The 46,215-nt window shown below is 39.8% G+C and carries 53 protein-coding genes; 21 read left to right on the forward strand and 32 right to left on the reverse strand.

What is annotated here, in order from left to right:
• Window positions 1–453: 453 nt before the first annotated feature.
• The 4 genes from E0409_RS11385 to ftsY form a co-directional block, all read right to left on the reverse strand.
• Window positions 454–1,104, reverse strand: coding sequence for a DUF2057 family protein (locus E0409_RS11385; RefSeq protein ID WP_131290975.1), 651 nt, complete (start codon window positions 1,102–1,104; stop codon window positions 454–456).
• 212 nt (window positions 1,105–1,316) lie between these two features.
• Complete coding sequence (locus E0409_RS11390) at window positions 1,317–1,910, reverse strand: nitroreductase family protein (RefSeq protein ID WP_131290977.1); 594 nt, start codon at window positions 1,908–1,910, stop codon at window positions 1,317–1,319.
• 195 nt (window positions 1,911–2,105) lie between these two features.
• On the reverse strand, window positions 2,106–2,792 hold the full coding sequence (locus E0409_RS11395; protein WP_131290979.1) for a nitroreductase family protein: 687 nt from the start codon (window positions 2,790–2,792) through the stop codon (window positions 2,106–2,108).
• A 174-nt stretch (window positions 2,793–2,966) separates the two neighbouring features.
• Entirely contained in the window at window positions 2,967–4,070 is a 1,104-nt protein-coding gene (gene ftsY, locus E0409_RS11400; RefSeq protein ID WP_131290981.1) for a signal recognition particle-docking protein FtsY, read from the reverse strand.
• Window positions 4,071–4,302: 232 nt separating this feature from the next.
• Here ftsY and E0409_RS11405 point away from each other — a divergent pair, with 232 nt between their 5' ends.
• On the forward strand, window positions 4,303–5,634 hold the full coding sequence (locus tag E0409_RS11405; protein WP_252151808.1) for a M16 family metallopeptidase: 1,332 nt from the start codon (window positions 4,303–4,305) through the stop codon (window positions 5,632–5,634).
• An 11-nt stretch (window positions 5,635–5,645) separates the two neighbouring features.
• Window positions 5,646–7,229 carry an insulinase family protein gene (locus E0409_RS11410; RefSeq protein ID WP_131290985.1) on the forward strand — a complete coding sequence of 528 codons (1,584 nt, stop codon included), beginning with the start codon at window positions 5,646–5,648 and terminating at the stop codon, window positions 7,227–7,229.
• On the opposite strand, the gene E0409_RS11415 is transcribed toward E0409_RS11410, so the two are convergent.
• Both E0409_RS11415 and E0409_RS11420 read right to left on the reverse strand, forming a co-directional pair.
• The gene (locus tag E0409_RS11415) at window positions 7,156–7,476 is read right to left on the reverse strand and encodes a hypothetical protein (protein WP_131290987.1); all 321 of its coding nucleotides are present in this window, start codon (window positions 7,474–7,476) and stop codon (window positions 7,156–7,158) included. The genes E0409_RS11410 and E0409_RS11415 overlap by 74 nt on opposite strands.
• A 106-nt stretch (window positions 7,477–7,582) precedes the next feature.
• Window positions 7,583–7,942 carry a hypothetical protein gene (locus tag E0409_RS11420; RefSeq protein WP_131290989.1) on the reverse strand — a complete coding sequence of 120 codons (360 nt, stop codon included), beginning with the start codon at window positions 7,940–7,942 and terminating at the stop codon, window positions 7,583–7,585.
• 224 nt (window positions 7,943–8,166) lie between these two features.
• Between E0409_RS11420 and E0409_RS11425 the strand changes: the two genes are divergently transcribed.
• From E0409_RS11425 to E0409_RS11435, 3 genes are all read left to right on the forward strand, one after another.
• Window positions 8,167–8,400: an SEL1-like repeat protein gene (locus E0409_RS11425; protein ID WP_067724773.1), complete on the forward strand. Its 234-nt coding sequence runs from the start codon at window positions 8,167–8,169 to the stop codon at window positions 8,398–8,400.
• Window positions 8,401–8,538: 138 nt separating this feature from the next.
• Complete coding sequence (locus tag E0409_RS11430) at window positions 8,539–8,913, forward strand: DUF2750 domain-containing protein (RefSeq protein WP_131290991.1); 375 nt, start codon at window positions 8,539–8,541, stop codon at window positions 8,911–8,913.
• Window positions 8,914–9,045: 132 nt separating this feature from the next.
• Window positions 9,046–9,477, forward strand: a complete 432-nt coding sequence (locus E0409_RS11435) for a CBS domain-containing protein (protein ID WP_131290993.1) — start codon at window positions 9,046–9,048, stop codon at window positions 9,475–9,477.
• A gap of 94 nt (window positions 9,478–9,571) precedes the next feature.
• Here E0409_RS11435 and trpB read toward each other — a convergent pair whose 3' ends face one another.
• The 9 genes from trpB to E0409_RS11480 all read right to left on the reverse strand — a co-directional run bounded on the left by trpB (window position 9,572) and on the right by E0409_RS11480 (window position 17,284).
• Window positions 9,572–10,780, reverse strand: coding sequence for a tryptophan synthase subunit beta (gene trpB, locus E0409_RS11440; RefSeq protein WP_131290995.1), 1,209 nt, complete (start codon window positions 10,778–10,780; stop codon window positions 9,572–9,574).
• A gap of 45 nt (window positions 10,781–10,825) precedes the next feature.
• On the reverse strand, window positions 10,826–12,013 hold the full coding sequence (locus tag E0409_RS11445; protein ID WP_131290997.1) for a vWA domain-containing protein: 1,188 nt from the start codon (window positions 12,011–12,013) through the stop codon (window positions 10,826–10,828).
• 17 nt (window positions 12,014–12,030) lie between these two features.
• The gene (locus tag E0409_RS11450) at window positions 12,031–12,882 is read right to left on the reverse strand and encodes an AAA family ATPase (RefSeq protein WP_086193380.1); all 852 of its coding nucleotides are present in this window, start codon (window positions 12,880–12,882) and stop codon (window positions 12,031–12,033) included.
• Window positions 12,883–12,903: 21 nt separating this feature from the next.
• Window positions 12,904–13,287 carry a hypothetical protein gene (locus E0409_RS11455; protein ID WP_131290999.1) on the reverse strand — a complete coding sequence of 128 codons (384 nt, stop codon included), beginning with the start codon at window positions 13,285–13,287 and terminating at the stop codon, window positions 12,904–12,906.
• Between the two features lie 21 nt (window positions 13,288–13,308).
• Window positions 13,309–13,617 (reverse strand): YcgL domain-containing protein, encoded by a 309-nt coding sequence (locus tag E0409_RS11460; protein ID WP_131291061.1) that lies wholly within the window; start codon window positions 13,615–13,617, stop codon window positions 13,309–13,311.
• Window positions 13,618–13,745: 128 nt separating this feature from the next.
• Complete coding sequence (locus E0409_RS11465) at window positions 13,746–14,888, reverse strand: ribonuclease D (RefSeq protein ID WP_131291001.1); 1,143 nt, start codon at window positions 14,886–14,888, stop codon at window positions 13,746–13,748.
• Window positions 14,889–15,112: 224 nt separating this feature from the next.
• Window positions 15,113–15,709, reverse strand: a complete 597-nt coding sequence (gene recR, locus E0409_RS11470) for a recombination mediator RecR (protein ID WP_131291003.1) — start codon at window positions 15,707–15,709, stop codon at window positions 15,113–15,115.
• A 12-nt stretch (window positions 15,710–15,721) separates the two neighbouring features.
• Entirely contained in the window at window positions 15,722–16,051 is a 330-nt protein-coding gene (locus tag E0409_RS11475; RefSeq protein ID WP_131291005.1) for a YbaB/EbfC family nucleoid-associated protein, read from the reverse strand.
• Between the two features lie 45 nt (window positions 16,052–16,096).
• Window positions 16,097–17,284 carry an O-succinylhomoserine sulfhydrylase gene (locus E0409_RS11480; protein ID WP_131291007.1) on the reverse strand — a complete coding sequence of 396 codons (1,188 nt, stop codon included), beginning with the start codon at window positions 17,282–17,284 and terminating at the stop codon, window positions 16,097–16,099.
• Window positions 17,285–17,421: 137 nt separating this feature from the next.
• Between E0409_RS11480 and E0409_RS11485 the strand changes: the two genes are divergently transcribed.
• The 10 genes from E0409_RS11485 to E0409_RS11530 all read left to right on the forward strand — a co-directional run bounded on the left by E0409_RS11485 (window position 17,422) and on the right by E0409_RS11530 (window position 25,338).
• Window positions 17,422–18,513 (forward strand): alpha/beta fold hydrolase, encoded by a 1,092-nt coding sequence (locus E0409_RS11485; protein ID WP_131291063.1) that lies wholly within the window; start codon window positions 17,422–17,424, stop codon window positions 18,511–18,513.
• A 10-nt stretch (window positions 18,514–18,523) separates the two neighbouring features.
• Window positions 18,524–19,396, forward strand: a complete 873-nt coding sequence (locus E0409_RS11490) for an NAD(P)-dependent oxidoreductase (protein ID WP_131291009.1) — start codon at window positions 18,524–18,526, stop codon at window positions 19,394–19,396.
• A gap of 81 nt (window positions 19,397–19,477) precedes the next feature.
• The gene (locus E0409_RS11495) at window positions 19,478–19,747 is read left to right on the forward strand and encodes a YARHG domain-containing protein (protein WP_131291011.1); all 270 of its coding nucleotides are present in this window, start codon (window positions 19,478–19,480) and stop codon (window positions 19,745–19,747) included.
• Between the two features lie 32 nt (window positions 19,748–19,779).
• On the forward strand, window positions 19,780–20,193 hold the full coding sequence (locus tag E0409_RS11500; RefSeq protein ID WP_131291013.1) for an HIT family protein: 414 nt from the start codon (window positions 19,780–19,782) through the stop codon (window positions 20,191–20,193).
• A gap of 287 nt (window positions 20,194–20,480) precedes the next feature.
• Window positions 20,481–21,533 (forward strand): porin, encoded by a 1,053-nt coding sequence (locus E0409_RS11505; protein WP_131291015.1) that lies wholly within the window; start codon window positions 20,481–20,483, stop codon window positions 21,531–21,533.
• 460 nt (window positions 21,534–21,993) lie between these two features.
• Entirely contained in the window at window positions 21,994–22,185 is a 192-nt protein-coding gene (cydP, locus tag E0409_RS11510; protein WP_131291017.1) for a cytochrome oxidase putative small subunit CydP, read from the forward strand.
• Window positions 22,185–23,771, forward strand: coding sequence for a cytochrome ubiquinol oxidase subunit I (locus E0409_RS11515; protein WP_131291018.1), 1,587 nt, complete (start codon window positions 22,185–22,187; stop codon window positions 23,769–23,771). The genes cydP and E0409_RS11515 overlap by 1 nt, the downstream gene beginning before the upstream one ends.
• On the forward strand, window positions 23,768–24,913 hold the full coding sequence (gene cydB / locus E0409_RS11520; RefSeq protein WP_131291020.1) for a cytochrome d ubiquinol oxidase subunit II: 1,146 nt from the start codon (window positions 23,768–23,770) through the stop codon (window positions 24,911–24,913). The genes E0409_RS11515 and cydB overlap by 4 nt, the downstream gene beginning before the upstream one ends.
• A gap of 23 nt (window positions 24,914–24,936) precedes the next feature.
• Window positions 24,937–25,038, forward strand: coding sequence for a cytochrome bd-I oxidase subunit CydX (gene cydX, locus E0409_RS11525; protein ID WP_002120988.1), 102 nt, complete (start codon window positions 24,937–24,939; stop codon window positions 25,036–25,038).
• 3 nt (window positions 25,039–25,041) lie between these two features.
• On the forward strand, window positions 25,042–25,338 hold the full coding sequence (locus E0409_RS11530; protein ID WP_131291022.1) for a cyd operon YbgE family protein: 297 nt from the start codon (window positions 25,042–25,044) through the stop codon (window positions 25,336–25,338).
• Between the two features lie 32 nt (window positions 25,339–25,370).
• Here the strand turns inward: E0409_RS11530 and E0409_RS16765 are convergent, their stop codons facing one another.
• From E0409_RS16765 to pyrG, 8 genes are all read right to left on the reverse strand, one after another.
• Window positions 25,371–25,514, reverse strand: coding sequence for a hypothetical protein (locus tag E0409_RS16765; protein WP_252151809.1), 144 nt, complete (start codon window positions 25,512–25,514; stop codon window positions 25,371–25,373).
• The gene (locus E0409_RS11535) at window positions 25,493–26,026 is read right to left on the reverse strand and encodes a DUF6988 family protein (protein ID WP_252151810.1); all 534 of its coding nucleotides are present in this window, start codon (window positions 26,024–26,026) and stop codon (window positions 25,493–25,495) included. Before E0409_RS11535 ends, E0409_RS16765 begins: the two co-directional genes overlap by 22 nt.
• Window positions 26,027–26,082: 56 nt before the next feature.
• Window positions 26,083–27,219, reverse strand: coding sequence for a rod shape-determining protein RodA (gene rodA, locus E0409_RS11540; protein WP_131291024.1), 1,137 nt, complete (start codon window positions 27,217–27,219; stop codon window positions 26,083–26,085).
• Between the two features lie 83 nt (window positions 27,220–27,302).
• Complete coding sequence (gene ispD, locus E0409_RS11545; RefSeq protein WP_502699827.1) at window positions 27,303–28,025, reverse strand: 2-C-methyl-D-erythritol 4-phosphate cytidylyltransferase; 723 nt, start codon at window positions 28,023–28,025, stop codon at window positions 27,303–27,305.
• A complete protein-coding gene (locus E0409_RS11550; protein WP_131291028.1) occupies window positions 27,985–28,380 on the reverse strand; it encodes a septum formation initiator family protein in 396 nt (131 codons plus the stop codon). Before E0409_RS11550 ends, ispD begins: the two co-directional genes overlap by 41 nt.
• 16 nt (window positions 28,381–28,396) lie before the next feature.
• A complete protein-coding gene (gene eno, locus E0409_RS11555) occupies window positions 28,397–29,686 on the reverse strand; it encodes a phosphopyruvate hydratase (RefSeq protein ID WP_131291030.1) in 1,290 nt (429 codons plus the stop codon).
• Between the two features lie 45 nt (window positions 29,687–29,731).
• The gene (gene kdsA, locus E0409_RS11560) at window positions 29,732–30,589 is read right to left on the reverse strand and encodes a 3-deoxy-8-phosphooctulonate synthase (protein WP_131291032.1); all 858 of its coding nucleotides are present in this window, start codon (window positions 30,587–30,589) and stop codon (window positions 29,732–29,734) included.
• A 35-nt stretch (window positions 30,590–30,624) separates the two neighbouring features.
• A complete protein-coding gene (gene pyrG, locus E0409_RS11565) occupies window positions 30,625–32,265 on the reverse strand; it encodes a CTP synthase (protein ID WP_131291034.1) in 1,641 nt (546 codons plus the stop codon).
• 226 nt (window positions 32,266–32,491) lie between these two features.
• On the opposite strand from pyrG, the gene E0409_RS11570 reads away from it, so the two are divergent.
• From E0409_RS11570 to E0409_RS11580, 3 genes are all read left to right on the forward strand, one after another.
• Window positions 32,492–32,917 (forward strand): internalin, encoded by a 426-nt coding sequence (locus E0409_RS11570; RefSeq protein ID WP_131291037.1) that lies wholly within the window; start codon window positions 32,492–32,494, stop codon window positions 32,915–32,917.
• A 254-nt stretch (window positions 32,918–33,171) separates the two neighbouring features.
• Window positions 33,172–33,648: a CinA family protein gene (locus E0409_RS11575; RefSeq protein ID WP_131291039.1), complete on the forward strand. Its 477-nt coding sequence runs from the start codon at window positions 33,172–33,174 to the stop codon at window positions 33,646–33,648.
• A 2-nt stretch (window positions 33,649–33,650) separates the two neighbouring features.
• The gene (locus E0409_RS11580; protein ID WP_131291041.1) at window positions 33,651–34,274 is read left to right on the forward strand and encodes an aminotransferase; all 624 of its coding nucleotides are present in this window, start codon (window positions 33,651–33,653) and stop codon (window positions 34,272–34,274) included.
• Window positions 34,275–34,325: 51 nt separating this feature from the next.
• On the opposite strand, the gene prpC is transcribed toward E0409_RS11580, so the two are convergent.
• Window positions 34,326–35,462, reverse strand: coding sequence for a bifunctional 2-methylcitrate synthase/citrate synthase (gene prpC / locus E0409_RS11585; RefSeq protein WP_131291043.1), 1,137 nt, complete (start codon window positions 35,460–35,462; stop codon window positions 34,326–34,328).
• Window positions 35,463–35,487: 25 nt separating this feature from the next.
• Entirely contained in the window at window positions 35,488–36,363 is an 876-nt protein-coding gene (gene prpB / locus E0409_RS11590; RefSeq protein ID WP_067724715.1) for a methylisocitrate lyase, read from the reverse strand.
• A gap of 248 nt (window positions 36,364–36,611) precedes the next feature.
• Between prpB and E0409_RS11595 the strand changes: the two genes are divergently transcribed.
• The 3 genes from E0409_RS11595 to E0409_RS11605 all read left to right on the forward strand — a co-directional run bounded on the left by E0409_RS11595 (window position 36,612) and on the right by E0409_RS11605 (window position 38,868).
• The gene (locus E0409_RS11595) at window positions 36,612–37,262 is read left to right on the forward strand and encodes a TetR/AcrR family transcriptional regulator (RefSeq protein WP_131291066.1); all 651 of its coding nucleotides are present in this window, start codon (window positions 36,612–36,614) and stop codon (window positions 37,260–37,262) included.
• Between the two features lie 112 nt (window positions 37,263–37,374).
• A complete protein-coding gene (gene argF, locus E0409_RS11600; protein WP_131291045.1) occupies window positions 37,375–38,295 on the forward strand; it encodes an ornithine carbamoyltransferase in 921 nt (306 codons plus the stop codon).
• Between the two features lie 99 nt (window positions 38,296–38,394).
• Window positions 38,395–38,868 carry a hypothetical protein gene (locus E0409_RS11605; protein WP_131291047.1) on the forward strand — a complete coding sequence of 158 codons (474 nt, stop codon included), beginning with the start codon at window positions 38,395–38,397 and terminating at the stop codon, window positions 38,866–38,868.
• Between the two features lie 32 nt (window positions 38,869–38,900).
• Here the strand turns inward: E0409_RS11605 and E0409_RS11610 are convergent, their stop codons facing one another.
• The 7 genes from E0409_RS11610 to E0409_RS11640 form a co-directional block, all read right to left on the reverse strand.
• Window positions 38,901–40,547: a coiled-coil domain-containing protein gene (locus tag E0409_RS11610; RefSeq protein ID WP_131291049.1), complete on the reverse strand. Its 1,647-nt coding sequence runs from the start codon at window positions 40,545–40,547 to the stop codon at window positions 38,901–38,903.
• A gap of 208 nt (window positions 40,548–40,755) precedes the next feature.
• On the reverse strand, window positions 40,756–41,109 hold the full coding sequence (locus E0409_RS11615) for a YnfA family protein (RefSeq protein ID WP_131291051.1): 354 nt from the start codon (window positions 41,107–41,109) through the stop codon (window positions 40,756–40,758).
• A 110-nt stretch (window positions 41,110–41,219) separates the two neighbouring features.
• Entirely contained in the window at window positions 41,220–43,496 is a 2,277-nt protein-coding gene (clpA, locus tag E0409_RS11620; RefSeq protein ID WP_131291053.1) for an ATP-dependent Clp protease ATP-binding subunit ClpA, read from the reverse strand.
• A 9-nt stretch (window positions 43,497–43,505) separates the two neighbouring features.
• Window positions 43,506–43,928 carry an ATP-dependent Clp protease adapter ClpS gene (gene clpS / locus E0409_RS11625; protein WP_131291054.1) on the reverse strand — a complete coding sequence of 141 codons (423 nt, stop codon included), beginning with the start codon at window positions 43,926–43,928 and terminating at the stop codon, window positions 43,506–43,508.
• An 18-nt stretch (window positions 43,929–43,946) separates the two neighbouring features.
• Window positions 43,947–44,702, reverse strand: coding sequence for a DUF6776 family protein (locus E0409_RS11630; protein WP_131291056.1), 756 nt, complete (start codon window positions 44,700–44,702; stop codon window positions 43,947–43,949).
• A gap of 78 nt (window positions 44,703–44,780) precedes the next feature.
• Window positions 44,781–45,836 (reverse strand): N-acetyl-gamma-glutamyl-phosphate reductase, encoded by a 1,056-nt coding sequence (gene argC / locus E0409_RS11635; RefSeq protein WP_171458812.1) that lies wholly within the window; start codon window positions 45,834–45,836, stop codon window positions 44,781–44,783.
• A gap of 184 nt (window positions 45,837–46,020) precedes the next feature.
• A partial coding sequence (locus E0409_RS11640; protein WP_165541329.1) for a transposase occupies window positions 46,021–46,215 on the reverse strand: 195 nt, incomplete at its 5' end.

Genomic DNA, 46,215 nt, shown 5'->3' on the forward strand with positions numbered 1-46,215 from the left:
GCTCATCAATTTTCTGACAAATATTTCTCAAATAAACTTCGAGTAATTTCTACCATCAATCAATGAAAATAATTTCGATCGATCAACCAGTAAAAATCCACACAAGTTGTTCTTCATAATCTCTTAATGATCTTCTTGCTCTTCGTCAGAGACAAGTCACTCAACACGATAAACTGAACAACTCAGCGCTTCGCGCTTTGTTCGTTTCCGTCTATCTCGTCGGGATGCAGCGTATTCTATACAGTTTCTAAATGGGCGCAACCCCTATTTATCAAAATAACGTTAAAATAGAACTGACTGTTTATTTTTTAAACCAAAATGCTATTTTCTCACTTTTTAAGTCTGTTTCTACCCTTTCTTATCTATAAAAAACCAATTTCCATGTCATAACCGCACCTATAAAAAGAAAAACCCGCTCAGGCGGGTTTTTCTTTAAATGAGTTACCTTATGAATTAGTTCGCTTGTTCAGCCAGCCAGCTCATAAATTTTTGACGTTCTGCTTTATTCGACTTTTGCCAAAGCTGAATCAGTTGCTGATCTGCGGAATGAGTAGAATTAACAGTTGCGCCAGAATTTAAGCTGGTTGTTTGTGCATAAATAGCAGCAGGTTGATTAACTGGTGTAGATTTCTTTTGGGTTAAATCTGTGGCTTTTGCAAAAATGCCTTGCCCCAACCAAGGTTTTTGTTCTGTGTTTGCACCGGTTTGTTGAACCAGTAGTTGTTTATTTTTATCAACCAAAGCAACGATAGGTTGTTTAGCATATTTTTTTGCAGCTTCAAAACTTGCTGGCGCATTTACTAAATCTAATCGGTAATTTTCACCGTCTTTTAGCAATGGCGTTTTTAAGGTCACCACACCAGACTTCACAATGTCGTGTTCACCATTCATGTGTTCAAAATATTGGGTGTAACGCACACTAATACTACTTTCACCTGCATCGACTTTATATTGATTATTCGCTGAGCGGAATAATCCTGTATTAACTTCCTGATCATTTACCGCAACAATTTTGATTTCTTCAGGTGCTGTAATTGTGACCGCCGAAAATGCAGCACCACTGATCATTAATGCAGCTGCTGCAAAAGTTAATCTTAAAGCCATTCTGCTTTCTCTTCTTTCATTGTTAAAATTCAGTTGCACTATGCAACGTATAAATGACGATTTTATGACAAAGCCATTTTCAATACATCAGCATCTTCAAGACTTTATTGAGATAAGCTTTTCAACTTCATAGATATAAACTTTTAAGATTTTTTAAGGTATAAAAAAGAGCGTTCAATAACGCTCTTTTTTGCCTTTAAGTAAAGAAATGCTTAGTTAAATGTCTTAAAGCGTAGTTTATCATCCATAAAGGTTTTTTCTCCGGCAGGTGCTTCAATTGCACCGAACACCAACTGAGCACGTAATTTCCAGTTTTTAGGAATGTCAAAAGTCTTGGTAACTTCCTCATCAATTACAGGATGATAGTGCTGCAATGAAGCCCCTATATGGTGTTCCGCCAATGCTGTCCACACGGCAAACTGCGCAATACCGCTTGAATGCTCTGACCATGCTGGGAAATGATCTGCATATAATGAAAACTGCTCTTGCAACGATTTGACCACATCTTGATCTTCGAAAAATAAAACGGTGCCATAACCTGCTGCAAAACTGTTAATTTTTGCATCGGTCTTTTCAAAGGCATCCTGTGGCACCATTTTACGTAGTGTTTCACGTACGATATTCCAGAATTTGGTATGTGATTCACCATATAGAGTAACAATACGTGAAGTTTGTGAATTAAAAGCAGAGGGGCTGTTACGAACCGCTTCTTTGATGATTTCTTCGATTTTCTCTTGTGCCAGTGGAACATTTTTACTAATTGAGTAAATGGTACGGCGTTGTTTCATCTGATCTAGAAATGACATGGGATAACCCCCTTTTTTTGTTAAACATTATTAGAATGAACTTATCTTATGTTAATTCTATAATGAGTACATGACTAAAAAAGTGACATTGTGTTTTATTTATAGAACAATTTGATGAAGTGCTTTTTGAATTGCATGCTTATTTAAAACAGAAAAAGCACCTACGACAGGTGCTTTATTTGTTCATAGCATCGATTAGACCAATATTCTAAATCGATCGCCATCTTGTGGATCATATTTAAGCTCAGCGTCTTGCTCAATTGAACCAAAAACCAGCTGCGCTCGAAGCAACCACGATGCGTCTATATTAAAATAGTCGGCAACTACTGAATCTATACTCGGGTTATAGTGTTGCAGGCAAGCGCCGATCCCCGAATCAGCTAAAGCCGTCCACACTGCATATTGTGCCATGCCTGAAGTCTGTTCTGACCAAACCGGAAAATCACCCGCATTAAAAGGGATTTTCTTTTGTAATCGCTGAACGGTTTGCTGATCCTCATAAAAAAGAACCGTACCAAAACCTGCGGCACACTGCTCTATCTTCATCTCTGTGCCTGCAAAAACATGCACAGCAACCAATTTTCGTTGTACTTCTTTGACAATGTCCCAAAATTTTTCATGAGACTCACCAAATAGCACCACAATTCGTGAACTTTGAGAATTTAAGGCAGATGGACAACTTCGTACTGCTTCCTGAATGAGTTCTGCCAAATAGGCTTGACTATAATGAACCTTCTTCCCAAGCACATAGATGCTACGACGTTTTTTCAAATGATCAACAAAAGTTAATTCGTGTATTTCTTCTGCAGCTCTTTTTTTAAGCTTAAAATCTTTGGTGATATCTGACTTCAGGACATGACCAATTTTTTCTAACAATGCCACAGCAGTACTCCCCAATAATACGAATGCCCAAGCTTTTAATATCTGTTGATTCTAATCGTTTCCAGAGGACTTCTTTGAATAAATTATTTTTAGATGTTGTTTTTTAAATCAGTCAATTAGCTTAAAAACAACAAACTCCGCACTTGGCGGAGTTTGTGTGAAACATCAGGCATTTTACTTTTCTGTTTCAAATAATGCTGCAACAAACGATTTTGCCGAAAACGGACGTAAATCGTCGATTTTTTCACCCACACCAATAAAACGAATCGGTACATGAGTACGACTGGCAATATTAAACAGCACACCACCCTTAGCCGTACCATCAAGTTTTGTAATCGTAAGTCCGGTTAGGCCAACCGCCTCATCAAACATTTCGACTTGATTAATCGCATTTTGACCTGTACCGGCATCCACCACCAACATGATTTCATGCGGTGCTGTTGCGTCAATTTTTTGCATCACGCGTTTAACTTTGGTGAGCTCTTGCATCAAGTGACTTTTATTATGTAAACGTCCCGCAGTATCGGCAATAAGAACATCAACACCTTTGGCACGCGCACTTTCAAAGGCATCAAAAATCACCGATGCACTATCTGCACCGTGACCTTGTGCAACCACTGCAATATTATTACGTTCACCCCAAATTTGAAGCTGTTCTGTTGCTGCGGCACGGAATGTATCGCCTGCTGCCAGCATGACTTTCTTGCCTTCACCTTGTAAGCGTTTTGCCAGTTTGCCAATGGTTGTGGTTTTGCCCACACCATTGACACCCACCACCAAAATAACAAATGGCGCTTTATTTGGGTCAATGTGTAAAGGCTTGACACGTGGAGCCAGAATCGCCACCAGTTCTTCTTGCAAAGCTTTATATAATGAATGTGAATAGATCAAATCACCACGTGTGGTACGTTCGGTTAAATTAGCAATAATGGTTTTCGTTGCATCTACACCGATATCTGCAACCAGTAATTGCTCTTCAACTTCCTCCAATAATTCATCATCGATTTCTTTACCACCGATCAGAATATTCACCATGCCATCAGCAAGGTTTTTACGGGTTTTGGTCAAACCCACTTTCATGCGGCTAAAAAAGCCACCTTTAGATGCATCATCTTGCTCAGTTTCTGTGGCTACAGGCGCAGAAACAATGGTGTCTTCTTGTTTTGGAGTTTCAACAATAGGTACATTTACCGCAGGTAAATTCGGTAAAGTGACATCGTCATCCCCGATATCAGCATCAATCAAAAATTTATTTTGCCCATTAGATTGCTGTTGCATGCCGAATCCTTGAAAAGCATTGCGTTGAAAAACAAGGATTCTAGCATAGATTTCCGTTGCAATCCCCAGTAGACGTACAACACACCAAAAACGAACAACTCCACCTTGCTTTCAAACAGGAATTTCTTAAAAATAATCATAAATACAATTAATCACTTTGGTAAATATTGTGCTCAAAATTTACGTCTCACTTTTTCCAAAGCGGTCTTTTTTTAAGAAACACATTTTACTCATGGGCTTTGCCTTACTCTCAATGCAAAGTGGATGGCTTCATGCCGAGACACGGAGTGAATTATCGCGCACCACTTTTGAAACCACGCTTAAAAATGGCTTAAAAGTGATTATTCGCGAAGACCATCGCTCTCCCATGGTCATGACTCAAATCTGGTATGGCGTGGGAAGTAGTGATGAATCGGGAAATTTACTGGGGATTTCCCATGTGCTTGAACACATGATGTTCAAAGGCACCAATAAAGTTCCCAATGATGAGTTTACCCGTTTAAGTCGTATTTATGGCGGCAGTATCAACGCTTCAACCTTTACCAATTACACCAATTATTACCAGCTCTATCCTAAAACTTATTTCACCATGGCTTTAGAGCTTGAATCGGATCGCATGAGTAATTTACTGTTGCGGCAGCAAGATTTCGATCCAGAAATTAAAGTGGTGATGGAAGAACGGCGCTTGCGCACCGATGACAATCCGAGGTCATTGGCTTTTGAACGATTCAAATGGATTGCTTACCCCACCAGTCATTATCGACAACCCGTCATTGGGCACATGAAAAATCTTCAAAACATCCAGCTTGAAGATGTAAAAAAATGGTATCGCGACTGGTATACCCCGAATAATGCCATCTTGATTATTGTCGGCGATGTTGATTCTGAAAATGCCTTGCTGCAAGTACAAAAATATTTTGGTGACATCCCCGCCAGAAAAACACCGCCCAGAAATGACGTATTGGAGTTTGACCGCATTGGTTACCGTCACATGGAACTCAACCTGCCTGTGCAAGTACCCAATTTATATATGGCATGGAATGTACCTTCACTGGTCACGGCTAAAAACCCCAAAGATGCTTATGCACTGACGATTATTAAAAGTTTGTTGGATAGTGGTATTTCTTCACGACTGCAAGACCGACTCGTCCGTGACCAGAAAATTTTGACTGCAATCAGTGTTTCTTATGATCCCTATAGTCGTGGAGACAGCTTATTGAGCATTTCCACATTACCTACGGATGGCGTGAGTTTACTAGATGCTGAAAAAGCCATTCAAAGTGAAATTGATTTATTAAAAACCGAACTGATTAAACCCGAAGAGGTTGAACGCGTGACGGCTAAATTCGTTTCCAATTTAGTCTATAGCCAAGATGATTTTGCCGGACAAGCCAAAATGATCGGCAACTTAGAAATCAACGGCTTAAGTTTTCGCTTGATGGATGAACTGCCAAAGCATTTTGAAACGGTCACTCCCCAAGATATTCAACGCGTGGCAAATATTTATTTTAGCCGTGACAATCTCAGCACTTTATATCTTTCTCCCGAAAATAAAGCACAATAACGGAATTTTACATGTTGAAGCTACGCCCTATTATTTTACTCAGTTCTATTGTTGCGGCTCAATCTGCAATTGCCGAAGTAGATTTAAATAGCATTAACGATGACAATCCGACCCATTTAATCTCGATTCCTCTTTTACAAAGTTTAAAAATCAATAATAAACAGCTTCAATTGCATGCCCCTTATGTTCATGAGCTGAAAAATCGCTATAAAGTCCGCACCCTGTTTGTAGAATCACCAGATCTTCCCATGGTCGATATTCAACTGACCTTTAATGCAGGTGCAGCACGGGATGAAGAGATCGCTCCAGGTTTGTATGGTATTGCCAATATGGCAGCAAAGCTGATCGATGAGGGTACAGAAAAATATACCGCCAACGAAATTGCCAGTGCTTTTGAACGCGTGGGTGCCAAATTTAGTGTGCAAGCTTATCGGGACATGTTCGTTGTAAAATTAAGGGTGCTATCTGACCCTAAAAAACTTGAACCGGCTTTAGGCATGATGATGGAAGTTTTAAATCATTCAACTTTCAAAAAATCGAGTATTGATTTGGTCTTAAGCAATACTCAGGTAGGTCAGAAGCAAATTCAGGAAAGCCCAAGCCGGATGATGAATGTTCAGTTTTATCGTGCCTTATATGGAAAGCATCCCTATGCAGAACCCATTACCGGAACACAACGCAGCATTAGTAAAATTACCCCAGTACAGCTGAAACAATTTAGTGATCAATTTCTGGTGGCACAAAATCTGAATATCGCCATTACCGGTCAACTCAATGCAAAACAAGCACTACAACTTTCTGAACGCATTGCTGGCAATTTAAAACAGGGGGAAAAAGCCAAACCACTGGCGCAACCACTCGACAAATCGGCTTTTGATATTCGCCACCTGACCTTTAATTCTAGCCAAGCGCATGTGATGATGGGACATTTAGGCACCACACGATTTGATCCAGATCGTTTAGCTTTAGAAGTTGCCAATCAGATGTTTGGTGGTAGTGGCTTTAACTCTGTATTGATGAAAGAGCTGCGGGTTAAACGAGGTTATACTTATGGGGCTTATAGTTCTTTTTCATTTAGCCAGGTTCCCGGCACTTTTAGTTTTAGTTACTCAACCCGACAAGACCAACTACTCGACAGTATTCAAGTTGCTCATCAGGCTCTAGTCAATTTTGTACAGCAACCGATTGATCAAAAACAGCTGAAAGAAACCAAAGCTGGGATGTTACGGGCTTTTCCAAATAATTATAGTAGCAATGCCAATATTAATGCCCAGTTAGGTTCAATGGGGTTTTACAACCAAGCGGCTGATTATTTGAATCAATACCCACAACTATTAGAGAAAATGACTGCGCAAGATGTACAAAATGCAATCCGGAAACATCTGCATCCTGAACGCTTAACCCTGATTGTGGTCAATGACAAATTAGATAAACAGGCTTTACAAGCAACCCTCAAGCAAAATCTGCTTCCACATGAACCGACACTTCCTTCGCCTTCAATAGAAAAAATACCTAAAACGATTATTGCTCCGCCTGCAAAGGAGGTAATTGATGTGCCCGGGTCATTTCCAACTGATGCGCCTGCATCAATTTAAAATATTGACCGTAAGGAACCTGATGCTGCTGCATCAGGTGCAAGGCCATTTCTTGGGTATCGGGATAATTGGCTTGGGATGAAAGTTTCACAATATTTTCAAATTGTGTAACTGAAATTGGTCGATGCAGGGCAATGAAAGCAAGGATTAATATAATGGCGATAATCGTAACAATGAGCACGTTATAAACATTTTCAAGTTTTATTTCAGATTTTAATTGAACAATTTTTTCTATAGCAATATGCATAACCTACCTCGAACTCAAGGTAGTGTATGGTGCGGTAAAAATAAGTACAAGCAGATTTGCTCAATTTCAAAGCACTTGTGGCAGAAATTGAGCAATCATCCATTGCTTATCCTATAACGTTTCTGATCACTGCAAAGTAAAGTACCAACGCAATAATCCCCAAAACAAGTGCAATGGCAAAAACCCCGACACCTCTTTCCGAATCAACTGGATGTAGTTCATCATCATCCGCGACACGCTTTAACTCGCCATTATAAACATCATAAAACTCTTCACGTTGTTGTGGATCCAGCTGACGGGTAAAATCATAAACTCTTTTGCGCTGAGCCAGACAAAAATTACCCAGATGAATTTCCTGATGAAAAATTGCTTCGTCTAAATTTTTGCGATGTTGATGAGCAAGCTCAATAATTTGAGCTTCTGTTGGAGGCAAATCAAAATTCAAACCATCTAATGTTTTTGTCATGTTATTCTCCTTATACTTAACAGTTTCCGTACATCCATATTAATAAAAAATCATTTTGTGCATTGTTTAATCATGTAAACTTGAATTAACAAGAATTATCCACATATATTGTTTGACAATTTAGGTTTAATGTAATATTAATTTAATAATACCAAGTTAAATTAGTATCAAGACGAACTTAAAAGTCTTACACTAGCAATCATAATTACAATAAGGAGTTTAATATGATTCAACAACTCTCTCATCAAGACTTAGAACATGCATATGCAGATGCAGTAAACACCATTCAATCACAAATGAATTTTGCAGATGCGGTTCAAAAATTGGAAGAAGTCGCTCGTGCTGGGCATGGTAAAGCAGCACTATTTTTAGCAGAACTTTATTATCAAGGTTTTCGTGTAGAACGAGATTCGCTAAAAGCACAATACTGGCAGAATTTAGCCACAATGCAAGCTTAACAAAACGTCACTAAGGTGGCGTTTTTTAATGCCTATTGTTTTTAAATACATATTTTCTTACATTGTTTCTCAAAGCTTACACTGAACTTTCATCTGAATTTCCTACAATAGCCCCCGAAGTCACTAGATGCTTTTGGTATGAATCAAATTAAATCTTTACACCTTATTCCTAAAGACTTGTTCTTTAAAATCACCCTTTTAAAGTCAATGATGTACTGCGGTGTACTCTGGGGTTTATATCATCAACAAGGCTGGGCAATGATGTCTGACCAGGAGGACTTCATTTTTCCCTTTTGGCTCAATAGTATTCAAGCACACAACTATGCCAAGCTACATTGGCCAGATTACACTCCCCGTAAAATCACCCCTAAGGATTTTCAAGAATCCTTACTGCCGACATTAACGCGTTTAAAAGTAACGCCTGCTTTATGTAATTCTTCAAGTCGAAAATTTAAATTGACCACTCAACAAATGCGTCATTTCTTTTTCTCTGAATCTTTGCAACCTGCTTAGGCAGTTGTGCAAACGGTTCAAGCGAAATACAGAGAAATGTAAAATTAAGTTTCTGAATTGAAAAGTGTTTGCATTTTTCTGATTTCGCGCTAAGTTTAATATCAAAGAATAAACACCAAAGGACGATAATAAATGACCAATGTAGCACAAGTTATTCAGGACAAAATTGAACAAACCATTTTTACCATTAGTCCAGAAGCAACTGTACTTGAAGCAATTTCACTTATGGCAGATAAAGGCATTGGTGCACTGGTAGTGACTGAGCAAGAGAAAGTAATCGGTATTCTGTCTGAACGTGATTACATGCGTAAAGTCACGCTGATGGAACGTAGGTCTAAAGAAACTACGGTCAGTGAAATTATGACCGCAAAAGTATTAACAGTTACCAAATCAACCAGTGTTGAAGATTGCTTAGGTCTCATGACAGATCGCCATTTACGTCATCTTCCTGTTGTTGAAAATGATAAACTTATTGGCTTGATTTCAATTGGTGACTTGGTCAAAGCCGTCATGGAGGATCAGCGCAAATTGATTGATCAACTCCAACAATATATTGCCAGTTAACCTTTTAAACTCAATAAAAAAACCTCTCGAAACGAGAGGTTTTTTTATTTTCCGGCTAGAACTTAACAGTTAGCTTTAAAAATGGACATATTTTCTAGTTCAAGCCCAATTTTTCCGCAACATAATCAGAGTCTTTATCACCACGACCGGATAAGTTCACCACGATTTTTACATCTTTGGCCATTTTGGGTGCTTCACGTATCGCCCATGCTACGGCATGTGAACTTTCTAGCGCAGGAACAATACCTTCTACACGTGACAATGTCATAAAGGCATCCAGGCATTCCTGATCGGTTGCTGTTGAGTATTCCACACGACCCAAGTCTTTCAAGAAACTGTGCTGTGGACCCACACCCGGATAATCCAGACCAGAAGCAATTGAATGTACCGGCAATGGCTCGCCTTGCTCATCTTCAAGCACATAGCACGCCATACCATGCAATTGACTCGGTTTACCCAAGGTCAAGGTTGCGGAGTGCATAGTGGTATCCAGACCATGTCCTGCAGGCTCAACCCCTACAAGTTTTACATCTGGTTCATTTAAAAATGCAGTGAAAGCACCCATGGCATTGGAACCACCACCCACACAGGCTACGATATAGTCTGGATTCGAACCGAAACGATCATGGGTCTGAACTTTAATTTCATCGCCAATAATAGACTGGAAATCACGCACCATTTTCGGGAATGGATGTGGACCGACCACCGAACCAATCGCATAAATAAAGTTTTTTGGATCTTTTAAATATTCTTCAAACGCACTGTCCACAGCATCTTTTAAGGTCGCTGTGCCACGTGTGACAGAAATCAAAGTAGCACCCAAAATTTTCATTTTCACGACATTTGGATGTTCTTTTTCAATATCGACTTGCCCCATGTGAATTTCACATGGAATACCAACCAAAGCACAGGCTGTAGCCAAAGCCACACCATGCTGACCTGCACCGGTTTCAGCAATCACTTTCTTCTTACCCATGTATTTGGCAAGCAAAGCTTCACCTAAACAGTGGTTAATTTTATGTGCACCGGTGTGGTTTAAATCTTCACGTTTCAGGTAGATTTGTGCTCCACCCAATTGATCTGACAAACGTTTGGCATGAAACAGTGGACTTGGACGACCGACATAATTGGCGAACAAATCTGCCAATTCATTTTGGAATTCTGCAGTATGGCGAATTTTCTCGTATGCCACATTAATTTCGTCCATGGCTTCTTTTAAATGAGGTGGAATAAATTGACCACCGTATTGTCCAAAGAAACCTTCTTCATTGGGTAATGGGATACCATTAATTTGATGAGTCATTTTCCAATTCCTTCATTTAAAACCAACGCTTTGAATTTAATACACTTAGCGAGCTAAATATTTTGTCATATCTTCCACACCTTTCAAGGTCATTGGATACATATGATCTTCAAAAATCTGCTTAATTTGACCAATGGTATGGGTGTAATGCCAATAACGGTCTTCTTCAGGATTCAGCCATGCGGTTTTTTCAAAATGCTGACGTAAACGCTGCAACCAGACATTGCCCGCTTCATCATTCATATATTCAACCGAACCGCCTACCGAGTTGAGTTCATAAGGTGCCATACTGGCATCACCTACGACAATTACCCGATAGTCTCGACCATAGGTATTGAATAAATCCCATGTGTTCATACGCGTGTTAGAACGACGAATATTGTCCTTCCACACATAATCGTACAGACAATTATGGAAATAAAAATACTCTAAAGTTTTAAATTCTGTTTTGGCAGCACTGAAGAGCTTTTCACATTGGGCAATGTGTGAATCCATTGACCCACCCACATCGAACAACATCAGCACTTTAATACGGTTGCGACGTTCCGGCACCAACTGAACATCTAAAATGCCCTGCTTCGCTGTTTCACGAATCGTACCGTTAATATCCAGCTCTTCAGCAGCACCTTGACGGGCAAACTTACGCAAACGGCGTAACGCCATTTGCATTTGCCGGGTACCTAAAATCTGCTCATCGTCGAGATTTTGGTATTTACGCTGTTCCCAGACTTTAACGGCAGAACGTTTACGACCCGGCCCGCCAATGCGTACACCTTCAGGATGATCCCCATAAGCACCGAATGGTGATGTGCCACCGGTACCGATCATCTTGTTGCCGCCCTGATGCTTCTTGTGCTGTTCACGCAGACGCTCTTCCAGCATCTTCATCAACTCTTCAAGTGAACCGGCTTTTTTAAGTTCTTCGCGCTGTTCTGGTGTCAGATGTTTTTCGATCAACTCAAGATCAAACCAGTCTTTCGGCAATTTATGCACTTGATTGAGCAAATCATCCAGATCAAAAGTTGAGATGCCATCAAAGTAATCTTTCATGGCACGGTCAAACTTGTCAAAGAAACGCTCATCTTTGACCATGACGGTTTTTGCAAGTTGATAGAACTCGTCCTGATCGGCAAAAACCAGGCTTGAAGCAACCGCTTCATTCAGATCAATTAGTTCACGTGTTGAAACCGGTACGCCATATTTTCTTAAGGTATAAAACAATCGCACAAACATGGGGCGATGTCTCCTTATTAACGACGCGACATAAAGGCTAAACGTTCAAGCAACTGGACATCTTGCTCGTTTTTAATCAGCGCACCATACAGCGGTGGAATGGCTTTCGATTTGTCATGATTACGCAATATATCTTCAGGCATATCATCTGCCATCAATAAGCTTAACCAGTCAATCAGTTCAGACGTTGATGGTGGTTTCTTTAAACCCGGAATTTGACGAAGTTTAAAGAAAACTTGCAAGGCTTCATTCACCAAAGCTGATGAAACCTGCGGAAAATGCACATCGATAATCTCGCGCATGGTCGCTTCATCAGGGAATTCAATATAATGAAAGAAACAACGGCGCAGGAACGCATCCGGCAATTCTTTTTCATTATTCGAAGTGATAATCACGATCGGACGATGCGTCGCGGTGATGGTTTCCCCGGTTTCATAAACAAAAAACGACATTTTGTCGAGTTCATGCAATAAGTCGTTTGGAAACTCAATGTCTGCCTTGTCAATTTCATCAATCAACAATACACAGCGTTGTTCACGGGTGAATGCTTCCCACAATTTTCCAGGTTTGATGTAGTTTTTAATGTCATAAACACGATCATCGCCCAGTTGGCTATCACGCAAGCGCGATACAGCATCGTATTCATACAAACCTTGCTGTGCTTTGGTGGTTGACTTGATATGCCAAGTAATCAGTTCAAGCCCTAAACTTTCAGCAACTTGTTCTGCAAGTAAAGTTTTACCTGTACCCGGCTCACCTTTAACCAAAAGTGGTTTTTGCAATGCACGTGCAGCTTTAACGGCAAGTTTTAAACTATCAGTCGCAATGTACTGATCTGTACCAGAAAATTGTTGAGTATCCACAGACATGATTTAACCTTATTGTTTTACTTAAAGCGGTGAACTATTTTTGTTGACTACAAATTTTGCTTTGTTGGCTGTGTATCTTGACCATAAATAGCCAACCACTAAACCAAGTCCCACAACAAATAGAATGAGAGAGGCATTTGACCAGACCAAAGCAGTTTCCTTGGTTAAAACGCCAAATAACAACCCAAAAATTGCTGGGGCGATGGACGCATTATTTCCTTCAGACACCGTAGGCGTCAGTAAAATCGCAAATCCAATGATCCACGTGATTCCGCCCAAAGGTTTAGGCAAGCGTTTTGCAATCGCATACCACGCCCAAAGAATAATAATGCTGCCTAATACATAAACCGTGACAGCGATGCTGTCTTCAGGAATTGAATCTAGTAGTGAAAGAAAACTATTCATCGTGCAACTCCTGAATCGACTTTAGGCACCGCGCAACCCTTCTGGGGCAGCTTGATTAGGATTGATTAAACCTTCTGGTGGCACTTGAATAAAGAAGCCTTTAGTCTGAATTGAGTCAATCACATGCAACACATTTACCCGTGCCAATTTACGGCTTTCAGATAGCTCTAAATCCATGACAAAAGTTGCACGACCGAATGCAACACGCATCGGTTCTGGCAAAACTTCCAGTGGACTCGCTGCTTCAGCTTCGTTTTCAGTTGGCTCAGGACGGGCAATGTAAAGATACATTTCATCTTTTTTGCTGGATTTGAAAATTGAACAATGCATAGTTGAAACAGTACTCATAAAACTTAGCTCAAGCATACAGCAAAAAAAAGACGGATACATTAGTGATTATTAACGCATCAGTCTTGATTTTGTATAAACGATAATTCTTTAATCAATCTGTTTAAAAATTATTCCATCACCTTCATTTGGGTCGACAGATATTGCTCGTCAGCATGCAAAACATCAATAAGCGGCTTGGTTAACAGCTCATAGCGCCAACCTAAAAGATAAGCCGGTAAATCCTGCTCATCATTATGAAATACCACATGTTGATACAGTGCATTGAGCCATTTTTTACGCATCAGCACTTCTTTCGGCACTGTGGTTTCTTCTACTACCGCCTGAATGACTTTATCGACTTTTTCACCAATATCTTTAGATGAATGCCGAATTGGACGTGCCATACGCAGTGGCCATTCCGCCTGCTCAGGCAAGAATTTCAATAAATCTAAAATGGTCTTCCCATGATCGCGCACGATATTTTGACGAATATCTTTAATGCTGGATAACTGAAAAGGATTACGGGGATTTTTTTCCACCAAATCAATCATGGTTGAACTTTTCAGAATAAAGCTGCGTGGATAATTCAGCGCTTTAACCATCTGTTCACGCCACACAGCCAGTTGTTGTAACTGCATCAGTTGACGGCGTGAATGACGATAATTACCAATATCTTGGTAGAGCAAATCTAATGGCGTTTCTTGACCAATTTCATGGGTCAGATGACGACAATCTTCGAGTGCAAAATCGAGCAAATATTTTTCAGTTAACTCATGCTGAATTTTATTGGATAAATTCATCAAATAAAGCACATCATTCGCAGCATAACTCAGCTGTTCAGGGCTAAGCGGACGTGCCAACCAGTCAGATCGCGTTTGACCTTTGTCAATATCGACATCTAGCATGTGCTTTAACGCATTTTGATAGCTCATCTGTAGCCCATGGCCTAAAAAGGACATGCCGACCTGAGTATCAAAAACATTGCTTAGACTTTTTTGCTGGGCATAGTGATAGATGAGATCAATATCTTCACTACAGGCGTGGAAAACATTCTGATGTGCTTGAAATAATTTTTCCCAAAATGCAGACAAATCCAAACTTGTCCCATCGAGCAAAAAGACCTGACCTGCAACATTGATCTGAAATACACCCAATTTAGGCCACAGGGTATCCACTTTGATGAATTCTGTGTCTAATCCATAAATGGATGTCTGACCCATCAAATGCAAAATATTATCTAAGTCTTTTTGTTGCTGAATGAACTGAAACATATTACCGAGTCTAAAATCAGATTCTCTTGAAAAGCATATTAACCGATATATAACATTTAGATATAACAAATTTTACATCTAGTACGCATATTCACTCTATTTTTAGTATTTAAATCAAAACATAATGAGCTTTTATATATTTTTTGTATAAGTTTAAACTTAATTTAAACAAATAAAATTCAAATTTAAACCCATCAAAAGTGATGAAATAAGTACCATGGCACTTATTTCATACGCATGCGATTATGAACTGCCTGACTTAAAGTATGACTATCCACATATTCAAGCTCTCCCCCTTGAGGAACACCTTGAGCGATACGGGTCATTTTCAGAGGTAAATGCTTGGTGGCTTCTACCAGATAATGTGCTGTCGCTTGACCTTCCACAGTGGCATTGGTTGCCAGTATCACTTCAGAAACACCACCTTGACTCAAGCGTTGAATCAAATATGGAATGCCAATTTCTTCTGGCCCAATCCCATCCAGTGGGGACAAATGCCCACCCAATACATGGTATTTGCCACGAAAACTGCCACTTTGTTCAATCGCCATCACATCTGCCGGCGATTCCACCACGCATAACAGCTGATCGTCACGTTCATGCGAAAGGCAGATATCACAGACTTCATTTTCAGTCAGTGAATGACAAACGCTACATTCATGAATATAAGTGGTCGCTTCATTTAAGGCATGTGCCAAGCCGACTGCACCTTCCCTATTTTTCATGATCAGGTGTAATGCCATGCGTTGAGCCGATTTCGGCCCAACACTTGGCAAAATACGTAAAGCTTGTACCAGTTGATCAAATCGATCACTAAACACTAAACGTATTCCTTAGAATAAACCGGCAAGGCCTGGTGGCAAGCCCATACCAGAGTTAGCTGCTTTCATTCGTTCTTCAGAAACCGCTTCAGCCTGACGTGCAGCATCATTCATGGCAGCCGCGATCAAGTCTTCAATCATGTCGGCATCTTCTTGAAGAAGTTCAGGATTGATTTCGATCCGTTTTACCACGTTACGACAAGTCATGGTCACTTTCACCAAACCGCCGCCTGCTTCAGCATGAACTTCTGTTTGAGCAAGCTCTTCTTTGGCCTTTTTCATGTTGTTTTCAACATCTTTTTGCATGCGCTGCGCTTGCTGCATCAACATATTAATGTTCATAAAATTCTCCGAACAATCAATTTCTAAATCAATGTCTATAAAAAATTAGATTAAATCTAAACCACGACTAATGTCGCGAATAATATCATCAATATCTTCTAAACCAACAGATACACGAATTAAACCTTCACGAATACCTGCAGCTTCTTTCGCTTCCGCTGAGAGTTTACCGTGAGTTGTCGTCGCCGGGTGAGTAATTGTCGATTTCACATCACCTAAATTACCGGTGATAGAAATAAATTGGGTATGGTCGATGACTTTCCAAGCCCCTTCACGACCACCTTTCACTTCAAACGAAACAATACCGCCAAAACCAGTTTGTTGTTTCGCTGCAAGCTCATGACCGACATGTGAAGGCAAACCAGCATAATAGACTTTTTCAACTTTTGGATGAGCATTCAGGAATTCAGCCAGTTTCTGTGCATTTGCTGAATGTTCACGCATACGTAAACGCAAAGTTTCCAGACCTTTCAAGAATACCCAAGCATTAAATGGACTCATTGATGGACCGGTGGTACGTACATAACCAAAAACTTCTTCAAGCAGTTTATGATTACCCACCACGGCGCCGCCTAAAGCACGACCTTGACCATCGAGATATTTAGTCGCGGAATAAACAACCAAGTCTGCGCCAAATTTAATCGGTTGTTGCAATACTGGTGTACAGAAGCTGTTATCAATTGCAAGCAAGGCCCCATGGGCATGTGCAAGATCAGCCAAGGCTTGAACATCAGCAACTTCAGCAAGCGGGTTGGATGGAGATTCTACAAACAAGAGTTTGGTTTCAGGCTTGATGGCATTTTTCCATGCTTGCAAATCTGTCAAATCAACAAAATCAACGCTTACGCCAAATTTAGCCACGTATTTTTCAAACAAAGATACAGTCGAACCAAACACAGCACGTGAACAGATAACATGATCACCCATTTTCAAATATGACATTGCAACAGCCATAATTGCTGCCATACCAGAACTGGTCGCCACAGCACGTTCAGCACCTTCCAGGGCAGCCAAACGCTTTTCGAACATCGCTACAGTCGGATTGGTGAAACGGGAATAAATATTTCCCGGTTCTTGACCCGAAAATTTAGCAGCTGCTTCTGCTGCATTTTCATATACAAATGAAGATGTCAGGAAAATTGGCTCGCCATGCTCGCCTTCAAAACTACGTGTATGACCTGTACGAATGGCTAAAGTATCTAATTGGTATTCAATGTCGTCTTGTTGGCTCATCTTTCCTACCCAGTCCTTGGACTGCCGTTGCTAATAATTGCCAATATTTTGAGCGCCTATGGCATTTCAGGTCAAGGTATAATGCACAAATATCGCCTACACTTCGACCAATCCACTCTATGTTAGTACCCGCAGCAATGATTCAAGTTAAAAATAAAATTGCCAAGCACAAAAACAAACTTAAGAACCTGTCGACCCGTTTGTTTAATTCAAAATCGCTGGTTTTATCGCAAACTACGCCCTATGAAATCATTGCAGAGTACAAACAAACCCGTGTGCGTTATTACGCCTCACCGGATAAACAATACAAAGAACCACTGGTCTTTGTTGCACCGCTTGCAATCAACATGGCCATTTACGATCTTTACCCTTACCGTTCGTTGGTGAAGCATTTTCAGAATAGTGGTTTTGATGTCTATTTAGTCGAATGGGGTCAATACAACTATAAAGATCGCTTCCTGAATTTCATGTCATTCATTGATGATGCCATTCCCCATTGCATCACCCAAATTCGTCAGCATTCAAATAGCGATGAAATTTCACTGCATGGCTGGAGTATGGCCGGTGTATTTGTCATGCTGTATTGCGCACTGCATAAACCGAACTACGTTAAGAATTTAATTGTATTGGGCAGTCCGGTAGACAGCCATGCTTCAGGTCGTACCGGTAAAATTTTTCAAAAGGTCAATCAGCTGATTGCCAAAAATAAAGCTCTGAAAAACAAAATCTATTCTGAAACTTTACCTAAATCCCTGATCCATACTCCGGGAGTATTAAATTCATTCGGGTTTAAAATTATAGACCCTATAGGATGGATTCAAAGTCAGAAACAGCTCCTGCTTAATCTGGATAACACGCAAACTTTATACGAACATGCCACAATGGGACACTTCCTGAATCGCATGATTGATTATCCTGGCGGTATCAATCAGGACATGATTTTTAATGTCTGGCTACAAAATCCGCTCAAAAATGGCGTTATCCAATTACAAGATAACAATATCGAATTAAAGAATATTCAGTGCTCTGTATTGGTGGGTGCGGGTCGCAGCGATCAGATCGTCTCTGTAGAAGCGGTTAAACCTTTAATTGAATTGACAAATAGTCAAGATGTCACGTTTACTCTTATCCCCGGTGGTCATTTAGGGCTGATGTCGAGCCAATCCAGTGCCAATGAGTTCTGGCCATTTATGACCACCTGGCTAAAACACAGATCAAGCAAAATATAAAGGAAACATCATGATTCAGTCAGTTGCATTTATCGGCTTGGGCGCAATGGGTTACCGCATGGCAGCCCATTTGCCTCAACATTTCGACACGGTCTATGTATGGAACCGCAATTTCGAAAAAGCCAAACAGCATGCAACTGAATTTGGCACTCAGGCAGTCGAAATGGAACAGGCGGTTCAAGCAGATATCATTTTTTCTTGCCTGCCGACCAGTAAAGAAGTGGAAGACCTCATTGCCACTGTTAAAATTAAATCTGGTGCGGTATGGGTCGATTGCACCAGTGGTGTTCCTGAATCGGCAAAAAATCTGGCAACGCAACTCAAATTACAAAATGTAGATTTCCTTGATGCTCCGGTCAGTGGTCAAACCATTGGCGCTGAAAATGCGACATTGACTGTGATGATTGGTGGAGAAACTACAGCTTTTGAAAAAGCCCTGCCCGCAATTCAAGCCTTCGGTAAACTGATTAAACATGTCGGTGGCCCGGGTTCAGGATTTGCAGTAAAAGCAGTAAACAATATGTTATTGGCTGTAAACCTTTGTTCAGTGGCAGAAGGTTTTACCGCACTCAAAGCACATGGCGTAAACCTGAACGAAGCCTTAGATTGTATTAATGCCTCCAGTGGAAAAAGCGGCGTAACCGAAACAATTTTACCGCAGCGCATTTTAAACCGTAGTTTCCCCCTGACCTTTGCCCTACCATTATTAGCCAAAGATACTGGTATTGCTTTAGACTTGGTTCGTGAAGCTAAACTTTCTGCGCCAGTCATTGCCCTTACCCAAAGTTTAATTCAAGCTTCCAGTGATTTAGCAGAAAAAGACAGTGACTTTTCTAGCGCTGTAAAAATGTACGAATCATGGAGTAAAATTACACTTGAGTAATAACTCGCCATTGAATAATGATAACGAAACCTCATATTGTGATTATGTGTTATACACAATGTTCTTACAGAGGAAACTCTCATGACTAAGTTTAGTATTGCAATTTTTGCTAGTGTTGCAACTTTTATTGGGGCAAGTGCTTTTGCAGCAACGCCAGAGCAAGAATGTCAAAAATTGAAAAATGATCATGATATCATTTACGCCTCTAAAGGTTTTTGCTTTAAAGACCCTGAAGCTAAGGCGAAGTTTGGCAATGATAATTGCTATACAACTAAACCAAAATTTTCAGAAAAAGAGCAACAACGACTTGACGCCATCAAAGATCGTCAGAAAGAATTGAACTGTAAATAATTACGGTACACAATCACTTTCAAGGATTAGCCATGCTTTACGATGATCAAAATATTTTTGCACGAATTATCCGCAACGAGATTCCTGCAATTAAAGTGTATGAAGATGACCAAGTCCTCGCTTTTATGGACATCATGCCGCAAGCTGAAGGTCACACGCTGGTCATCCCTAAAACCCCTGCAATTACATTGCTTGATCTACCACCTGATGCTGCTGCTTATACCATTCAGATTGTACAGAAAATTGCCCAAGCAATGGAAATAGCACTTGCAGTCAAAGGCATTGTACTGATGCAACTTTCAGGCGCGTCTGCGGGTCAAACTGTTCCACATGTCCATTTTCACCTTATTCCAAGTTCGGTTCATGAATTAGGTAGACATGCTATAGACATGGGTGACCAAGAGAAAATTAAGGTGCTGGCAGAAAAAATTAAGGCTGCACTTTAAATTATTTCTGCATATCCTAAGAATGGAGCGTAAGCTCCATTTTTATTTTTTGTAAACCTTAATGACAAAAAATCATTAATCATTTGATTTTAAATAATTTTTATAAAAAAATAATTCAAAATAATTTTTTTACAAAACAAAACATTTAATATTTTTGAAATATTTCCTTAATCTTACTGTCTTATTTGTAATTAATACTTAGCACCAATACAGGACCGGTAGCAAAATTTAACAAAGCTACTACAACACCCTTGTTAAGACCAAAACAAGTCTTATTGGAGCTACACATGAAAAAAACGTTATCTGCATTAGCAATCGGGGCAACAATTTTAACACCAATTATGGCAGCTGCTGCTGATGTTAAAGTGTATGGTCGTGCACACGTTTCTTTAGATTATCTGGATGATGGTCAAGATTATAATGAAGTAGGTCTTTCTTCAAACTCTTCACGCCTAGGCTTTAAAGCTGAACAAAAACTAGAAAATGGCATGACCGTATTTGGTCAAATCGAACAGGAAATTAACTTTGCAAGTGGTTCTGCAAATGATGATGTTGAATTTGCAACTCGCGATACTTTTGTTGGTTTAAAAGGTGATTTCGGTCAAGCGCGTATCGGCCGTTTTGACAGCCCATTCAAAGTAGCACGTGGCCCGGTCAACTTCTTTGGTGATATGATCGGTGATGTTCGTAACGTCACACGTGCTGGCAACTTGCGTTTTGATGAACGTAATAACAATACCATTGAATATAAATCACCAAAACTTGCTGGTGGTTTCAATGTATTAGGTGCACTTTCTTTACATGAAGCAAACAGCCCAGATGCACTTAAAGACGACACTAAAGACAAAGATAAAGCATACGACCTTGCTTTAACCTATAAAGAAGGTAAAGTCGATTTTGCTGCTGCATATGAGCATTATGAAGAAGAAGCCACTCGTGGCGAACGTGATGGGTTCCGTGTGGCTGCTGCATATAAAATCACTCCTAACTTCAACCTTGGCGGTTTATATCAATTCCTTCAGCATGATAACTCTGAAGCAAATCCAGATGCACAAGTATTTGGTGTAGCGGGTGAATATAAATTTGCACCAAAAACATCATTACGTGGCGAAGTATTCCACCGTGACGTAGATGCAGATGAGTCAAATGCAACATTATTAGCACTAGGTGTAGAACATCGTTTAGATCCTGCTGTACGTGTATATGCAAACCTTGCAACAGTACTTAATGATGAAAACTCAACTCTAACTCCTTGGGCTCAAGCTCGTTCAAACAACGTAGCTGGAGCCGAAGGTCAAGATGCAACTGGTCTTTCTCTAGGCTTACGTTACGACTTCTAAGTCCAAACGGTATCCAAAACAAAAAAGACCACCTACGGGCGGTCTTTTTTATTTCTCACAAATAGAATATTTAAAACCATATCTGCATTATTTTCCTTTTTAAATTATTAAATCCTAATTAAAAAACAGATTAATCTTACTTAATAAATATTATTTCAAATACCAATTTTCAATAATATGCAACAATTTTGGTCGGATTTTACATAATACATAACCATTTTAGTCAACTTTAAATATAATACATGACCATTTTAGTTGGGATTTAAAAAATCTTAATACAAAGTATTTAACTCAACTTTAAACCAATAAAAATTAGTTTATTTTTTAACATCAACCAAGAATAAGTTATTGTTTCTATTGGTTTAAATAATATATTTTCACTTTAACTGTTTAATCTATTTATTTTTAGTTACTTTTTGTTTAATAATATCCATTATGTTTTAAAAATAGGCTTATTTGCATGAGCTTAATACCAAAAGATTTTAACCAACGATTAGTTCGCGAGATAACAATCATATTAATAATTAAGATTGTTATCTTGTTGACGATTAAACATATCTGGTTTGATGCCCCTACTATTCCCAAAAATTTTGACAATCAAGTTGCCGAGCACATTGCCGGCAGTCCTTCCCCAATCAAGGAGACACGTTGATGATTTCTGAAAGCGTGGTCGATCTTTCGCGGTTCCAATTTGCAATGACCGCGATGTATCACTTTATTTTTGTACCTCTTACTCTTGGTCTCGCTTTTATTCTTGCCATTATGGAAACCACCTATGTGATTTCCGGTAAAGAAATTTACAAGGACATGACCAAATTCTGGGGCAAACTCTTCGGTATTAACTTCGCTTTAGGGGTGACCACTGGTTTAACCATGGAATTCCAGTTTGGTACAAACTGGGCATATTATTCGCACTATGTAGGCGACATTTTTGGCGCTCCACTGGCGATTGAAGGCCTGATGGCATTCTTTCTGGAATCGACTTTTATTGGTTTATTCTTCTTCGGCTGGGATCGACTTTCTAAAGTTCAGCATCTAGGCGTAACCTGGCTGGTTGCTCTCGGTTCCAATATGTCAGCACTGTGGATTCTGGTTGCCAATGGCTGGATGCAAAACCCGGTCGGTTCAGCATTCAACTATGAAACTATGCGTATGGAACTGGTTGACTTCGGTGCGTTGATTTTCAACCCTGTAGCTCAGGTGAAATTTGTCCATACCGTTTCTGCTGGTTATGTGACTGGTGCAATCTTTGTATTAGCAATTTCAAGTTTCTACTTGTTGAAAAAACGCGATATTCCTTTTGCACGTCGTTCTTTCGCCATCGCTGCCATTTTCGGTTTAGCCTCTACTCTTTCCGTGATCCTGCTAGGTGACGAATCGGGTTATGAGTTAGGTGATGTTCAAAAAACCAAACTTGCTGCGATTGAAGCGGAATGGGAGACTCACCCTGCTCCTGCGCCATTCACATTGTTTGGTATTCCGAATCAACAAGAACAACGTACTGACTACGCCATCAAAATTCCATATGTAATGGGTATTATTGCGACACGTTCTTTAGATAAAGAAGTGACTGGCCTTAAAGACCTCATGGTTCAACATGAAGTCCGTATTCGTAACGGTATGCTTGCTTATGATCAATTGGAAAAACTCCGTGCAGGGGATAAATCTCCTGAACTGAAAGCTGCATTTGAACAAAATCAAAAAGACTTAGGCTACGGCTTGCTTCTGAAAAAGTATTCTCCAAATGTCGTGGATGCATCTGAAGAACATATTAAGTCTGCAGTGAAAGATACTATTCCAAACGTAACAGCACTGTTCTTCTCGTTCCGTGCAATGGTTGCTTCAGGCTTCCTGATGTTACTGTTATTCATCCTTGCAACTTATGCCGTGGCAAAACGCAATGCTGAAAACAAACCGTGGTTACTTAGATTTGCCTTATATTCACTACCGCTACCATGGATTGCGGCACAAACTGGTTGGTATGTGGCAGAAGGTGGTCGTCAACCGTGGACGATTGGTGAAGTACTTCCTACACACTTGTCGACTTCTACATTAAGTACTGGCGACATCTGGGGTTCAATCATTGCACTGGCTGCATTCTATACCGTGCTGCTTATTATCGAGATGTATTTGATGATCAAATTCACTCGCTTAGGGCCAAGTTCTTTACATACTGGTAAATACCATTTCGAAAAACTTGAAGCACAAAACAAAGTTCATGGGGAGGCTCAATCATGATCGAATATGAACTTCTCAAAATTATCTGGTGGGTATTGGTTGGCGTATTGCTAATTGGTTTCGCCCTGACCGATGGTTTCGATATGGGCTCGATGGCCATTATGCCATTCGTAGGTAAAAATGATGACGAACGTCGTGCGGCAATCAATACGATTGCCCCACACTGGGACGGTAACCAGGTTTGGTTTATCACTGCCGGTGGTGCACTGTTTGCTGCATGGCCAATGGTTTATGCAACCGCCTTCTCAGGCATGTACTGGGCGCTACTTCTGGTCTTGTTTGCCTTGTTCTTGCGACCTGTCGGTTTCGACTACCGCTCCAAGTTAGAAAACACCAAATGGCGTAATTCTTGGGACTGGGGTTTATCAATTGGTGGTGCAGTTCCCGCACTGGTCTTTGGTGTCGCGTTCGGCAACATGTTCCTGGGTGTGCCTTTCACTTTAGATGAAACTGTACGTTCAACCTATACAGGTAGCTTCTTTGCCCTGCTTAACCCATTTGCGATCGTCTGCGGTCTGGTCAGCTTATCGATGCTGTGTGCACATGGTGGTGCATGGCTGATGCTTCGTACTGATGGTGATTTACGTGCACGTTCTGCCAAAGCAACTCAAATCATGGGCATGCTGTTCTTAGTCTGCTTCTTGGGTGCAGGCGCATGGTTATACTTCGGTGGTATTGAAGGTTATACCTTGGTACAACCATTTGATACCAATGCGGCTGCCAATCCATTAGCCAAAGAAGTGCTTACCAATGGCAATCACGGCTGGATGAACAACTACACTACCTATCCAATTACAATGATTGCGCCTATCATGGGTATTCTTGGTGGCATCATCGTGGTGCTTGCGGCAGGTAAAAACAAGGCTGGTTTCAGCTTCCTAGGCTCAAGTCTTGCTGTCATCGGATCAATCTTGACTGCTGGTTTTGCTCTGTTCCCATTCTTAATGCCATCAAGCCTTAATCCAGCGATTAGCTTGACAATGTGGGATGCGGTTTCTAGTAAAACTACACTCACTGTCATGACAGTAGCCGCTTGTATTTTTGTACCGCTAATCTTGTGTTACACCACTTGGTGTTACTACAAAATGTGGGGTGTGATCACCAATAAACACGTTCAGGATAATTCACACAGCCTTTACTAAGCTTGTGTGCAAGGAGAATAGATATGTGGTATTTCGCTTGGATTCTTGGAATTTTAATGGCGTGTTTTGCAGGGGTACTCAGCGCCCTTTACATCGAACATCATCAAGATCTGGATGAGGAATAAAAAATGACTGAAGCTGCAATAACAACAGAGACCAAGAAGCCGAACAAGTTTGCAATGGCCATTTCATTTTTGTTGGCATTGCCGCTTGCAGCCGTTTTATTGATTCATCCAGCAATGATGCTAGATGCAAATGGTGAATATAGTCACCGTACCATGATGTATATCATGATCGGTATTTCAGGTGGCTTTATTCACGGGGTAGGTTTTATTCCAAAGTTTTGGTTATGGAAATGGTTATTTAGCCCATTTCTGGCATGGCCACTGATGCTTTGGGGTTACTACACCTGGCTCTTCACCTAAACAAAAAAGCCCTCGATTGAGGGCTTTTTTTATTACTTATTATACATTGCATCAATTCTTGCTTTTTCTTCAGATGAAATATCCTCTTGCATCAAAAAACAATCACGGTATTTAGCATGCAAAATATGTATCCATTTTTCTTTACCACTATGTCTTAAAAGAATTTGTCCAGCCATAGTGTTAATCCATTGGATTGTTTCATTATATCACTATATTGTTTTTCATTTAGACCAAATGTACTTCTTACTAAAGAATGTTTCCCAGTATGAACAATCGAGTTTAAGTGCTTAAGTGAATAAAATTTAAATTCTTCAAACTGTAGTGCTATAGACCTAATTTCTTCAATATTTTTTAATTTTTCTATCATTTCAGAAACCATTGGTATTTTTTCATTTTTAAATAGCTCCGCAATGCTTGTGATTTGAAATTTCAGAATTTGATTATTTGTCGCACTCAAAAGCAACCAATATGCACAGACAGTAGACTCAAATTGCACTCTAAACAATGCAAGTGCTGAAGTATACAATTCAGTTTCTAAAAGTGTTTTTACAGCAATTCCATGTTCTATGGATATTTCGCAACATTGATAAACCAAATCAAGTCTTAACCCGCCATCAACCAACTCTGAACTATCTAATTGTTTGTTTAATTCTTCAATCATCATTAATGATTTTTTATACAGATTCATTTTCCCCTCTCACAAAAAAGCGAGATTATCATCTCGCTTTAAAATAGTTATTTTGTTTATCTATGGGTATGAATTGACATCACAATACCCATACTTGCCAGTAACGAAATAACAGCTGAACCACCATAACTCATCAACGGCAATGGATCTCCAGTAACGGGTAAAATACCGCTCGCCATGCCCGAGTTTAAAAATACAAAGAAGAAGAAGGTCAATCCAATGGTGCCGGCAAATAAACGACCAAAATTGTGAAAGCTATTCAACCCAATCATTAAGCAACGAATAATAATGGCTGCAAAAAGACTGAATAATAAAAATACCCCGATAAAACCATATTCTTCAGCATAGGCTGACATAATAAAGTCAGTATGATGTTCAGGTAAGTAACCCAAATGCGACTGTGTCCCGGTCAAATACCCTTTACCGGTTAAGCCGCCAGAACCAATGGCAATTTTGGACTGGATGATATTCCAGCCTGCGCCCAACGCATCCGACTCTGGATCAAACAAAGTTAAAACCCGTTTCTTTTGGTAGGTTTGTAACAAAAACATCCAAATAAGAGGTGCTACCACAGCCAGTGCCGTCAATGCACCCAAAATTAGGCGCCATGACATCCCACAAAGAAATAAAGCAAAAATACCGGGAATAATAAGTCCAATATTCAGGTCAGGTTGCAAAGCCACCAACACGAAAGGAAACATCATTAATATGAGTCCAATGGCAATCTGCATGAATGTGGGTGGAAAAGCACGACGAGAAAAAAACCAAGCCATCATTAACGGCATGGCAAATTTCATAATCTCACTAGGCTGCATACTTCCGATGCCTGGAATGGTTAGCCAACGCTTGGCACCCAAACGAGTATCACCAATGAGCAGCACTAATACCAACAGCACAATGCCCAGTATATAAAAATAAGGGCTCGCTGCCTGATAGACTTTTGGCGGAATCTGAGCACATAAAAACATGATTATAAAGCCCACGCCAAAACTTGTGGCTTGGCGGATGACCATGCTGCTATCTTGCATGGTTGCACTATAGACCACCATCAATCCCAGCACTGAATTCAATAAAAGAAAACAAAGTAACCATGGATCTAAATGTAATCTAGTCCATCTTGATGAATCATGTTTAATGCTTCTACCATCACGTAAAGAGTGACGTAAAAAACGATACTGAGGTGATGGTATCATTTGAAATATTTGAGTGTTTAAATGCGATGCCAAAGTATAAATTTAAAGCTCTAGAGATAATACATCTGAAGCCATTTTTTATTTTATTTTTGTACTGTTAAAATCAATTTTGCAAGTTCCAAATCATCAGAATAAGTGATTTTGATATTGTCTGAACGACCCTGCACCACTTTCACTATTTCCCCCACATACTCCAAAGCACTGGCTTCATCAGTAATAGTGATGCCATCCTGCAAAGCTTTTTCAATAGCATGCTTCAATATGCCTAACTTTGAAATTTGCGGTGTTTGTGCTTGCCATAAATAATCACGGCTCACGGTTTTATTAATATTATTCGCTTGTTCAACCAGTTTTAAAGTATCACGCACCGGAATTGCCAAAATCGCACTACAGTTTTCTTGTATTGCAGTATTCACTAAACGATTCAAACAATCTTGGGTGACACAAGGACGTGCAGCATCATGCACAAAAACCAAATCATCAGGTGAAGCAATCTGACTTAAATAAGTCAAACCATTCAGAACAGAATTCACCCGTTCTGCCCCACCAACACAAAAATAAGCTTTATCAGGCTGAGTAAAATTTAATGTTTTTGCAACCGAATCATCTTCACTGATCGCCAATACATAACCTGAAAGTGGCAAATCATTCAAACGACTGATCGTATGTTCTAATACCGTTTGACCTTGAATCATCTGGTACTGCTTAAGTTCAGTTTTAGAAAAACGACTTCCAGAACCCGCAGCAGGAATAACTGCCCAAATTTTATGGTGCATTTGCGGGTAGATCTCCGGCACCGTCTTCATTTGTTCTTAAATCAACTTTGGCATTTGGATCGATATAAATGGGTTTATAGTTTGTACCAATCATGCTCATTTGCACAAAAGTTTCATGCGGCTTGACTAAACCAAGATCTAAACGCGCATGTTCTTCAATGGCTTCAATACCATTTTTCAAGTCATAGACTTCAGCAGCCAATACACGGTTACGTTCTTTTAATTCCGCATTTATTTCTGTTTGTTGTTGAATTTTTTCGGCTAATTTTTGATGGTCATGATAACCACCTTCGCCAAACCAGAATAAGTACTGAAACCCTGCGATCAAAATGATCGCAAGGCCCAATAATACTTTACTCGCAGTGGAGTTAAATATACTTAACATAAATCGCATTAGTCGCTTAGTTCAAACCTTTGAATTCAGCTTTACCGCGATATGCAGCATGAGTCAATTCTTCAATACGAAGTAATTGGTTATATTTAGCAACACGGTCAGAACGACACAATGAACCTGTCTTGATTTGACCCGCTGCTGTACCGACTGCAAGATCCGCAATGGTAGAATCTTCAGTTTCACCTGAACGGTGTGAAATCACTGTAGAGTAACCATTTGCTTTCGCAAGGTAGATCGCATCTAGAGTTTCAGTCAAAGTACCGATTTGGTTATATTTGATTAAGATCGAGTTACCGACTTTCTCATTAATACCACGTTGTAAAATCTTAGGATTCGTTACGAACAAGTCGTCACCAACCAACTGGATTTTGTCGCCCAGGATTGAAGTCAGGTAAGACCAACCTTCCCAGTCAGACTCGTCCAAACCATCTTCAATCGAGATAATTGGGTATTGTTTTACCAAACCAGCTAAATAGTCAGAGAATTCGTTGCTTGTGAATGCCTTGTTGCCTTCGCCCGCAAGAATGTATTGACCATTTTTGTAGAATTCTGAAGATGCACAGTCAAGCGCAAGCATGATGTCAGAACCTGCTTTGTAACCCGTTTGACCAATTGCTTCAAGAATAACCGTAATTGCTTCTTCGTTCGAACGTAAGTTCGGTGCGAAACCACCTTCATCACCAACTGCAGTGTTTAAACCTTTTTTGTTTAATACTGATTTAAGTGAATGGAAGATTTCAGCACCCGCACGTAGCGCTTCAGAGAATGAAGTGAAGCCTACTGGCTCAATCATAAATTCTTGAATATCAACGTTGTTGTCTGCATGTGAACCACCATTGATGATGTTCATCATTGGTACAGGCATAGTCAAAATCGTTTGACCACGAAGATCTGCGATGTATTGGAAAAGAGGAATTTTCTTTTCTTCAGCAGCAGCACGCGCAGCAGCCAAAGACACCGCCAATGTTGCGTTTGCACCTAATTTTTCTTTGTTTTCAGTACCGTCTAAAGCGATCATCGTGTTATCGATGTCTTTTTGTTCGAATACTGATTTACCAACTAGAGCATCACGAATTAACGTATTTACGTTATTAACAGCAGTGCGAACACCTTTACCTAAGTAACGTGATTTATCACCGTCACGAAGTTCTAAAGCTTCACGAGAACCAGTTGAAGCACCAGATGGTGCACATGCACGGCCAACTACGCCAGATTCTAAGATTACGTCTGCTTCGATGGTTGGGTTACCACGAGAGTCCAAAATTTCACGTGCACGGATGTCAACGATTTGACTCATGAACAATTCCTCAGTTGATTGAATAACTAGATGCTATTAAAAGCATCAATGAGTATCTAACTTTTTGAATCCTTTAACCAAAGTATCCAATTCTTTTAATTGCGCCAAGAACGGCTCAAGCTGTGACATACGCAGTGCGCATGGACCATCACACTTGGCTTTTTCTGGATCAGGATGTGCTTCCAGGAATAAACCAGCCAAACCAGTTGCCATACCTGCGCGCGCAAGCGTGGTGATTTGCGCACGGCGTCCACCTGCTGAATCCGCACGACCACCTGGGGTTTGAAGCGCATGCGTGACATCAAAAAACACAGGAACATCCATTTCTTTCATGATGTCGAAGCCCAACATGTCTACAACCAGATTGTTGTAACCAAATGCCGAACCACGCTCACAAATAATCAGTTTGTCATTTCCCGCTTCCAGACATTTATGCAAAATATGGCGCATTTCATGTGGAGCAAGGAATTGTGCTTTTTTGATGTTGATGATGGCATCAGTTTTTGCCATTGCTTCAACAAGGTCAGTCTGGCGGCTCAGGAAAGCTGGAAGTTGGATAATGTCCGCAACTTCAGCAACAGGAGCAGCTTGGTAAGGTTCATGTACGTCAGTAATGATCGGTACATTGAAATGTTTTTTAATGTCCGCTAACCACTCAAGACCTTTTTCCAGACCTGGGCCACGGAAAGAGTGCAAACTAGAGCGATTAGCTTTATCAAAACTTGCCTTAAATACATAGGGGATATCCAAACGTGTGCAGATATCAACATAAGTTTCAGCAATTTCAAAAGCTAAGTCTTTAGATTCAAGTACATTCATTCCGCCGAATAATACAAATGGCAAGTGGTTTGCCATTTGTATATCGCCTAAACGTACAATTTCTTGTGGTTTTAATTGCGACATTATTTAAACTTTCCTAGTTTATTCCTAGAGCAACATTATTTAGTTTTTTGATACTGTTTTTTAGCAGCGTCAATAAAGCTAGCAAATAATGGATGTCCATCACGTGGAGAACTTGTAAATTCCGGGTGGAATTGTACAGCAATAAACCAAGGATGTTGAGGAATTTCAACAGTTTCTACTAAATGTTGGACTGGTGAATAACCTGAAATTTTCATGCCCTTTTCTTCAAGCACAGGAATATAACGGTTGTTCATCTCGTAACGGTGACGATGACGCTCGATGATTTCTTCAGAACCATAAACTTCTGCAGTTTTAGTTCCTGCAACCAGTTCAGATTTTTGCGCACCTAAACGCATAGTGCCACCCAGATCAGAATCAGCAGAACGTTGCTGAACTTCACCGCGCTCATCTAACCATTCAGTAATTAAACCAATCAATGGAGATTTGGTTGAACGGTTAAATTCAGTCGAGGTCGCATCTGCAATACCGGCAACATTACGTGCGTATTCAATCACAGCCAACTGCATACCCAAGCAAATACCGAGGAACGGCACACCATTTTCACGTGCGAATTTAATCGCCTGCATTTTGCCTTCAGTACCGCGCTCACCGAAACCGCCTGGTACAAGAATCGCATCAGCATCTTGTAATACAGTTGCAATATCCTGGCTTTCAAGTTCTTCAGCATTTACGTAGTCGATTTGAACTTTAACGCGGTTTTTAATACCGGCATGTAAAAGTGCTTCGTTCACAGATTTGTAAGCATCTGGAAGTTCAACGTATTTACCAACCATCGCTACACGTACCGTGTATTCAGGATTCAGTAATGCTTCTACAACATTATCCCAATCTGTTAAATCAGCTTCAGGAAGATCATTATAACCAAAACGTTCACAGATTAAATCATCAACATTTTGTTCGTAGAATGTACGTGGAATCTGGTAGATCGAACGTGCATCTTTACATACCACAACGGCACGTGCTTCAACGTTGGTAAATAATGCAATCTTACGCGTAGTATCGGCATCTACATCGTACTCTGTACGGCAGATCAAAATGTCTGGCTGAATACCAATCGACAAAAGCTCTTTTACAGAGTGTTGTGTTGGCTTGGTTTTAAGTTCAGCTGCAGATTTGATATATGGCAATAATGTTAAATGCATCAGCATGGTACGTTTATGACCAAGCTCAACCATTAACTGACGAACAGATTCCATGAATGGGAGAGATTCAATGTCACCTACTGTGCCGCCAATTTCAACAATCGCAACGTCATAGCCTTCGCCTGCGCGAAGAACACGTTCTTTAATATTATCCGTAATATGTGGAATAACCTGAACAGTACCACCGAGGTAATCACCACGACGTTCTTTATTGAGTACGTCTTGATAAACACGACCTGAAGTGAAGTTATTCAGTTTGGTCATTTTCGCACGACGCAAGAAACGTTCGTAATAACCCAAATCTAGGTCAGTTTCAGCACCATCCTCTGTGACAAAAACTTCACCATGTTGGAAAGGACTCATTGTCCCTGGATCGACATTAATGTATGGATCCATTTTGACCATGGTTACTTTTAAACCACGGGCTTCTAAAAGTGCAGCAACTGAAGCAGCTGAAATACCTTTACCTAGTGATGAAACTACACCACCAGTCACGAAAATAAAATGGGTCATTGGGTTTCTCGTACAATCGAGCCTAAATCGGCCTGCAATGTTGCGCAATTTTACTTTACTCTGTACCTATAAAGCAAAGTCATTCCGCATCAATTCAAAGAACAATAAACAATTGGTTATTCTATCAGCATTTCCGATAAAAAATTAGAGGGACTTTATAGGATTTTCATCTTGGTATTTGCTGTTATAATGGTTACATCCTATTAATGCTTTGTTTTGTGCAATTATGAATAAAAATTTTTTGATTTGTGGCGCTATTGCAGCAGCTTTATTATTAACAGCGTGTGTAAAAAAAGAAGCACCAAAGGAAGATGAACAAGAAAAAGTTGAGACCACTCAACAAATTGAACAAGTGGATGAACCTGTTCAGTTACAACCATTAGATTCAACTGAAAATACACAAGTTGAAATTCCTGCACAGGTTGAAGTAGAACGCCAGGAAACTGCGAATACAACGACTGTAATTCGTCGTGAAGTAACTCAACCAGCGACCACTGAAGCACCTAAAGTTGTAGCAGCAAAGGCTGAAGCGCCTAAAGCGGAAGAAAAACCGACTCAAGCAACGCCATCAAAATCAAATTCTGCTACTCAGTCTGAAGATGATGCAGTTGCTGCTGCAATTGCTGCTGCAACGCCTGCGCTTGAAAACTAAGTTAAATTTTAGTTTCAATGTAAAAAACCCAGTGATTTTACTGGGTTTTTTTATTGGATGATTGATTTATATTGGATCACTATGGATGACAATTTAATTTTAATCCAAAAAAATAATACTGCTAAAAATAGAAACCACGCTATTCTTTGAAATGAAAAAATTTAAAACTTAATACCTCCTACTCCACTGCAATACAATACAAGAGCCGAGTGATATTTGAGTTAAAATACAGATCACTTTTAGGGTTTTTAATAATGTTAAAAAAATGTTGTGACCTGCTTGAACAACATCAATTAAAGATTGCTTTTATCGAAAGCGCCAGCTCTGGCTACCTTTCCAGTCAATTTTCCATTTGCAAGAACAGTGGTGCAGAAATTTTACTGGGTGGACTGGTCTGTTATGATCCTTCCATCAAGATTGATATCCTGAATATTGATGCCGAGCTTATAGAAAAATACACGGCCGAATCTGCCGAAGTCACAGAAGCCATGGCGATTCATGGAAAAAAACTATTTACTCACGCAGATATTGTGGTGGCTTGTACCGGTTTACTCAAACCTGGTGGTAGTGCAACAAAAACAAAACCCGAAGGCACTTTTTTTATCTCAATTTTATACTTAAATAAAATGCACAACTTTCATTATTTTATTGATGGAACGCCTTTACATAAGCTTTCTGTCTTAATCCAGCATATTGCAGCAGAAATCATCAAACTCATTGATGGAGTTTAGTTATGTTGAAATTCAAAACTTTTATATGCAGTTTAATCCTGCTCCCCTGCACCAGTTTTGCAACCGTGGGAGGACCTCACAATGTAGAGTTCCTGGGTTATGATGCCAAAGACCAAAAAGTCTATCTACTCAAACATTATGAAGATGGTCGTGGTCGTCTGCCACAACTCTACTATTATCAATTTAAAAACAACAAGCAGCCTGAAAAACTCATTCAGGTCAATTCGCTTTATATCAATCCTAAAACCAAGAAAATTGATTACGATCAAGACAGCACACAATTTAATAAAGACATTTTAAAAATTAAAAAAAGATTAGCCCCTTTAATTGCTGTAAATAAAGCCTCAGTCAAAGTCCAAATCGTGAAAAAAACGCGTGTACAAAAATCTACAAGCTCTGGATTTGATGGTTTAATCACTGAATATCAGTATCGTTATAAAGTGGTTACACCGCAATTAAGTAGTCTGCAACATACAGCTAAAGCCTATAAACCCAACTTAAATATTTCACAAGCCTTCAAAATTCCGCAACACAACAAAATGGTTGTAGCGGTTAAATACTTGGGTATTCCTTTTGAAACAGGCTATAGCATTGAAGACCCTGTTTTACTCACACTAAAAAAATAAAGAGCTAAAAAAATAAAGCCTCCGAAGAGGCTTTATAAAAATTTGAGAAATTTATGCTGCAGTACGTTCTGCAATCGGCACCACTTTACGTAATTCTGGACCGGTATAATCCGCACTTGGGCGAATAATACGATTGTCCGCGCGCTGTTCCATCACATGTGCTGCCCAACCGGTTACACGGCTCATCACAAAAATTGGTGTGAACAGTTTGGTTGGAATACCCATAAAGTGATAGGCAGATGCATGGAAGAAGTCAGCATTACAGAACAATTTCTTCTCACGCCACATCACTTCTTCACAGCGTACAGATACAGGATAAAGTACCGTATCACCGACGTCTTTGGCTAAACGCTCCGACCAGATTTTGATGATGCCATTACGTGGGTCATTGTCTTTGTAGATTGCATGACCAAAGCCCATGATCTTTTCTTTACGCTCAAGCTTGCCCAGCATTTCACGTTCAGCTTCTTCCGGAGACGTCCAGTTTTCAATCATTTCCATAGCAGCTTCGTTTGCACCACCGTGTAATGGACCACGTAGTGAACCAATTGCACCCGTGATACACGAATGCATATCAGATAAGGTTGAAGCGCATACACGTGCAGTAAATGTTGAAGCGTTAAATTCATGTTCTGCATACAGAATCAGCGACACATTCATCACCTGTTCATGTAATTCATTTGGCTTTTCACCACGAAGCAAATGCAGGAATTGTGCACCGATAGAATCATCATCGGTATTTTCTTCGATACGTACGCCATCATGGCTAAAACGATACCAGTAGCAGATGATTGCAGGTAAAGTTGCCAAAATACGATCTGCAACATCTTGCTGTATATCGAAAGATTGTTCTGTTTCCAGGTTACCCAACATGGAAACACCAGTACGCATCACATCCATTGGATGCGAATCTGCTGGAATACGTTCCAAAACTTCTTTCAATGCCTGCGGCAAATGACGAAGTGTTTTCAATTTGGCTTTATAAGCAGCAAGCTGTTCTTTGGTTGGCAATTCACCAAAGAAAATCAGGTAAGCCACTTCTTCAAATTGACAGTTTTCAGCAAGATCTTGCACATCATAACCGCGATAGGTTAAGCCTGCGCCACTCTTACCTACTGTTGATAGCGCTGTTTTACCTGCCACTTGTCCGCGTAATCCCGCGCCAGTGAGTACTTTTCCTTCAGCCATTTTTTAATTCTCCATTTTGAATTATTTATTTAAACAATTTATCCAAGGTGTTTTCAAAGGTATGATAATCAAGGAATTCGTAAAGTTCTTTACGTTGTTGCATCTTATCCAATACGTTGACTTGCGTACCATTTTCACGAATTGAACGCATTACTTCCAAAGCTGCTTTTTGCATTGCACGCGTTGCTGACAGTGGATAAAGTACCATACTGATCCCTTGTTCACCCAACTCATCTACCGTGTAATAAGGCGTATCACCGAATTCGGTAATATTTGCCAATACTGGAACACCGACTGCATCACACACTGTGCGATACATGGTAATGTCAGTCATTGCCTCAGCAAAAATGGCATCCGCACCCGCTTCTACACAGGCACAGGCACGATCAATGACCGCTTGCAAACCTTCTTTTTGCAAGGCATCAGTACGCGCCATCACCACAAAGTTTGAATCGGTTTTCGCATCGACAGCAGCCTTAATACGGTCAACCATTTCCTGCTGGGTCACAATTTCCTTGTTCGGACGATGACCGCAACGCTTTTGTGCAACCTGATCTTCAATATGAACTGCCGCAGCACCTGCCGCAATCATTTGTTTAACCGTACGGGCGATATTAAATGCACCACCCCAACCTGTATCTATATCCACCAACAACGGGGTATCTACACGTTCAGTAATACGACGTACATCTTCTAGAACATTATCTAAACTGGTCATGCCTAGGTCAGGTAAACCATAAGAATAATTGGCAACACCTGCACCCGATACATAAATGGCTTTATAACCCACTTCTTTCGCCATCATGGCTGCGTAGGCATTCACTGTGCCGATAATTTGTAATGGTTTTTCCACTTCCAGTGCTTGTCTAAATCTTAAGCCTGCAGACATTTGTTGTGTCATATTCCTTTCCACAGTTTTCACTTTACTTATCGAATTCCGAGTATATCCATAAACACCTTCATATCTATGACTATTTAGAATTTATACTCTAAAACTTTAGTCAAATATTCACCAAAACTATAGTGTTATTTCGATGCTTCATAATTGTGAGCAAATAAGACAAAACTGTTATTTTAAGAAAATGTGTGCATATTTTTGCTATCATTGCAAATGATTTCATTTCTTTGATTATTGACGTTACAGGCCATATGCACGAACTCGCTCAATTAGAACCCCTCGCTCGTGATACTCCACAAACAAAACGTGGTCATGAACGATGTCTGGCGCTTTTACTCAGCGCAAATGAGCTATTTCTAGAACGTGGTTATGATGCAGTGTCTTTGGATGATATTGTCCAGCACGCCGGGGGTTCCAAAGCTTCCATTTACAAATTTTTTGGCAATAAAGAAGGTTTATTTACCGCAATTTGTGATTATCGTCGTGAACAATTTTTTAAAGATATCTGCCTGCCGTTTGAACAAGATAAAGATAATTTAAAATCTTACCTGATTAATACCCTGCTTAATTTTCATAGACACCTATTACAACCAGAAAATGCAGCATTTATGCGTCTCATTTTAGAACGCACCCAACACAATTCAGAACTTGCTTTATATATTCACGAGCAAGGTCCAAAACATATTCAAAATGCCATTGCTTGTGCTTTAGAAAAAGCGCATAACAATGGTCTATTAAAATGTGAAAACCCTATTTATTCTGCCCAATTCTATTTTGGTATTTTACGAAATTTGGAATGGCGCATTTTAATGGGTATTCCAATTCAGGAAAATGATCAGGAAACGACCAAATACATCAATTATTGTGTTGATCGCTTCTTGGAAGGCCATCAAAAAGTCTAGTTTTTTTGCAATTTTGCCTGCTTATAGTATATTAATCGATTCCCTTTTCACTTAACCAACCAACAACTAATTGTTGTTTTGTTTTCTATTCAGCAATTATTGTGGAGTAACCATGGCTCTACGTCACTTTCTGACCTTACGCGATTTATCGACTTTAGAACTTAACCAAATTCTGCAGCGTGCGATTGAACTTAAACGCAAGCAACATAGCAATGAGGTGTTCCAACCTTTCGTCGGTAAAGTTATGGGCATGATTTTTGAAAAATCGAGTACCCGCACACGTGTTTCGTTCGAAGCAGGTATGAGTCAATTCGGTGGTAGTGCAATTTTCCTGTCTTCTCGTGATACCCAATTGGGTCGCGGCGAGCCGATTGAAGATTCTGCACGTGTGATTTCAAGCATGCTTGATATTATTATGATCCGTACTTTTGGTCATGACATCGTAGAACGCTTTGCCTCTTATTCAAAAGTACCCATCATCAATGCCTTGACTGATGATCATCACCCTTGCCAGTTGCTTGCTGACATGCAAACTTATCTAGAACACCGTGGTTCTATTGAAGGTAAAACAGTTGCATGGATTGGTGACGGCAACAATATGTGTAACTCCTATATTGAAGCAGCACATATGTGGGGCTTTAAATTAAAAGTTGCTGCACCTAAAGGCTATGAACCACAAGAAAGATTCTTGTCTGAATTTGCTCACTGTGTAGAACTTGTAGATTCAGCTGAAGATGCCGCTGTGAATGCTGACCTGATCGTGACTGACGTTTGGGCAAGTATGGGCCAGGAAGAAGAGCAAAAAATTCGTGAAAAAGCATTTGCCGACTTTCAGGTCAATGAAAAACTCATGGATTTAGCGCATCCAGATTGCATATTCATGCACTGCTTGCCTGCGCACCGTGGTGAAGAAATTTCTGAAAATATGCTGGACCATAAAAATGCTGTGGTTTGGGATGAAGCAGAAAACCGTTTGCACGCTCAAAAAGCTTTGGTTGAATTTTTACTGAATGAAAATTTAAAGAAAGACTAATTGATTAGAAAAATCTTAAAAAGATTAAGCACCTTCGGGTGCTTTTTTTATACTCAAATGACTATAATCAATCCATAACTTTTATAAGTGATTATAACCATGTCTTTAAAAATAATCGTTTTATGCTTAAGCAGTTTGCTTTTAGTCAATACAGCACAAGCCAAAGCTACAGAACTCGACCAATATTTGCTTAAAAAGCAAATCCTCGACCAAGCTTATAAAATTAAAGACACCAAAGCATTGAATGAAATTTTAGATGTCATAAGCGATGAAGACTCTCGTACTATGCCATTTCAAGTTGATCAAAACACGGTAATTGAGCAATTGCGTTTATATGCCGATCATATTGATATTCAAGGCATCATTACGACTCCAGACTTCACCCAGTTTGCTGAAGATATTGGTGATAAAGAAGTAAAACATCTGATTAAACAAAATTTAATTCAAAATTGTCATTTATTTTTTGAACATGAATTCCAACGTATAAATCCATATCATGTTGCAATCAAACTCAGTTCAGATAATAAAAATTATCATATGAAAATTAAAAATACTGAATGTCAGTTCCTATAAAGAAAAAGCCCTAAAAATTTAGGGCTTTTCAATTAATTAGATATCTTATCAATGATGGTATGTTTTTCTAGCTGTTTGACGTGTATCAATAAAAGTTTAGCCTGCACAATAGCTTCCCAGTCGGTTTGCGCTGTCAGAAAGAGTCCAGCACAGCTGCCACGATCATCCTCACTCACTACCTCTGCAATATAACCATAATTAAGATCATTTAAGCCTTTTTGTTTTAGTTTGGAAACCACAATGGTTCTTTGCTGAAATGCGTTATTGTTTACAGATTTAACAGCTTTAACAAATTTAGAAATTTCTTCATTTTTTCTAACTAAGTTAAAAATTTTCTCAACGTAGTCATTGCCATGATGATCATTTCCATTGTGCTTAGGGACACTATGATTGGATTTAATATTAAAATTTGGATTTGCCAGTAAATAGCGCGCTATCCATTTTTTCAAGTCTTTCGTCATGAAGGTATTTTGTGTCTGCTTTTCCTGAACAAGTTCATCCTGCACTACTTTTAATTTTTCCTGCAGTTGTTTATTTTCGGTTTCTGTGGATTGCAATTTCCTTTCAACTTCATCCATCAGTATTGTAGAAGCATCCAGATCCTCTAACAGTTTAGTGTTGCGTAATGCCAAGTCCTGTCTTGCTTCTGCAAGAGCTTGTAAATTATGTTCGTAATTATCTATTTTATCTTGACTGTCTGCTTTAATTAAACTGATTTCATTAGCATAATATTGATTAATTTCAAGCGTTTTTTCCTGCAGAATATGATCTACATCATTGGCATATTTCTGCTCAGCTTCCTGCATCGCTTTTAATTTTTCGGCTTTTATGTCTCGAATATGTCCTTTCAGCTGCTCTTTTTCCAATGTAATTTTTGCGTTTAGCTCAATCAGTGCCGAATCTAACTGCTGTTTTTCCTGAGTCATTGCTAAATGCTGTTTTTCCAGCCCATTTACCGCTAATTCCGCCTGATCCAACTGTTTGTTTAAAGCAGTATTTTGTGATTTTAATTTTAATTTTTCATTATGGAGCTGTTCGATCAGATCATTCTTAGCAATGATTGCCTGCTCTGAACTCTCCCATTTTCGCAGCAATGTTTTGAAATAGCCTTTACCCAGCAGCAGCAAAACAATAATCAAAAAGAAATAGCATAACGCGGGGCTAGAACGCGGAATTGCAACAAATTCCCAATAATTGATGAGATTTTTCCAATAGCTTTGATTTATTCCATTTTGTGCAGCACGGTTCCACTCCATTACCGAGAAAGTCACACTACGTAACATACTTTTGAACAAAGGTGGGGTTACCAGTTTTTCATAGCTCACCACATAGAGATTGTCCTTTGCCTGAATTGACTGCTGATAGGTCACGGCAATCCGGTTATCTTTATAGCCTTCCAGGTTTTGTGCGTAAAATGGCTCTGTGTTCGCACTGAGGGTGATTTTGCCTTTAATGCTGGAATGATCCATAAATGTCTTGATCATCTGAGTGCAATTATCAGCCCTAGATTCACAATTTTGAATCAGCGCCTGCAATTGCGCCGCTTCATAACGCATTTCACGTACCGTAGCTTTTTCTTCATTCTTGTAAAAGAAAAAATTGTTAATTGCTACCAATACACAAACAATAAGCAAAAGGAAAAAAGCATAGATAGCTCTGATTAAGTATATGTTTTTCATAATTATTGGCTCAATGTAATTATAATAATTACATTTCATTACAAACCAAAAAACAAATACTTATTAAAGATATAACAGTCTTAAAATTTATTAGACTTGTTAAATAATATATCTACCCATAATCGTAAATATTCTATTTACCTGCTTTTATTTATTAAATCTGATTAATCTGACTTAATAAATACAATATATTAAGATAATAAACTTATTAACGTATCAAACCTTGCGGTTGTAAAATAATAATCATCGCACCCAATATCACCACCAAACCGCCCAATAGATCCCATCGCGTCAAGATCACCTGATCGACATAACGCAGCCACATTAAAGCGCTAAAAATATAAATTCCGCCATAAGCTGCGTAAATTCGACCCGAAGCTACGGGATGCAATGTCAATAACCACACAAATAGCGCAAGGCTTAAGGCTGTTGGAAGCCATAACCAATGTGATTTCCCCTGATTTAAAATTAAGTATGGAAAATAACAGCCCAAAATTTCTGCGATTGCTGTGACAAAAAAAAGGCAACCCGTCGTAAGTACCTTGGTAATTTGAATATCCATGAATTTATATCGTTTGATTCGCTCTTTCTCTCTTTGAAAGAAGGTCAGAATGAGGTTGAATAAAAAAAAATAACCCGTGCGAACACGGGTTATTTTGACAATCTAGATGATTATGCAGGTTCAGCAGTTTGATCTTCAAACACTTCGAGTTTCAAGCCCACTGCTTTGCCATTTTCTTTCTTCACAGAAACCGCAACATTACCACCGTGTTCTGCAAGCTCACCAAACAGAATCATCTCAGCAAGCGGTTTCTTCAAATGTTCCTGAATCAAACGTTGCATTGGACGCGCACCCATTAAACGGTCATAGCCATGTTCAGCCATCCATTCACGTGCACTTTGATCAACTTCAAGAACTACTTTCTTATCATCAAGTTGCGCTTGCAATTCAGTCAAGAATTTATCAACTACGTTTTCAATCACAGTGGTTGGCAACGCATTGAATTGAATCACGCCATCCAAACGGTTACGGAATTCAGGCGAGAATGCTTTCTTCATTGCATCCTTATTGTCATTACTATTGTCTTGTTCCATAAATCCGATACTCGCGCGAGAAATACTTTCCGCACCAATATTGGTGGTTAAAACAAGGATCACATTACGGAAGTCAGACTTGCGACCATTGTTATCGGTCAATGCGCCATGATCCATAATTTGTAATAACAAATTAAACACATCTGGATGCGCTTTTTCAATTTCATCCAGTAACAATACGCAATGTGGATTTTTATGAATCGCGTCCGTCAGCAACCCGCCTTGGTCAAAACCTACATAACCCGGAGGTGCACCAATTAAACGTGAAACCGCATGACGTTCCATATATTCAGACATATCAAAACGAACCAGTTCCACACCTAACAGTTTAGCCAACTGTTTGGTGACTTCGGTTTTACCCACCCCAGTTGGACCTGCAAATACAAAGCTACCTACTGGCTTATCGGGTGATTTCAAGCCTGCACGCGACAATTTAATGGCAGAAGCGAGTGCTTCAATTGCATCATCCTGACCGAATACCACGCGTTTAAGATCACGTTCAAGATTGCTTAATACAGTCTTGTCATCTTTCGAGACAGTTTTCGGTGGAATGCGCGCAATTTTAGAGATGATATCTTCGATATTTTCAACCGTGATTACAGTATCATCTTCCTCTGCTTTCAAACGGCGCTGTGCACCCGCTTCATCAATCACATCAATGGCTTTATCCGGCAAGAAGCGATCATTAATAAATTTCGATGACAACTCCACTGCTGCGACCAAGGATTTATCGTCATATTGAACGTGATGAAAATCTTCAAATTTAGATTTTAAACCACGTAAAATATCAATCGTTTCAGAAATAGAAGGCTCATTGACATCGATTTTTTGGAAACGACGTGACAAAGCATGATCTTTTTCAAATACTTGACGATATTCCTGAAAAGTGGTTGAACCAATGCAACGCAATGAACCATTCGACAAGGCAGGTTTAATTAAGTTTGATGCGTCCATGGTGCTACCCATACTTGAGCCGGCACCAATAATCATGTGAATTTCATCAATAAACAGAATCGCTTCTGGTTTCTTTTTCAACGCATTCAACAATTGTTTCAAGCGTTTTTCAAAGTCACCACGGTATTTTGTACCTGCCACCAACGCACCAATATCCAAGCTATACACTTCTGCATGAGCCAATGGTTTAGGCGCTTTACCGTTCACAATCAGCCAAGCCAAACCTTCGGCAATCGAGGTTTTACCCACCCCTGGATCACCTACCAGCAAAGGATTGTTTTTACGACGGCGACATAAAATTTGCGCGGCACGTTCAATTTCTTTTTCACGCCCAATTAAAGGATCTGTTTTTCCTTTTTGAGCTTCAGCATTCAAATTGGTGGTATATAAATCGAGTGGTCCTGCATTTGAAGAACTCGAGGTTTCACCATCCAAGTCTTCAACTTCTTCTTCGGCTTGCACTTCTTCTTTTCGCGTACCGTGAGATAAATATTGAGTTAAAGTTAAACGGTTAATTTGATGACGTTTAAGCAAGTAAACCGCAAAAGAATCACGTTCAGAGTACATCGCAACAAGAATGTCTGCACCTTCAACAGTTCGATCACCACCGCTGGATTGCACATGGAAAATCGCACGTTGCAGAATACGATCAAAACTTTCAGTCGGATGTGGCGCCTGATCGCTATGTTCGCCTAATTTCGGGGTGTGTTGTTCAACGTATTCTTCTAGTTCTTTACGCAGAACGATAATGTCCGCACCACACGCTTTAAGCGCATTTACAGCAGAGTCATTATCAAGTAAAGCCAACAATAAATGTTCAACCGTGAGAAACTCATGTCTCTTTTGACGAGCCATGCTTACAGCCAAACGTAAAGATACTTCTAATTGACGACTGAGCATGTAATCCCCTTAATCTTTTGGCTCAATCTGACAAAGCAATGGATGACCTTGTGACCGAGCGTAATTATTGACTTGGTTCGCTTTCGTTTCCGCAATGTCTCGTGGATAAACGCCTGCAACACCTTTCCCTTCATAATGTACAGTTAGCATTACTTGGGTCGCTTGGTCAAGATTCAAAGCAAAGTATTGTTGTAAAATTTCAATTACAAAGTCCATTGGGGTGTAATCGTCGTTCATCAAAACAACCGCATACATGGGTGGACGTTTTAATTCAGGAGGTGCCGTTTGTACCGCAATATCCCCTTCAGTCCCTTCAGAGTCATCCTGCGAGTCATTGCTTAAGCGTGGACTAATATGCCAATCGACATATCCTGATTGATGAAAAGAACTTTTGATGGCATTTAAACAATTTTGACGCTTATTCATTCGCATAGGATTTAAAATTCACATTTATTGTGCATTTGCTTCTGCTTGAGGAATTTCAGAAATAAATGCAGATTGACTCTCAATCGGTTTACCACGGCCCCAACTAAAACGTTTAATCACCGGAGTACTTGTTCCACCTGTTAAACGGACTTCAATGAATTGTGGCGTAAAGCCTTTAGGCATGGTCCAGCGGCCAGTTAAACGCTCGTAATCTTGAAAATTAAAGTTCTTGTCTTCCATTGGAACAACCAGAACTTCTGTACCCTGAATTAAGCGCAATTCCACACTTCCAGAGATGCTACGTTTATTCGGGCTGACTTGTACCAAATCCAGCTCGTATTCATAAGCATTATCAGGTAAAGGTTTAATTCCGATATTTTGCACCGTCAAGCTTAGACCGCCACGTTGGCGTAATACTTCACGGTAAATCGCACCCAAACCTTCAGACTGAGCTTTATCTTCACGGGCTTGATTCAGAGCAGCAAACAAATCATTTGAATTACTCACGGCAACATCACGTTCTTGCACAGCCAGATTCAAATTTTTATTTAGGGTTTCCAAGCTGCTCTTTTGCTTTTGCACAACCTCAACCAGTTGTTCAGCATCCGCTTCATAGCCTACAACAGTCAAACCTTGCCGATGCCCAACTGAATAGCCCAACAAGCCACTACCCGCAATCAGAATTGCAGCACCAATAGCCAAAGGTAAATTTCCCTTAACAAAAGGCTTTTTACTTAATTGTGTCTGTTGTGACGCAGTATTTGATTCAGTGTTCGGCATCGTCATCTCTTATTTTGATTCATTCAAAACACACATTTAAATCCAAATCCAAATGTGTGTGAAGCTGAAAAGCGTTTTTTATGGTAATAACCCGATACCTGTCAGCCCTGCATTTTCAGCAAAACCGAACATCAAGTTCATATTTTGCACAGCCTGACCCGCAGCACCTTTCACTAAATTGTCTTGTACGGATAAAACAACCAGTTTTTTCGGTTGCGGTTTATACAAAGCAATACGAAGCTGGTTTGCACCACGCACAGAACGTGTTTCAGGCGAGCTGTTGGCTGGCATCACATCGACAAACTGTTCATTGGCATAGAACTGTTCATACAAGCTTTGCAGGTCCACCGCATCACCAGCATCGGTCAAATCGACATAAATGGTGCTGAGCATACCACGGATCATCGGCACCAAATGCGGTACAAATAGAATGTGATTAAACACATCTTTAAGACCCGAGATATTTTCCAATGCTTCCACAATTTCAGGATGATGACGGTGACCCGCAACACCATAGGCCTTAAAGTTGTCAGCATTTTCAGAATAAATCATGCCGAGGCTTGCTTTACGACCTGCACCAGAAACACCTGATTTTGCATCAATAATAATGCTTTCCGGCTTCACCAAGGCTTCAGCCTGTTTGAATAATGGCGCAAGACCCAGTTGCACAGTCGTTGGATAGCAACCTGGGTTCCCAATCACGCTCGCTTGTTTAATTTTTTCACGGTTCAATTCTGACAGACCATAAACTGAATCTTTTAAAATATCTGGGCAGGCATGTTCAAGACCATACCATTTTTCAAATTGTTCCAAGTCTTGCAAACGGAAATCTGCCGCCAAATCGATGACTTTAGTATTTGCGGCAACCAGTTCGGCCACATGTTTCATTGCTACACCATGAGGGGTCGCAAAGAACACAACATCGCATTTTTTTAGTTCATCAATGTTTAAATCTGAATATTCAAGATCGGTATGTCCACGTAAGCTTGGGAACATGTCATCTACACGGCGACCTTTTTCGGTACGTGATGTCAGTACATTAACCTGTACATTTGGGTGTCGTAGTAAAAGACGCAACAATTCAACGCCTGTATAACCTGTACCACCGACAATACCAACAGTAATCACGATCACTACCTCAAATCTAAAGTGTCCATTTCGTAACTGCGTAGTATGACAGGAAGTTTTGGTTTTCTGAACTGTTTTGGTTTGGAATGATGGTTTTTTATCGTCTAAACAATCTCTCAGGTTAACTTTTTAGTTTATTCTTGAACTCAAATATTTTTAAATTTAACTTCCCAAAGATTAGGGCGTGTCATCAATTGAGCCATATCATGATTGAGGCAAGGTAGATCGCTGACAGGAAGTTTTGAGCCAATTTATCATAGCGCGTAGCAATACCTCGATACTGCTTGAGCTTGGCGAAGAAGTTCTCGATCAGATGTCTTGCCTTATAAAGATGTTGGTCATAATCACGCTGATCAATCGCGTTACTTTTGGACGGCATCACGAT

The organism is Acinetobacter sp. ANC 4862 (assembly GCF_004336635.1).
In the GTDB taxonomy this organism is placed as follows: Bacteria; Pseudomonadota; Gammaproteobacteria; order Pseudomonadales; family Moraxellaceae; genus Acinetobacter.

Coding starts and splice junctions, on each gene's coding strand:
- E0409_RS11615 (WP_131291051.1), bottom strand. CDS start 41,109: ATGGATATTCAAATTACCAAGGTACTTACGACGGGTTGCCTTTTTTTT.
- E0409_RS11425 (WP_067724773.1), top strand. CDS start 8,167: ATGATTCAACAACTCTCTCATCAAGACTTAGAACATGCATATGCAGAT.
- E0409_RS11480 (WP_131291007.1), bottom strand. CDS start 17,284: ATGAGCCAACAAGACGACATTGAATACCAATTAGATACTTTAGCCATT.
- E0409_RS11505 (WP_131291015.1), top strand. CDS start 20,481: ATGAAAAAAACGTTATCTGCATTAGCAATCGGGGCAACAATTTTAACA.
- kdsA (WP_131291032.1), bottom strand. CDS start 30,589: ATGTCGCAATTAAAACCACAAGAAATTGTACGTTTAGGCGATATACAA.
- pyrG (WP_131291034.1), bottom strand. CDS start 32,265: ATGACCCATTTTATTTTCGTGACTGGTGGTGTAGTTTCATCACTAGGT.
- E0409_RS11405 (WP_252151808.1), top strand. CDS start 4,303: ATGGGCTTTGCCTTACTCTCAATGCAAAGTGGATGGCTTCATGCCGAG.
- E0409_RS11460 (WP_131291061.1), bottom strand. CDS start 13,617: ATGCATTGTTCAATTTTCAAATCCAGCAAAAAAGATGAAATGTATCTT.
- eno (WP_131291030.1), bottom strand. CDS start 29,686: ATGAGTCAAATCGTTGACATCCGTGCACGTGAAATTTTGGACTCTCGT.
- rodA (WP_131291024.1), bottom strand. CDS start 27,219: ATGATACCATCACCTCAGTATCGTTTTTTACGTCACTCTTTACGTGAT.
- ispD (WP_502699827.1), bottom strand. CDS start 28,025: ATGAAGACGGTGCCGGAGATCTACCCGCAAATGCACCATAAAATTTGG.
- E0409_RS11435 (WP_131290993.1), top strand. CDS start 9,046: ATGACCAATGTAGCACAAGTTATTCAGGACAAAATTGAACAAACCATT.
- E0409_RS11630 (WP_131291056.1), bottom strand. CDS start 44,702: ATGCCGAACACTGAATCAAATACTGCGTCACAACAGACACAATTAAGT.
- E0409_RS11385 (WP_131290975.1), bottom strand. CDS start 1,104: ATGGCTTTAAGATTAACTTTTGCAGCAGCTGCATTAATGATCAGTGGT.
- argF (WP_131291045.1), top strand. CDS start 37,375: ATGGCTCTACGTCACTTTCTGACCTTACGCGATTTATCGACTTTAGAA.
- cydX (WP_002120988.1), top strand. CDS start 24,937: ATGTGGTATTTCGCTTGGATTCTTGGAATTTTAATGGCGTGTTTTGCA.
- clpA (WP_131291053.1), bottom strand. CDS start 43,496: ATGCTCAGTCGTCAATTAGAAGTATCTTTACGTTTGGCTGTAAGCATG.
- E0409_RS11495 (WP_131291011.1), top strand. CDS start 19,478: ATGACTAAGTTTAGTATTGCAATTTTTGCTAGTGTTGCAACTTTTATT.
- E0409_RS11500 (WP_131291013.1), top strand. CDS start 19,780: ATGCTTTACGATGATCAAAATATTTTTGCACGAATTATCCGCAACGAG.
- E0409_RS11450 (WP_086193380.1), bottom strand. CDS start 12,882: ATGTCTGTGGATACTCAACAATTTTCTGGTACAGATCAGTACATTGCG.
- E0409_RS11610 (WP_131291049.1), bottom strand. CDS start 40,547: ATGAAAAACATATACTTAATCAGAGCTATCTATGCTTTTTTCCTTTTG.
- E0409_RS16765 (WP_252151809.1), bottom strand. CDS start 25,514: ATGGCTGGACAAATTCTTTTAAGACATAGTGGTAAAGAAAAATGGATA.
- E0409_RS11430 (WP_131290991.1), top strand. CDS start 8,539: ATGAATCAAATTAAATCTTTACACCTTATTCCTAAAGACTTGTTCTTT.
- E0409_RS11420 (WP_131290989.1), bottom strand. CDS start 7,942: ATGACAAAAACATTAGATGGTTTGAATTTTGATTTGCCTCCAACAGAA.
- E0409_RS11415 (WP_131290987.1), bottom strand. CDS start 7,476: ATGCATATTGCTATAGAAAAAATTGTTCAATTAAAATCTGAAATAAAA.
- E0409_RS11595 (WP_131291066.1), top strand. CDS start 36,612: ATGCACGAACTCGCTCAATTAGAACCCCTCGCTCGTGATACTCCACAA.
- E0409_RS11410 (WP_131290985.1), top strand. CDS start 5,646: ATGTTGAAGCTACGCCCTATTATTTTACTCAGTTCTATTGTTGCGGCT.
- E0409_RS11570 (WP_131291037.1), top strand. CDS start 32,492: ATGAATAAAAATTTTTTGATTTGTGGCGCTATTGCAGCAGCTTTATTA.
- prpC (WP_131291043.1), bottom strand. CDS start 35,462: ATGGCTGAAGGAAAAGTACTCACTGGCGCGGGATTACGCGGACAAGTG.
- E0409_RS11575 (WP_131291039.1), top strand. CDS start 33,172: ATGTTAAAAAAATGTTGTGACCTGCTTGAACAACATCAATTAAAGATT.
- E0409_RS11605 (WP_131291047.1), top strand. CDS start 38,395: ATGTCTTTAAAAATAATCGTTTTATGCTTAAGCAGTTTGCTTTTAGTC.
- E0409_RS11530 (WP_131291022.1), top strand. CDS start 25,042: ATGACTGAAGCTGCAATAACAACAGAGACCAAGAAGCCGAACAAGTTT.
- cydB (WP_131291020.1), top strand. CDS start 23,768: ATGATCGAATATGAACTTCTCAAAATTATCTGGTGGGTATTGGTTGGC.
- prpB (WP_067724715.1), bottom strand. CDS start 36,363: ATGACACAACAAATGTCTGCAGGCTTAAGATTTAGACAAGCACTGGAA.
- ftsY (WP_131290981.1), bottom strand. CDS start 4,070: ATGCAACAGCAATCTAATGGGCAAAATAAATTTTTGATTGATGCTGAT.
- trpB (WP_131290995.1), bottom strand. CDS start 10,780: ATGACTCATCAAATTAATGGTATCCCATTACCCAATGAAGAAGGTTTC.
- E0409_RS11515 (WP_131291018.1), top strand. CDS start 22,185: ATGATTTCTGAAAGCGTGGTCGATCTTTCGCGGTTCCAATTTGCAATG.
- clpS (WP_131291054.1), bottom strand. CDS start 43,928: ATGCGAATGAATAAGCGTCAAAATTGTTTAAATGCCATCAAAAGTTCT.
- E0409_RS11490 (WP_131291009.1), top strand. CDS start 18,524: ATGATTCAGTCAGTTGCATTTATCGGCTTGGGCGCAATGGGTTACCGC.
- cydP (WP_131291017.1), top strand. CDS start 21,994: ATGAGCTTAATACCAAAAGATTTTAACCAACGATTAGTTCGCGAGATA.
- E0409_RS11535 (WP_252151810.1), bottom strand. CDS start 26,026: ATGAATCTGTATAAAAAATCATTAATGATGATTGAAGAATTAAACAAA.
- E0409_RS11465 (WP_131291001.1), bottom strand. CDS start 14,888: ATGTTTCAGTTCATTCAGCAACAAAAAGACTTAGATAATATTTTGCAT.
- E0409_RS11580 (WP_131291041.1), top strand. CDS start 33,651: ATGTTGAAATTCAAAACTTTTATATGCAGTTTAATCCTGCTCCCCTGC.
- E0409_RS11455 (WP_131290999.1), bottom strand. CDS start 13,287: ATGAATAGTTTTCTTTCACTACTAGATTCAATTCCTGAAGACAGCATC.
- E0409_RS11475 (WP_131291005.1), bottom strand. CDS start 16,051: ATGAACATTAATATGTTGATGCAGCAAGCGCAGCGCATGCAAAAAGAT.
- E0409_RS11550 (WP_131291028.1), bottom strand. CDS start 28,380: ATGTTAAGTATATTTAACTCCACTGCGAGTAAAGTATTATTGGGCCTT.
- E0409_RS11485 (WP_131291063.1), top strand. CDS start 17,422: ATGATTCAAGTTAAAAATAAAATTGCCAAGCACAAAAACAAACTTAAG.
- E0409_RS11390 (WP_131290977.1), bottom strand. CDS start 1,910: ATGTCATTTCTAGATCAGATGAAACAACGCCGTACCATTTACTCAATT.
- E0409_RS11445 (WP_131290997.1), bottom strand. CDS start 12,013: ATGTTTGTGCGATTGTTTTATACCTTAAGAAAATATGGCGTACCGGTT.